Source organism: Streptomyces sp. NPDC001070 (assembly GCF_053598835.1).
Genome location: NZ_JBSFLB010000048.1, coordinates 1 through 46,659, shown reverse-complemented (window position 1 = coordinate 46,659; position 46,659 = coordinate 1). Strand labels below are relative to the sequence as shown.

Annotated in this window: 37 protein-coding genes and 12 pseudogenes; 30 read left to right on the top strand and 19 right to left on the bottom strand. The window is 69.7% G+C overall.

The window, feature by feature from the left end:
• Positions 1 to 234 precede the first annotated feature (234 nt).
• The 3 genes from ACWDAS_RS37820 to ACWDAS_RS37810 are packed head-to-tail and all read left to right on the top strand — an operon-like array spanning position 235 to position 2,236.
• Positions 235 to 453 carry a hypothetical protein gene (locus ACWDAS_RS37820; protein ID WP_450400034.1) on the top strand — a complete coding sequence of 73 codons (219 nt, stop codon included), beginning with the start codon at positions 235 to 237 and terminating at the stop codon, positions 451 to 453.
• Between the two features lie 26 nt (positions 454 to 479).
• The gene (locus ACWDAS_RS37815) at positions 480 to 1,448 is read left to right on the top strand and encodes an ATP-binding cassette domain-containing protein (protein ID WP_450400032.1); all 969 of its coding nucleotides are present in this window, start codon (positions 480 to 482) and stop codon (positions 1,446 to 1,448) included.
• The gene (locus tag ACWDAS_RS37810; protein WP_450400030.1) at positions 1,445 to 2,236 is read left to right on the top strand and encodes an ABC transporter permease; all 792 of its coding nucleotides are present in this window, start codon (positions 1,445 to 1,447) and stop codon (positions 2,234 to 2,236) included. The genes ACWDAS_RS37815 and ACWDAS_RS37810 overlap by 4 nt, the downstream gene beginning before the upstream one ends.
• Here the strand turns inward: ACWDAS_RS37810 and ACWDAS_RS37805 are convergent.
• From ACWDAS_RS37805 to ACWDAS_RS37795, 3 genes and pseudogenes are all read right to left on the bottom strand, one after another.
• The gene (locus tag ACWDAS_RS37805; RefSeq protein ID WP_450400028.1) at positions 2,217 to 5,351 is read right to left on the bottom strand and encodes an ATP-binding protein; all 3,135 of its coding nucleotides are present in this window, start codon (positions 5,349 to 5,351) and stop codon (positions 2,217 to 2,219) included. The two genes, ACWDAS_RS37810 and ACWDAS_RS37805, sit on opposite strands and share 20 nt — an antisense overlap.
• Positions 5,352 to 5,570: 219 nt before the next feature.
• The gene (locus ACWDAS_RS37800; protein ID WP_450400026.1) at positions 5,571 to 6,200 is read right to left on the bottom strand and encodes a DUF4328 domain-containing protein; all 630 of its coding nucleotides are present in this window, start codon (positions 6,198 to 6,200) and stop codon (positions 5,571 to 5,573) included.
• A gap of 236 nt (positions 6,201 to 6,436) precedes the next feature.
• Positions 6,437 to 6,863 (bottom strand): annotated as a pseudogene (locus ACWDAS_RS37795) (hypothetical protein); the annotation flags it as partial.
• Between the two features lie 181 nt (positions 6,864 to 7,044).
• On the opposite strand from ACWDAS_RS37795, the gene ACWDAS_RS37790 reads away from it, so the two are divergent.
• Positions 7,045 to 9,168, top strand: a complete 2,124-nt coding sequence (locus ACWDAS_RS37790) for a HEAT repeat domain-containing protein (protein WP_450400024.1) — start codon at positions 7,045 to 7,047, stop codon at positions 9,166 to 9,168.
• A gap of 384 nt (positions 9,169 to 9,552) precedes the next feature.
• Here the strand turns inward: ACWDAS_RS37790 and ACWDAS_RS37785 are convergent, their stop codons facing one another.
• The gene (locus ACWDAS_RS37785; protein WP_450400021.1) at positions 9,553 to 10,269 is read right to left on the bottom strand and encodes an amidohydrolase family protein; all 717 of its coding nucleotides are present in this window, start codon (positions 10,267 to 10,269) and stop codon (positions 9,553 to 9,555) included.
• A 5-nt stretch (positions 10,270 to 10,274) separates the two neighbouring features.
• On the opposite strand from ACWDAS_RS37785, the gene ACWDAS_RS37780 reads away from it, so the two are divergent.
• Positions 10,275 to 10,553, top strand: a complete 279-nt coding sequence (locus tag ACWDAS_RS37780; protein WP_450400018.1) for a helix-turn-helix transcriptional regulator — start codon at positions 10,275 to 10,277, stop codon at positions 10,551 to 10,553.
• Between the two features lie 194 nt (positions 10,554 to 10,747).
• Here the strand turns inward: ACWDAS_RS37780 and ACWDAS_RS37775 are convergent, their stop codons facing one another.
• Complete coding sequence (locus ACWDAS_RS37775) at positions 10,748 to 11,371, bottom strand: TetR/AcrR family transcriptional regulator (protein WP_450400015.1); 624 nt, start codon at positions 11,369 to 11,371, stop codon at positions 10,748 to 10,750.
• A gap of 147 nt (positions 11,372 to 11,518) precedes the next feature.
• Here ACWDAS_RS37775 and ACWDAS_RS37770 point away from each other — a divergent pair, with 147 nt between their 5' ends.
• The 7 genes from ACWDAS_RS37770 (at position 11,519) to ACWDAS_RS37740 (ending at position 19,572) form a co-directional block, all read left to right on the top strand.
• Positions 11,519 to 12,910 carry a flavin monoamine oxidase family protein gene (locus ACWDAS_RS37770; RefSeq protein WP_450400013.1) on the top strand — a complete coding sequence of 464 codons (1,392 nt, stop codon included), beginning with the start codon at positions 11,519 to 11,521 and terminating at the stop codon, positions 12,908 to 12,910.
• On the top strand, positions 12,907 to 13,287 hold the full coding sequence (locus ACWDAS_RS37765; RefSeq protein ID WP_450400010.1) for an SCP2 sterol-binding domain-containing protein: 381 nt from the start codon (positions 12,907 to 12,909) through the stop codon (positions 13,285 to 13,287). The genes ACWDAS_RS37770 and ACWDAS_RS37765 overlap by 4 nt, the downstream gene beginning before the upstream one ends.
• Before the next feature lie 183 nt (positions 13,288 to 13,470).
• Positions 13,471 to 14,898: an APC family permease gene (locus ACWDAS_RS37760; protein ID WP_450400007.1), complete on the top strand. Its 1,428-nt coding sequence runs from the start codon at positions 13,471 to 13,473 to the stop codon at positions 14,896 to 14,898.
• A 362-nt stretch (positions 14,899 to 15,260) separates the two neighbouring features.
• Positions 15,261 to 15,875, top strand: a complete 615-nt coding sequence (locus ACWDAS_RS37755; protein WP_450400005.1) for a maleylpyruvate isomerase family mycothiol-dependent enzyme — start codon at positions 15,261 to 15,263, stop codon at positions 15,873 to 15,875.
• Positions 15,876 to 16,064: 189 nt separating this feature from the next.
• Complete coding sequence (locus tag ACWDAS_RS37750; protein ID WP_450400003.1) at positions 16,065 to 16,307, top strand: hypothetical protein; 243 nt, start codon at positions 16,065 to 16,067, stop codon at positions 16,305 to 16,307.
• Positions 16,308 to 16,354: 47 nt separating this feature from the next.
• Entirely contained in the window at positions 16,355 to 18,061 is a 1,707-nt protein-coding gene (locus ACWDAS_RS37745; RefSeq protein WP_450400001.1) for an aldehyde dehydrogenase family protein, read from the top strand.
• Between the two features lie 17 nt (positions 18,062 to 18,078).
• Complete coding sequence (locus tag ACWDAS_RS37740) at positions 18,079 to 19,572, top strand: long-chain-fatty-acid--CoA ligase (protein WP_450399999.1); 1,494 nt, start codon at positions 18,079 to 18,081, stop codon at positions 19,570 to 19,572.
• 60 nt (positions 19,573 to 19,632) lie between these two features.
• Here ACWDAS_RS37740 and ACWDAS_RS37735 read toward each other — a convergent pair whose 3' ends face one another.
• The 6 genes and pseudogenes from ACWDAS_RS37735 to ACWDAS_RS37710 all read right to left on the bottom strand — a co-directional run bounded on the left by ACWDAS_RS37735 (position 19,633) and on the right by ACWDAS_RS37710 (position 23,458).
• Positions 19,633 to 19,752 (bottom strand): hypothetical protein, encoded by a 120-nt coding sequence (locus ACWDAS_RS37735; RefSeq protein ID WP_450400036.1) that lies wholly within the window; start codon positions 19,750 to 19,752, stop codon positions 19,633 to 19,635.
• 1 nt (position 19,753) lies between these two features.
• Positions 19,754 to 19,963: pseudogene (locus ACWDAS_RS37730) on the bottom strand (transposase); the annotation flags it as partial.
• A 209-nt stretch (positions 19,964 to 20,172) separates the two neighbouring features.
• Positions 20,173 to 20,544, bottom strand: a pseudogene (locus ACWDAS_RS37725) (transposase); the annotation flags it as partial.
• A gap of 49 nt (positions 20,545 to 20,593) precedes the next feature.
• Positions 20,594 to 20,845 (bottom strand): hypothetical protein, encoded by a 252-nt coding sequence (locus tag ACWDAS_RS37720; protein ID WP_450399996.1) that lies wholly within the window; start codon positions 20,843 to 20,845, stop codon positions 20,594 to 20,596.
• 170 nt (positions 20,846 to 21,015) lie between these two features.
• On the bottom strand, positions 21,016 to 21,735 hold the full coding sequence (locus tag ACWDAS_RS37715) for an ADP-ribosylglycohydrolase family protein (protein ID WP_450399994.1): 720 nt from the start codon (positions 21,733 to 21,735) through the stop codon (positions 21,016 to 21,018).
• Positions 21,736 to 21,826: 91 nt separating this feature from the next.
• Positions 21,827 to 23,458, bottom strand: a complete 1,632-nt coding sequence (locus tag ACWDAS_RS37710) for an ADP-ribosylglycohydrolase family protein (protein ID WP_450399991.1) — start codon at positions 23,456 to 23,458, stop codon at positions 21,827 to 21,829.
• 1,089 nt (positions 23,459 to 24,547) lie between these two features.
• Here ACWDAS_RS37710 and ACWDAS_RS37705 point away from each other — a divergent pair.
• The 6 genes from ACWDAS_RS37705 (at position 24,548) to ACWDAS_RS37680 (ending at position 29,005) form a co-directional block, all read left to right on the top strand.
• Complete coding sequence (locus ACWDAS_RS37705) at positions 24,548 to 24,874, top strand: helix-turn-helix domain-containing protein (protein ID WP_450399988.1); 327 nt, start codon at positions 24,548 to 24,550, stop codon at positions 24,872 to 24,874.
• Positions 24,875 to 24,936: 62 nt separating this feature from the next.
• Positions 24,937 to 25,740 carry a PAQR family membrane homeostasis protein TrhA gene (gene trhA / locus ACWDAS_RS37700; RefSeq protein WP_450399986.1) on the top strand — a complete coding sequence of 268 codons (804 nt, stop codon included), beginning with the start codon at positions 24,937 to 24,939 and terminating at the stop codon, positions 25,738 to 25,740.
• A 420-nt stretch (positions 25,741 to 26,160) separates the two neighbouring features.
• Positions 26,161 to 26,364, top strand: coding sequence for a cold-shock protein (locus ACWDAS_RS37695; RefSeq protein WP_450399983.1), 204 nt, complete (start codon positions 26,161 to 26,163; stop codon positions 26,362 to 26,364).
• Between the two features lie 312 nt (positions 26,365 to 26,676).
• Positions 26,677 to 28,197, top strand: a complete 1,521-nt coding sequence (locus ACWDAS_RS37690; RefSeq protein ID WP_450399980.1) for a DEAD/DEAH box helicase — start codon at positions 26,677 to 26,679, stop codon at positions 28,195 to 28,197.
• 46 nt (positions 28,198 to 28,243) lie between these two features.
• Positions 28,244 to 28,648, top strand: coding sequence for a CBS domain-containing protein (locus ACWDAS_RS37685; RefSeq protein WP_450399978.1), 405 nt, complete (start codon positions 28,244 to 28,246; stop codon positions 28,646 to 28,648).
• 48 nt (positions 28,649 to 28,696) lie between these two features.
• Positions 28,697 to 29,005: an SCO5918 family protein gene (locus tag ACWDAS_RS37680; protein ID WP_450399975.1), complete on the top strand. Its 309-nt coding sequence runs from the start codon at positions 28,697 to 28,699 to the stop codon at positions 29,003 to 29,005.
• A 164-nt stretch (positions 29,006 to 29,169) separates the two neighbouring features.
• Here ACWDAS_RS37680 and ACWDAS_RS37675 read toward each other — a convergent pair whose 3' ends face one another.
• Both ACWDAS_RS37675 and ACWDAS_RS37670 read right to left on the bottom strand, forming a co-directional pair.
• Entirely contained in the window at positions 29,170 to 29,349 is a 180-nt protein-coding gene (locus tag ACWDAS_RS37675) for a hypothetical protein (protein WP_450399972.1), read from the bottom strand.
• A 665-nt stretch (positions 29,350 to 30,014) separates the two neighbouring features.
• Positions 30,015 to 30,623, bottom strand: coding sequence for a TetR family transcriptional regulator (locus ACWDAS_RS37670; protein WP_450399970.1), 609 nt, complete (start codon positions 30,621 to 30,623; stop codon positions 30,015 to 30,017).
• A 68-nt stretch (positions 30,624 to 30,691) separates the two neighbouring features.
• Here ACWDAS_RS37670 and ACWDAS_RS37665 point away from each other — a divergent pair, with 68 nt between their 5' ends.
• From ACWDAS_RS37665 to ACWDAS_RS37655, 3 genes and pseudogenes are all read left to right on the top strand, one after another.
• Positions 30,692 to 31,741, top strand: coding sequence for a zinc-binding dehydrogenase (locus ACWDAS_RS37665; protein ID WP_450399969.1), 1,050 nt, complete (start codon positions 30,692 to 30,694; stop codon positions 31,739 to 31,741).
• 20 nt (positions 31,742 to 31,761) lie between these two features.
• Positions 31,762 to 32,378: pseudogene (locus ACWDAS_RS37660) on the top strand (NADPH-dependent F420 reductase).
• Between the two features lie 66 nt (positions 32,379 to 32,444).
• A complete protein-coding gene (locus ACWDAS_RS37655; RefSeq protein WP_450399967.1) occupies positions 32,445 to 33,533 on the top strand; it encodes an alkene reductase in 1,089 nt (362 codons plus the stop codon).
• Positions 33,534 to 33,701: 168 nt separating this feature from the next.
• Here the strand turns inward: ACWDAS_RS37655 and ACWDAS_RS37650 are convergent.
• Positions 33,702 to 34,088, bottom strand: a pseudogene (locus tag ACWDAS_RS37650) (transposase); the annotation flags it as partial.
• Positions 34,089 to 34,186: 98 nt separating this feature from the next.
• Between ACWDAS_RS37650 and ACWDAS_RS37645 the strand changes: the two are divergent.
• Entirely contained in the window at positions 34,187 to 34,315 is a 129-nt protein-coding gene (locus tag ACWDAS_RS37645) for a hypothetical protein (RefSeq protein ID WP_450399964.1), read from the top strand.
• 197 nt (positions 34,316 to 34,512) lie between these two features.
• Here the strand turns inward: ACWDAS_RS37645 and ACWDAS_RS37640 are convergent, their stop codons facing one another.
• Positions 34,513 to 35,076 carry an NADPH-dependent FMN reductase gene (locus ACWDAS_RS37640; RefSeq protein ID WP_450399961.1) on the bottom strand — a complete coding sequence of 188 codons (564 nt, stop codon included), beginning with the start codon at positions 35,074 to 35,076 and terminating at the stop codon, positions 34,513 to 34,515.
• A 598-nt stretch (positions 35,077 to 35,674) separates the two neighbouring features.
• Complete coding sequence (locus tag ACWDAS_RS37635) at positions 35,675 to 36,343, bottom strand: peroxiredoxin-like family protein (protein WP_450399959.1); 669 nt, start codon at positions 36,341 to 36,343, stop codon at positions 35,675 to 35,677.
• Positions 36,344 to 36,670: 327 nt separating this feature from the next.
• Between ACWDAS_RS37635 and ACWDAS_RS37630 the strand changes: the two genes are divergently transcribed.
• Positions 36,671 to 37,294 (top strand): TetR/AcrR family transcriptional regulator, encoded by a 624-nt coding sequence (locus ACWDAS_RS37630; RefSeq protein WP_450399957.1) that lies wholly within the window; start codon positions 36,671 to 36,673, stop codon positions 37,292 to 37,294.
• Positions 37,295 to 37,674: 380 nt separating this feature from the next.
• Here the strand turns inward: ACWDAS_RS37630 and ACWDAS_RS37625 are convergent.
• Both ACWDAS_RS37625 and ACWDAS_RS37620 read right to left on the bottom strand, forming a co-directional pair.
• A pseudogene (locus tag ACWDAS_RS37625) lies at positions 37,675 to 38,672 on the bottom strand (IS5 family transposase).
• Positions 38,673 to 38,770: 98 nt separating this feature from the next.
• Positions 38,771 to 39,513 (bottom strand): annotated as a pseudogene (locus tag ACWDAS_RS37620) (IS5 family transposase); the annotation flags it as partial.
• On the opposite strand from ACWDAS_RS37620, the pseudogene ACWDAS_RS37615 reads away from it, so the two are divergent.
• From ACWDAS_RS37615 to ACWDAS_RS37600, 4 genes and pseudogenes are all read left to right on the top strand, one after another.
• Positions 39,511 to 40,086: pseudogene (locus ACWDAS_RS37615) on the top strand (IS630 family transposase); the annotation flags it as partial. The pseudogenes ACWDAS_RS37620 and ACWDAS_RS37615 sit on opposite strands and share 3 nt — an antisense overlap.
• A gap of 147 nt (positions 40,087 to 40,233) precedes the next feature.
• Positions 40,234 to 40,983, top strand: coding sequence for an MBL fold metallo-hydrolase (locus ACWDAS_RS37610; RefSeq protein ID WP_450399955.1), 750 nt, complete (start codon positions 40,234 to 40,236; stop codon positions 40,981 to 40,983).
• A 60-nt stretch (positions 40,984 to 41,043) separates the two neighbouring features.
• Positions 41,044 to 41,277 (top strand): annotated as a pseudogene (locus tag ACWDAS_RS37605) (IS256 family transposase); the annotation flags it as partial.
• Between the two features lie 349 nt (positions 41,278 to 41,626).
• Positions 41,627 to 42,349 carry a helix-turn-helix domain-containing protein gene (locus tag ACWDAS_RS37600; RefSeq protein WP_450399953.1) on the top strand — a complete coding sequence of 241 codons (723 nt, stop codon included), beginning with the start codon at positions 41,627 to 41,629 and terminating at the stop codon, positions 42,347 to 42,349.
• Positions 42,350 to 42,930: 581 nt separating this feature from the next.
• On the opposite strand, the pseudogene ACWDAS_RS37595 reads toward ACWDAS_RS37600, so the two are convergent.
• A pseudogene (locus ACWDAS_RS37595) lies at positions 42,931 to 43,638 on the bottom strand (transposase family protein).
• Between the two features lie 167 nt (positions 43,639 to 43,805).
• Between ACWDAS_RS37595 and ACWDAS_RS37590 the strand changes: the two are divergent.
• From ACWDAS_RS37590 to ACWDAS_RS37580, 3 genes and pseudogenes are all read left to right on the top strand, one after another.
• Positions 43,806 to 44,366 (top strand): annotated as a pseudogene (locus ACWDAS_RS37590) (transposase family protein); the annotation flags it as partial.
• Positions 44,367 to 44,436: 70 nt separating this feature from the next.
• Positions 44,437 to 45,177 (top strand): annotated as a pseudogene (locus ACWDAS_RS37585) (IS5 family transposase); the annotation flags it as partial.
• 414 nt (positions 45,178 to 45,591) lie between these two features.
• A complete protein-coding gene (locus tag ACWDAS_RS37580) occupies positions 45,592 to 46,548 on the top strand; it encodes an alpha/beta fold hydrolase (RefSeq protein WP_450399950.1) in 957 nt (318 codons plus the stop codon).
• Positions 46,549 to 46,659 lie beyond the last annotated feature (111 nt).

The window sequence follows — 46,659 nt, the reverse complement described above, 5'->3', positions numbered from 1 at the left end:
GGGGGGGGTTCTTGTGGTGGGCCCCCCCCGCGGGGCGGCCGCCGCCGGCCGCCCACCTCCTCGACATACCCCGTCGATGGGGATCGCACGGTCCGGTGGCCGCACGGTGCCGGGGACGGTGCCCCAGTGCGGCCACACCGCTGCGCCGGGCAAGGCCGCTTTGACGACGCGCTCAACGCCCACGCCATGCCGGCAGGGCAGTGTGAGCCCGGAAATCCCCGACCGGCTGCCGCGATGGCCGAGGCCGATGCCGGGCTGCTGGAGCGTGGCGTCGCGCACGCCGATGTCGACCAGGGCCTGTGCGCTGCGCTCGCGATGGTCGTCAACCTGCCGGCGGCGACGCGCTGCCCCGCGCCCTCGGACGTCACCTGCCGTGGACGACGCGCCGACCAGACCATTTCACCGCGTTGCCGGTTGGCGACGGCTGGTGAAACCGCGCTGAAAGGTCGTTGAACGCGGCGGCCCGCAGACTCCGGGGCATGATGACGACGACACACGAATTCGCCATCGCAGCCACGGGGCTGCGGAAGTCCTTCGGGGACAAACCGGTCCTCCAAGGCATCGACCTGCAGGTGCCCACGGGCACGGTCTTCGCCCTCCTCGGCCCCAATGGCGCCGGCAAGACGACCGCCGTCAAGATCTGCTCCACGCTCATCACCGCCGACGCGGGCGAAATCCGTGTCGGCGGCCACGACGTCGCCGCCGACCCGCAGGCGGTACGCGCCGCGATCGGCGTCACCGGGCAGTTCTCCGCCGTCGACGGCCTGATCACCGGCGAGGAGAACATGCTCCTCATGGCGGACCTGCACCACCTCTCCAAGCGCGAGGGACGGCAGGTCACCGCCGAGCTGCTGGAGCGGTTCGACCTGGTCGAGGCCGCGTCGAAGCCGGCGTCCACGTACTCCGGCGGCATGAAGCGCCGCCTGGACATCGCCATGACCCTGGTCGGCAGCCCGCGGATCATCTTCCTCGACGAGCCGACCACCGGCCTCGACCCGCGCTCCCGCCACACCATGTGGCAGATCATCCGCGAGCTGGTCTCCGGCGGCGTCACCGTCTTCCTCACCACCCAGTACCTGGAGGAGGCCGACGAGCTCGCCGACCGCATCGCGGTGCTGAACGACGGGAAGATCGCCGCCGAGGGCACCGCCGAGGAGCTGAAGCGGATCGTCCCCGGCGGGCACGTCCGGCTCCGCTTCACCGACCCGGACGTGTACCGGGCTGCCGCCGCCGAGCTGCGCGAGGTCACCCGGGACGACGAGGCACTGACCCTGCAGATCCCCAGCGGCGGCAGCCAGCGCGAGCTGCGCTCCATCCTCGACTGGCTGGACACGGCCGGCATCGAGGCGGACGAGCTGACCGTGCACACCCCCGACCTCGACGACGTGTTCTTCGCCCTCACCGGCGGCGCCGACGTCCCCCACCAGTCCAAGGAGGCTGTCCGATGAGCGCCCTGTCCCTCGCGGTCCGCGACTCGAACACGATGCTGCGCCGCAATCTGCTGCACGCGTGGCGCTACCCGTCCGCGACGCTGAACCTGCTGCTCGCGCCGATCATGCTGCTGCTGTTGTTCGTCTACATCTTCGGTGACGTGATGAGCGCGGGCATCGGCGGCGGGGGCGCCGACCGCTCCGAGTACATCGCCTACATCGTTCCGGGCATCTTGATGATGACCATCGGCAGCACCGTGATCGGGGCCGCGGTGTACATCTCCATGGACATGAGCGAGGGCCTCATTGCCCGCTTCCGTACGATGGCGATCCACCGCGGCTCCGTGATCATCGGGCACGTCGTCGGGAGCGTGCTGCAGTGCATCGCCAGTGTGGTCCTCGTCGGTGCCGTCGCCGTGGCCATCGGGTTCCGGTCCACGGACGCCACGGCCCTGGAGTGGTTGGCGGCGTTCGCTCTGCTCGTGCTGTTCTCCCTGGCGTTCACCTGGATCGCGGTCGGCATCGGCATGGCCAGCCCGAACGCCGAGGCGGCCGCCAACAGCGCACAGCCGCTGATCCTCCTCCCGCTCATCTCGAGCGCCTTCATCCCGGCTGACACGATGCCGGGCTGGTTCCAGCCGATCGCCGAGTACCAGCCGTTCACACCGGCTATCGAGACCCTGCGCGGCCTGCTGCTGGGCACCGGGATCGGCAACTACGGGTGGATCACGATCGCCTGGTGCGTCGGCCTGACCGTGCTCGGCTACCGCTGGTCGACGGCGCAGTTCAATCGCGACCCGAAATGAGTGCGCGGGCTGACTCCCGCAGCCCGTCCCGCTCCAGGGCGGCGTACTGCGACACCGCGTCGCAGTACGCCGCCCCGTCGGCCTCCTCGGCAGCCCGCCGGGCACGGTCGAGAGACATCGTGGGCTGGAACACCTGGGACACGTGCAGCCGTTCCGCCAACGCCATCAGCCGCACCGCCGACGCGTCGCCCGCGGCAAGCCGAGCCAGGCCGAGGGCCAGCACGCCGGTGCCGTACTCGAAGATCTCCCCGGCCGGGCGGGAGTCGTCGGCAAGCAGGGTACGCAGCCGGCCCTCCAGTTCGGCGACCAGGCCGGCGACGGGCTCCAGCCGCCCGGCGTGCGCGTGGGCGGCCACCGCGTAGGCCTGGAGCGCCCGCGCCCACGCATCCATGGAGGGGTCGGCGGGCGTCCCATCGCTCGCGCGCAGCCGCTCCACGGCCATCCGCCACCGTTTGAGGCCCAGTTCGGTCAGCCCGCGCGCCAGCGCGATCTCGGCCCGGGCAGCCAGGTCGGGCGCGAAGGCCGAGGTCTGCTCCGCGGACTGGCTCTGCTCCACCCGCCGCAGCCACTCCTCGGCCTCGTCCGGTTCACCGCGCTGCAGGCAGGCCAGCGCAAGGCCCTGGCACAGGCCCGTCGTGGGCGACTGGTCACTCAGGTGCGTCAAGGCCTCCAGTGCCGCCAGCAGATGCCGGTACGCCTCCTCGCCGAGACCGGCGTCCGCGCACAGCTCGCTGCAGCGGGAGTGGCCGAGCAGTTTGAGCGACGGGTTGGGCACGGCGTCGACCATGGCGAGCATCCGGCGGGCGGAGGCCAGCGCACGCTCCGGCTCGTGCTCGTACTCCCACAGATAGCTGGCCACGCACTCGGCGATGCCCGCCAGCAAGGGCGCGTCGCTCGCGCAGAGTTCACGCAGCGCCTCGTAGCCGGGCGGGCGCATGTCCGGAACGGCGCACAGCACGACGGCGAGCGCCCGCAGCAGCGTGTCCGGCTCCGCGGGCTGCAGCCGGCGCAGGGCGACCAGATGGCGTGGCCTGGGCGGACCGTACCCGATGAACGGGGCTGCGGTGCAGACAGCGCACAGGGTGCGGGTGACCTCGGTGTGCCGGGCGTCGGGGCGGTAGTGCGACAGTGGCGCCGCGGTGTCGGCGGCCAGGGTCAGGACCCGGTGGAAGCTCGCCGAGTCGGTGAGCCAGACACAGGCCAGCACCGCGCCGGCCGCCGCGGTGGCGGCATGGTCCTCGCGGGCGAGGGCGAACCGCAGGGCGAGCACGAGGTTGTCCTGCTCCGCGCGCAGCCGCGCCCAATGCCGCAGCGGCTCAACGCTGAACAACACGTCGTGGTTGGCCAGCCCGAAGTGCCGTGCCCAGCCCAGGAACCGGTCGGTGACCGCCTCCTCCTCCCCGGCCGCCGCCCGCCGGGCGGCGCTGAACTCCCGCACGGTCTCCAGCATGTGGAAGCGGATCCCGGCCGCGGTGTCGGCGGCCTTCAGCAGCGACTGGTCCACCAGCTGCTCCAGCAGGTACGGCGCGTCGCCGCCGCCCAGCAGCTGTTCCGCCGCTTCCTCGGTGAAGCCGCCGGGGAAGACCGACAGCACCCGCAGCGCCGCCCGTGCGTCTTCCTCCAGCAGGTTCCAGCTCCACTCGACGACCGCGTGCAAGGTGCGGTGCCGCTCGGGCGCGTCCCGGGTCCCGCCGCGCAGCAGCGCGAAGCGGTCGCCGAGGCGGCGGGCGATCTCGGGAACGGACAGCACCCGTACCCGCGCGGCCGCCAACTCCAGGGCGAGCGGCAGCCCGTCCAGATGCCGGCACAGCTCCGCCACGGCCTCGGGCGGCAGCTCGACGTGGTGGCGCGCGGCCCGGGCCCGCTGCTCGAAGAGTTCGATCGAGGTTGCCAGGCTCAGCTGCGGCAGTTGGTACACCGCTTCCGAGCTCAGCCCCAGCGGTGCCCTGCTGGTGACCAGCACCCGTAGGTCCTTGGACAGCGCCACCAGCTTGCGCACCAGGTCGGCGGCGCCCAGGACGACCTGCTCGCAGTTGTCCAGCACCAGCAGCGCGGGGTCGGCGCCGAGGGCGGCGACGATTTTGGCGGGCACCTCCGCCCCGCCGCCGTACGTCCCGACGCCACCGCGCGGCGCTTCCCCGCCGCCGAGCGCGGACGCCACCTCGCCGGCCACGTCCTGATCCGTGCCGACTCCGGCGAGCGAGACGAAGTGCACCGTCCGCTGCTCGGCCTGGCGGGCGACGGCGTACGCGAGCCGCGTCTTGCCGAGCCCGCCGGGGCCGATGATCGAGGTCAACCGCGAGGAGTGCAGCAGCCCGGCCACCGCCGCGAGATCCTCGTCCCGTCCCAGCAGCGGATTCGGATCGTGCGGCACCCCGTACCGGACCACGGGGGCCTCGACCTGCAGGAGCTCCCGATGCACGGTCTTGAGCCCGGCGCCCGGGTCGGTGCCGAGGCCGTCGCGGAGCTCGCGCCGGTAGGTGTCGTAGCGGGCGAGCGCCGCAGACGGCCCGGCCGTGGCGGCCTCGGCGCGCAGCAGTTCGGCCAGTACTTCCTCGTCGCGCGGGGTCCGGGCGAAGACCTCGGTCAGCGGCGCCACGGCTTCGGCCCGTCGTCCCAGCCGGGCGAGCGCGAGCGCGCGGGAGCGTGTGAGGAAGGCGTAGAGCGGCGCCCGCTCGGCGCGCAGCTCCGCGACCGGGTCGCCGGGCGCGGCGTCGGTGTCCGGGGCGGTGTCCCAGAAGGCGAGGCCTTCCTCGGCACTCGCCAGGGCGGCGGCGTGATCCCCGGCCCGGGAGTGCCGGGCGCTCGCTTCGGCACAGCGCACCACCGCCGCACTGTCGACCTGCTCCTCACCCAGTGCCAGCCGGTAGCCGGTGGGGGTGCTGACGACGACGTCGGCGCCGAGCTGGGAGCGGGCCCGGGAGACCAGGATCCGCAGCGCGTTGGCCGGGTTGGCCGGCAGCTCGTCCTGCCACAGCCCGTCCATCAGCCGTGCGGTGCTGCAACCGGAGCGCAGCTCGCCTGCGAGCAGCGCGAGCAGCCCGCGCAGCCGGGGCGCGGTGATCTCCCGGCCGCGGTAGGCCACGCACGACAGGAGAGTCAGGTCGGTCGTCACTCGGTCAGGCTATCGACAGGGGGTGCTTGGGCGGCCGCTGAGGGCGGCCGGGGTGCGGCTGCAGGGGGTGGGAGCCGCACGGGCGGCCGCGGCGGGTGGGAGCCGTTGCCCGGACCGTGCCCTTGGTGCACGTCAGAGCAGTCTTGAGATGCATTCAGCCCCGGCGTGAACGCCGGGGCTTTCTGTAAGAGTCCCGGTAAAGGGACACGCCGGGCCCTGTCATAGCCGCGGGACGTGCCAACCGGCTGCGGCCCACTGCGTCCGGTTGCGCTTGTCGTCGAGCTCGGTGATCCTGCGCTGCTGCATGAAGGTCAGGCGGGCCACGACCACCAGCGTGAGCAGCCCGGTGGCGATGAGCAGGGCCTCGGTGGCGAGGAACCACGGATATCCGCCGGAGAGCCAGACGCCCAGGACCGCGCACAGCTGCCAGCCGACCCACAGTCCCCACCACGTGTGGAAGACGCCCGACCAGAGCCGTCGCATCACGACTGCCGTTGACGCGGGAGTGCTCGAGCGCCAGATGCCGTTCGCGACGGCCTTCGGCAGCCACAGATGCACCAGGGGGACCAGCCAGCCCACCACGGCCCACACCTGCCCGAAGCGCTGGCCCGCGGGATCGAGGAGCTGGGCGTTGCGATGGGCCCGGCGAAACCACTCGACGAACAGGGCGACCGCGGCGGCGTGCGCGCCCGCGGCGCACAGGAGGAAGAACAAGAGGAACAACGGACCGCCCACGCGGTCATCTCCCGTGCTCAGCACGTAGGCGGCGTGCCAGGCGAGCAGCAGGTGCACCACCAGCGACGCGGCGATCGCGACCGCGAAACCCGAGGCCGACACGGTCAGCCACACCCGGCTCGGCCTCGGCGGCGGCGCAGGCCACGGCGGGACGGCCGCGGGAAGTCGCGGCGAAGCATCGTGCACCGGATCAGCGGGTGCCGGCTCCGGCTCTCGCACCAGGCAATCCGCGCACACCCCGTCCGGCCCCGCGGCCTCGTACATCCGGCACTGTCTGCACAGCACGCGTCCTCCCCAACCCCAACCTCGGCGACCATCTGAATACCACAGCGCCCGCACGCCCGATCGCGTCATCCCGGGCGGCAGCCCTCCGCCCGTGATCGTTTCGTGCCGCGGCTTCGGTACGGTGTGCCGACGCCCGCTGACCGGATCGATCCGTGGGAGACCTGTGGTGAGTTGACTGCGCTCCGACTCGCGTGATTCCGCATTGCCCGAAGAGGGCCGACGAGGTCCCTCACGGCTTGCTCGGAGCGATTGTTGGAGCGTTGGCCGGGGATGTCACTGGTGATCAGGCGGCTGGTGAAGCCATGGCTGCACAGTCGTTCCTGGGCCGCCCTCACATCGCTGGGCGCCACCTGATCTTCCTCGTACGACTTGCCGATCAAAAGCACCGAGGAGACATCGACACCAGCCTCCTTCGAGCAGGGCCGGCGAGAAGGTGATGTTCTCACCCGTGTTGCGCGCTGGTGGCTCAACAAGGATGGCTGAGTCCGGGACGTCGCTGAGAACTCTTGGGTCTGGGAGCGGCGTCAGCAGCCCATGCTCGTGGCAGTCGCCGTCCGTACGCCCCTCCGGCGCAGTCGCCCGGCCCAGTTGCTCCTGGCCCGTGCGGGCGGTGCCGTACGGCCCCGTTCCGGGACGCCCCTTGTTGTCGGTGCCGCCTGGCATGGTTCTGATCATGTTCGACGGACTTCATGACATCGACTGGGCGTCGATGGCGCACGCGTACGGCTCGGCTGAGGAGGTACCGGCGCTGCTGACGGCGCTGCGCTCCCCGGACGCCGAGGTACGTCGCAAAGCCCTTGACCGCTTCTACGGCGCGGTTCACCACCAGGGCAGCGTGTACCCGCCCACGGCAGCCAGCCTGCCCTTCCTGCTCGAGCTGGCCGTCGACGGCGCCACGCCCGACCGGGCCGCCGTCCTCGCACTGCTGGTCAGCATCGGCAGGGAGTCCCTTGACCGGGGCTTTGAGGACGACGGCACCGAGATCGATTACTACCCACCGATGGGCTGCGCGCAGGCAGTGGTCTACCTGCGCGAGCGGAGTGGGGAGTTTGTCGAACTCGCCCGCGACCGCGACCCGGACGTGCGCTTGGCCGCGATTCCCGGGCTCGGGCTCTTCCTCGACGACGCCGACCGGGCCGCGGCGGCGCTGCGAGAGCGGCTGGCCGCCGAGCGCGGTATCGCGGCGCGGCTGCGGATCGTGGAGGCGGCTGCCACCTTGGCACTGCGCCTGCCGGCGGCCTCGCAACAGGTGATGGACTGGCTTGCCGGGCTCGCCGCCGACCCGGCCCAGGGCCCGGCGACCCGGCTCGGGGCCCTGGTCCAGCGGGCCCGCTGCGCCCCGGATGAGATCGGCCAGGACGTCGTACCGGTCGCCGTCGGCCTGCTGCGCGAAATCGCCCGCGCCATACCCGTGCGGCGGATCGCACCGGCCCCGAGCCGCCCGGCGGCACCCACGGACAAAGTCGCGCCCCAGATCGTCGCCGCCTTCGAGGATCTCGACCGGCACACGCGCGTGTACGCACCGACCACGGCCCTGCTGCGTACGTTCCACGAAGCCCTGGGGCCCCGGGTGCCCGAGCGCACCGCGGTGCTGGCCGAACAGCTGAGCAGCCCCGACCCCGGCTCGCGCCTGGACGCGGTCCGTATGAGCGGGGAGCTGATGCGGGCCTGGCGCGGGGACCACACCCGGCTCCTCCTGCTGGTCACCGACCAGCTCACCACGGCCGACCAGGAGGTCGCCGCCGAGGCCGCGGCCGTGGTGGAGTCCTGCCACCCGATCGCCGCCCCGGCCCGGGAGGCACTTGCCGCGCACATCGACGCCCAACGCGCGGTGCACGGCCCTGACGCATGGGCCGCACCGGAAGCGCGGCTGCGCAGAAGCCACCAGGAGGCCGTCCGGGCCCTGGCGCGTCTGGGCGACGCACGCGCGCTGCCGAGTCTGCTGGCCGCGCTGGACAGCGACGTCGACGCCTGGCGAGCGATCCAGGTCGCAGGGCATCTGCCCCAGGCAGCGGACCAGTTGGTGCCCCGGCTCTGCGACCACCTGCGCCGGATCGACCTCTCCCAGCAGTGGACCGAGATGAGCGCCAACGCGATCCTCGCCACCCTGGCCGCGCTGGGCGACCCGGCCGCGGTTCCTGTGGTCGTGGACACGCTCGACGCCGCGGTGCGCCACGAGCAGGACCGCGTCACGCGATCGGCCCTGAAGACGCTGGGGGCGTTCGGGCCGGCGGCGGCCGGCGCACGGGACACGATCCGGTCGCTGACCACCGCCACCGGCGCCCACGTACGGCCTGCCGCCGTCGCCGCGCTGTGGGCCGTCGGCGGCGACCTGGCCGAGGTCATGCCGCTCCTGCTCGGCCTCCTCGACGACCGCATCACCTTCCGGATCAGCGACGCGGCCGATCTGCTCGGCGAGATGGGCCCGCCGGCCTCCGTCGCACTGCCGCGCCTGCGGGACCTCCTGAGCCACGACTACGAATGGGTTCGGGTGCATTGCGCGGCGGCGCTGTGGGAGATCGGCGGCGAGGCCGAGGCACCGGCCGTCCTGGACGCCCTGCTGCGGGCCATGGCCAAGAACTCCGCGACCGCCAACCACGTCGTGGCCTGCCTGGACCGCATGGGCTCCCTCGCGGCACCGGCGCTGCCCGGACTCCGCGAGCTACTGGCCCTGCCCCGGCGCGGCGGCAGGTTCAAGGACATCGACCACGACGAAAAACTCCAGTGGGCCGGCCGTACCCTCATTGCCCGGCTCGATCCTCCAACACCGGGAGCCCCCGCCCCGCGAACAGCCTGAGGCTGCGCGACCCCTCCGCCACCGGCGTCCCGCCCACCAGCAGATGCAGCACCAGGCTCTCAAGGCCCTGCGCCACGCACCGCCGCGCTCCACCAGACGCTGATCCGGGCACTGGGCGCGCCGGGCCCTCAATGCCGTCCTGGCCGTGCCGGCACGCGAACTGGAGCACACTGATCAGGCGCTGACTGGGTGCCCTGCGCTTTCGGGATGCCACCGTGGGCTGGACGCCTTCTTTTGGCGTTGCGGCGGGGGTTGCGCCGGGCGTTGCGAGGGCCGTTGCGCCGGGCGTTGCGAAGGGTGTTGCGCTCGGTCCGACAGCCGAACTGCGTTCGGCCTGGCCAGGGGCGGTTTTGAGGGTGCTTGCCGGTCTGACTTAAAAGCCGGTCAGGATGTGCCGGTGGCCGGAAGGAAGGTCCCGAAGCCTTGCTCGCGGCCGAAACCGCGGGCGGGCTGCTTGCCGTCCCAGGCGAGCCGACCGTTCATGTACACGGCGCGCACCGCGGCGTCGTTGCGTCGCACCAGGCGCTCCATGCCGTCGAAGCCCTCCATCGGCTCCTCGTGCGCCTGGTCGACCTCGTCGGTGAGCCCGGCCGGGTCCACCACGACCAGGTCGGCGCGACGGCCTTCGGCGAGGTAGCCGGCGTCGATGCCCAGGTAGTCGGCGATCTCACCGGTGACCAGGTGCACGGCCCGCTGCGTGGACATGACCGGCTTCCCCTGGGCCGCGCGGTCACGGACCAGCTTGAACAGGCGCAGCGGGAAGTTGTAGAAGCCCATGTTGCGCAGGTGGGCGCCGGCATCGGAGAAGCCTATGAGCACCGACGGGTGGTTGGCGATCCAGGCCAGCTGGTCGGGGCGGTCGTTGCCGACCACCGTGTACCAGCGCAGGTCGTTGCCGTACTCGCCCTGCAGGTCGAGGAAGGCGTCGATGGGCTTGACGCCGCGCTCGGCGGCCACCTCGGCGAAGGTCTTGCCGATCAGGGACGGGTCCGGGCAGTTGACGATCTTCGGCTCGCTGAGCTTGCGGTGGTAGGCGCGGCCGGCGAAGGGGTTGTGCCACTGGCGGCTGAACTTCCCGCGGAAGGCCGGGTCGTACATCATCGCCTTTGAACCTGGTCGCGGATCAGCTCACCGTGCACCCGAAGACACTCCAGCGCCGGCTGGCGGCCGAGGGTGCGACGTTCGCGGGTCTGGTGGAGCAGGTTCGTGCGGAGGTCGCCCAGCGCTACCTCCGCGACACGGGCATGAGCCTGACGCAACTGGCCCACGAGCTGGGATACGCCGAGCAGAGCGTGCTCAGCCGCTCCTGCCGGCGCTGGTTCGGCCGGGGGCCCGCGGCCCACCGGGACGCCCTGCGAGCCGAACGGGGCGACGCCACGGGCTGAAATGTGCCTACCGACACCGAGGAACATCGTCCCTGGTCAGCGGCTGTGCGCCATTTTGGAGCGGTGCGGGGCAACAGAAGGACCTCCAGGTCTGTCGTTGACTCAGTGACCAGCCGGTCAAGAACTACACCGCATTGACTGAGACTTCCGAGGCATGCGCCGCTTTGTTGCCGTGGCGTAGCCGCTGGGCGCGGCTACGCAGGGTCTTTCAACGGTGTACGGCTGAAGCCCGGGGCAAGGCCGGCCAGCGCGATCGCACAGGTGATCACGTTTTCCAGGTCGCGCTGGGACTGCTCGACCTCGTGGTGCACCTCGTACTGGATGATCAGCCCGTCGATTGCCGCGACGACGAACCGCACCAGCGCCGCCAGATCGATCGGCGGCGGTGAGGCCTCGTGGGCGAGCGCGGAGCGGAAGACGTCTTCGGTGCAGGCGCAGTAACGGGTGTACTGCCAGGCGGCGAGCCACTCGAAGCCGGGGTTGCGGCGGCAGTAGATCATCAGCTCGTATTGCATCAACTGGAGCCCGTCGTCGCCCACCGCGAAGTCCCAGAACGCGCGTATTGCGTCGGCGATCGCCGCGGCCAGCCCTCGTTCGGGCGTCACCGCGTTGCGCAGGATCTGCTCGACCTGCTCGGTCACCGCTCCAAGGACGGCGGTCAGCAACTCGTCCTTGCCTCGGAACGCGTAGTGGATCGCGGCCTGCGCCGTCCCGGCCTGTTCGGCGATGCGGCGCGTCGTCGCGCGGTCCAGGCCTTCGCGGGCCATGACCTCGATGGCGGCCTTCACGAACTGCTCGCGGCGCTCTTCGACCTTCATCCGAGGCAGGTTCGTCACCTTCTTCCCCAGGTCCGCGACCGGGGCCTCCGGTCACCTCTTGACACCTTCACCGAAGCATACTTCACTCTGGCCACCCGACTTGGTCAGCTGACCAAGTCATCTGACCATAACCTGGAAGGTGGCCTCGTGCCCGAGAATTACGACACCGACGTCGTCATCGTCGGCGCTGGACTGGCCGGGCTGACCGCGGGCCGCACGCTGCACGCCCACGGCGTGGACGTGCTCGTTCTGGAGGCGCGCGACCGGGTCGGCGGGCGCACCTGCTCCGTGGTCGAGGACGACGGGCGGCTGGTGGAGTACGGCGGGCAGTGGATCGGCCCGACCCAGGACCGGATCAAGGCGCTGATCGATGAATTCGGCCTGGCGACGTTCACGCAGTACAGCGACGGGGACAACCTGCAACGCACCGAGGACGGCAGACTGCTGCGCTACCACGGGGCAATCCCCACCGGGGACCCGGTGGTGGCCGCGGACCTCATGGAAGCCATGGTCGAGCTGACCGCACTGGCCGCCGAGGTCGGTGCCGAGGCTCCGTGGACCCATTCGCAGGCCGCTGTGCTGGACGCCACGACCGTCGAGAGCTGGATCGGCGCGCAGCCGTACTGCGACGGCGCCAAGGAGTGGCTGCGCGCGTTGACCCGCGCCCTGTTCCCCGCCGAGCCCGGGGAGGTATCGCTGCTGCATGCGCTGTTCTACATCGCCTCCGGCGGCGGCGTGGAGCGGATGATCGGGGTCATCAACAGCGCGCAGGAGACCCGCCTGAGCGCCGGAGCGATGGGCGTCTCGCTCGGCCTGGCCGGGGTGCTCGGCGACCGGGTCCGCCTGTCCTGCCCGGTTCACCGGATAGAACAGGACGAGTGTGGTGTCGTCGTGCATCACGAGCAGGGGCGAGTGCGTGCGCGGTACGCCGTCGTCGCGGTCCCGCCGCCGCTGGCCGGCCGGCTGCGCTACAGCCCGGCGCTGCCGGGCCTGCGCGACCAGCTGACCCAGCGGGTGTTCATGGGCTCGGCCATCAAGACCACCGTGGTCTATCCCGAGCCGTTCTGGCGCGCCGACGGCCTGACCGGGCACAGCACAGGACACAACACTTTGACCTTCGACCAGAGCCACCCGGACCGTGCAGAGGGCGTGCTGGTCAGTTTCACGGACTGTGACGCCGCGCGGCGCGCGCTGCGGATGAGCCCCGAAGAACGGCAGCAGCAGGTCGTGGCCGAACTGGTCTCGGTCTTCGGCCCCAAGGCGGCGGACCCGATCGCGACCTACGAGAAGGTGTGGCTCGACGAGGAGTGGTCCCGCGGCTGCTACACCGGGATCCTCAGCCCGGGCACCTGGTCCACGCTGGGCCCGGCGCTGCGCGAGCCGGTCGGCCGGATCCACTGGGCCGGCACCGAGTACGCCACTGTCTGGAGCGGCTACATGGACGGCGCGGTGCGCTCGGGCGAGCAGGCTGCCGCCGCGGTGGCGTCCGAGCTGGGCGTGGCCGCGGGGCTGCGCGAGCCTGCGGAGGCCGCCCGATGAGCGAGGCGATCCGTGAGAGCGTCGGGGCGGACGAGCTGTTCGACGCGCTGAGCGAATATGCGATCAAGGCCGGGGCCAGTCCCCGGGTCGGCAAGACGCTCGGCGGCTGGAACTGCCACATCCACATCCTGGCCACCGACCACGACGCGGCCTTCACCCTCGAGGTCTCCGACGGAAAACCCGCATCGCCGACGGCCGGCCTGTCCGGCACGGCCGACCTGGTGGTGCGCGGCCACAGCTTCGACCTGGCGGAGATCTTCTGGGGCGACGCAAACCCGGTGTCCAACTACATGCAGGGCGCCATCCGCACCCAGGGCCGGGCCGAGGACGTCATGCGCCTGGACGCGATGGCGATGTTCGTCTTCCTGGGCCAGTAGCCGCCACAGTGCCGCGCGGGCTCGTGGGCCCACGCCCCGCAGGCCTGGTGCCGGGGCGCGGGCCCACACCTCGGGCTGCTCTCCCAGCCTCACGTCCCCGTCGGCCACCCGGCCGAACACGGCCGCGCCACAGCGCCGTGCGACGACCTCGATTTTGTGACCGAGCATCAGAAAGGGAACACCATGGCCGAACCTTCGGCGCAGCCGGTGCTGCGGCGGGCGCTGTCGTTCGGCGGCGCCTCCGCGATCTCCACCGGACTGGCGTTCGCCGCGATCAATTTCCTGGGCCTCGCGCAGCTGCTGGCCTATGTCAGCGGGCCGATGTCCTGGCTGGCCATCGCCGCCGGCGGTCTGGTCATGCTGGCGGTGCGGTCGGTGTTCGCTGAGCTGAACGGCATGCACCCGACGGCGGCCGGCATCAGGCTGTGGATGGCCCGCGCCATGCCGGACAAGGCGGCGCTGACCGTCACGTTGACCTACATGGTGGCGATCGTGCTGGTGATCGCCGCCGACGCCTACATCATCGGCGAAGCACTCGCGTACGCCTTCGGCAACGGCCGGCTGATCGCGGTCGGCTACGTCGCCGTGCTGCTCCTCCTTGCCACCTGGCTGAACCTGCGCGGGATCAAGCTTGCCGGAGCGGTCGAGCGGATCGTCACCACGATCGTGGTGCTGGCCACCGTCGCGATCGGCATCGTGGCGATCGCGCACCCGGGCCACCACGCCGCGCTCGGCGCGGGCGCGTCGAGCTCGCCGATCCAGGCCCTGGTCCTCGGCATCTTCGTCTACACCGGCTTCGAGTGGGTGACCACGAATGCCGAGGAGGTCACCGAGCCGCGGATCATCCCGCGGGCGATGCTGGTGGCCGTGCTCGTCCTGGCCGCCTCCCAGGCGGTGTTCGCGGTGGCGATGGGCGCCACCCTCGACGGTGCCTCGCTCGGTACCGCCTACCCGCAACTGCTCCTCGCCCAGCAGGCGCTCGGCCGGGCCGGGATGCTGATGATGCTCGCCGTCACGGCGCTGACCGCGGTCAACACCTTCAACGGCGGGTTCGTCACCCTGTCCCGGTTCATGTACGCCGTCGCCCGCGAAGGCAAGCTGCCACGCCCGCTGACCCGGCTCAACGAGCAGGCCGTGCCGGTACTCCCGGTGTGGATTCTCGGCGGCGCTTCCCTGGCCCTGGCCGCGGTCGTGGCCGCCACCGGCTCCTTCGCCGTCATCGTCTCGCTGTGCGCGGCTCTGGAGATGGGGGTGTACAGCGCCGCCGGGTACTGCGTGTGGAAGCTGCGACGGCGGGAGCCCGGCACGCACCGCCCCTACCGGCTGCGCGGCGGCGTGCCCGTGGCAGTGGTACTCACAGTGGTCTTCGCCCTGATGGGGTTGCTGGCCTCGGTCAGCGTCGGCCCGCGGTTCACCGTCGTCCCGCTGGTGCTGCTGCTGGCCTGTGCCGGGCTGGTGGCGTTGTACGTCTGGACCTACGTACCACGGCTGGAGCGGCGCGAAGCCGAGGAACTCGCCGCCCGGCGCGCGGCCCGTGCCGCGGTGCGGGCCGCCGCCCGCACCGCAGCGGCCGTACGAGCGAAGATGCCGGAGGCCGAAGAAGAGCCGTAGCAGTGAGCACACCACCGGCCCTCGACACCACCCCAACCGACCAGACGCTCCGGGAACGGCGCCACGTGGCCGGGGGCGAATCGCCACTGCGCCATAGGCGCGCCCTCGGCGCAGTGCCTTCGCCTGGCGGCCTGCAAGAAACGCCTGGTGATGTCACAAAAGCGCGAGGGTGCTCCGGACGGGCGCCCGTGATCCGCGAGCAGTGAACAACAGCAGGCTGCGCGCGGACGATTCGCCGCCTGAGCGTTCCGGCGCCGCCACAAAACCGGCGGGACAGGCGAGTGGGACTGCCGTCTGCCGCCCATGCACTGCAAAAGTCACCGCTTCGAACCGCACGGGTCCAGCCCGTGGTTGCGGAGTGGATGCATCCACGGAAGGAACCGCAGGCTGTGTCTACCGCATGGCACTCAGAACTCCGTCGGGAACGAACTCGCTTCATGGAGACCATAAGCGAGCTGACCGACGGTGAATTTGACAACGCGACAACTCTTTGCGCGCATTGGGCCCCGCGGGACGTCCTGGCGCACGTGGTCGGTCTGGACAGGATGGCATCCCATTATTTCCGGCCCTCGACACTGACGGTGAACCGGGGAAACGCACGGATGGTTGCGCACGGCAGGACGCTGAGCCGTGAGGACCTGACCGCCCTCGGGTGGAAGGCCGCCACGAATCCCTCCGGTCCGGCGCAGGCCATGGCATGGCTGCTTACAGGAGACATGGCCATGCATCACCAGGATGTCCTGCGAGGCCTGGGTCGCAACCGGGAGATCCCCGAGACGGTCGCCCGCGCCTTGTTCCGTGAAGGAGTCATCTGGAGTTGGCCGTTCGGTCGCAAGCTCACCCGCTACCGCGTCGTCCCCACCACACCGGGTGGCAGACCGCGCGGCCGCGGCCAGCTGGTTCACGGCACAACCGAAGCACTGAGCATGTGGCTTGCTGGGCGCGAGAGCGTCGCCAACGAGCTCACTTTCGAGTAGGTCAGCGACACGTGTCCGGCTGGTTGCTGCGCCGCGGGGTGAGCAGCCGCTGGGCTTGCCCGTGCCGGCGGCATCACGCTGATCGTCTGCCTGCCGGCCTGCCTGGCCCTGCCGGGATCCCCGCACGGCTCCGCCACCGTGGTCCTGCTGCTGGGGTTCGGGCTCGCCGGGTTGATGGGGAGCGTCGCGGTGACCACAGTCGCGGAACTCGCGCCCAGTCGGTGCCGTGGCGGCGCGCTGGGCCTGATGAACGTGGTGGTGACCACCGCCGGACTGATCGCGCTGATGCTGACCGGCCACCTGGCCGACACCCAGGGCACGGCCGGCTACGGGCACCCCGTGCAGCTCACCGGAGCTCTGTTCCCGCTCGGCGGTACCGCCGCCGTCGCCCTGGTCGACCCGGCCCGCGACGCGCGCGGTCTGGCCGAGTGACCCGCCCCCGTTTCCACCTCACCTGTCCGCCATCGCCAAGGAGTGACGTGAACAGCACGCCCTTCGACACCGCCGCCCTCGACCGCGTCCTGAGCGAACTGCATGCGAACGCCCAGTCGTGGGCCGATGCGCCGCTCGCCGAGCGGATCGGCCTGCTGGAGCGGCTCCTGCCGCGGATCAGCGACGTCGCATCCGACATGGCCGCCGCCGCTGCCGCCGCCAAGGGATACACCCCCGACTCACCCTGGGCCTCCGAGGACTGGGCCGGCGGCCCCTGGGCGCTGGCCCAGAACGTCAGCGCCCGCCTCGATGTGCTGCGGCGGATCGCCGCCGGCCGCGACCCGCTGCCCGCCGCGGCGGTCCACGAGCACGGCGACCGCACCCTCGTGGACGTCTTCCCCGCCACCGCCTGGGACCGCCTGCTGCTGAGCGGCTACTCCGCCCAGGTCCACATGCGGCCCGGCACCACCGCCGAGCAGGTACGCAGCCGAGCGGCCAGGCCGTACCGCGGCGACGCGCAGCCCGCCGCAGTGGCACTGGTGCTCGGCGCGGGCAACGTCGCCGCCCTGACCGCGACCGACATCCTGCACAAGCTGTACAGCGAGGGCCAGGTCGTCATCGCCAAGATGAACCCGGTCAACGCCTACCTCCGCCCCCACTTCGAGCGGATCTTCGCCGAGTTCAACGAGCGCGGCTGGGTGCGCTTCGTCGACGGCGGCCCCGCCGAAGGCGCGTACCTCACCGCCCACGACGGGGTGGACACCATCCACGTCACCGGCAGCGACCGCACCCACGACGCCATCGTGTGGGGAACCGACGAGCGGGCCGGGCAGCGCCGCCGCGACGACACCCCGCTGGTCGACAAGCCGTTCACCAGCGAACTCGGCGGCGTCAGCCCCTGCATCGTGGTACCGGGCCAGTGGAGCGCGGCGGACTTCCGGTTCCAGGCCGAGCACATCGTCACCAGCAAGATGAACAACTCCGGCCACAACTGCATCGCCAGCCAGGTGCTGGTGCTGCCCCGCTCCTGGGACGGCACCGAGCGGCTGCTGGAGGAGATCCGGCGTTTGCTGCGGGAACTGCCCGCCCGCACCGACTACTACCCCGGCGCCGACCAGCGGCTGGCCGCCGTGCTCACGGCGCACCCGGACGCCGAGAGCCACGCCGACGGCTGCCGCCTCCTGGTCCCGGACATCACCGACCACGACGACGTGCTGCTCACCGGCGAGGTCTTCGCCAGCGCCCTCGGCGTGGTACGCCTGCCCGGCGACACGCCGGCCGAGTTCCTGCGCCACGCCGTGGACTTCGCCAACGACACCCTCCCCGGCACCCTGGGCGCCACCCTGATCGTCCACCCCAGGACCGAGAAAGCCCACCCCTCAGCCATGGAGCAGGCCGTCGCGGACCTGCGCTACGGCACCCTCGGCGTCAACTGCTGGTCCGCCGTCGGCTTCCTGCTCGGCTACACCCCCTGGGGCGCCCACCCCGGCCACACCCGGCAGGCCATCGGCAGCGGCATCGGCTTCGTCAACAACGCCTTCATGCTCGAGGACATCGAGAAGACCGTGGTCCGCGCCCCCTTCGCACCCACGCCGCGCGGCCTGTTCGCCGGCTCGCCGTCGCTCTCGCCCCGCCCCCCGTACTTCGCCACCAACCGCACCGGCCGCACCACCCTCGAACGCGTCGCCCGCTTCACTGCTGCGCCCGGCATCACCCGACTGCCCGCCCTCTTCGCCTCCGCGCTCCGCGGCTGACCAGAAACGGCCCCCCCTTGCATCTCACCGACTTCCTCGCCCGCGCGGCCCAGGCCCACGGCGACCGCGTCGCGGTCGAACTCGGCGACCACGCCCTCACCTACGCCGAGCTGGACGCCCTCGCCGGTCGTGTCGCCGCCCACCTTGCCGCGGACGCCGTGCGTCCCGGCGACCGCGTGGGGCTGATGCTGCCGAACCTGACGGAGTTCCCCGCCCTGTACTACGGCATCCTGCGCGCCGGAGCCGTCGTCGTTCCGATGAACCCGCTGCTCAAGCCGCGCGAGATCTCCCACTACGTACGCGACTCCGGCATGGAGGTGTTCTTCGTCCTCCAGGACGTCGCCGACCAGGCGCGGGCCGGCGCCGAAGGCACCGCGACGGCCGTCGTCCCCCTCGCCCCCGGTGGACTCGAGGAGCTGCTCGCCGGGCATCCGTCACCGGTACCGGCACCGGCACCGGCTCTGGACGGCGACGACCTGGCCGTCATCCTCTACACCTCCGGCACCACCGGCGTACCCAAGGGCGCGATGCTCACCCACGCCAACCTGGCACGCAACGCCGAGATCACCGCACGCACCCTCATGCGGATGACCCCGGACGACGTCGTCATGGGCTGCCTGCCGCTGTTCCACGCCTTCGGGCAGGCCTGCGCCATGAACGCCGCCGTCAGCGCCGGCGCCCGGCTCACGCTCCTCGCCCGCTTCGACCCCGCCCAGGCCCTGCGCACGATCGCAGAACGACGGGTCACGATCTTCGAGGGCGTGCCGACCATGTACGCCGCGATGCTCGCCGAGCGGCTGAACGACCCCGCGCGGCACGACACGAGCTCGCTGCGCCTGTGCGCCTCCGGCGGCGCCTCCCTCCCGGTGGAGGTCCTGCATGCCTTCGAGACCGCCTTCGGCTGCCCGATCCTGGAGGGCTTCGGCATGTCCGAGACCTCCCCGGTGGCCTCGTTCAACCACCCGGACCGGCCTCGCAAGCCGGGCTCCGTCGGCACCCCGATCGAGGGCGTCGAGATGTGCCTGCTCGACCCCGAGGACGGCGTGGGTGAACTGTGCGTGCGCGGCCACAACGTGATGGCCGGCTACTGGGAATGTCCCGCCGCGACCGCGGAGACCATCGTGGACGGGTGGCTGCGCACCGGTGACCTGGCCCGGGTCGACGACGACGGTTACTACTACATCGTCGACCGCAAGAAGGACCTGATCATCCGCGGCGGCTACAACGTCTACCCGCGCGAGATCGAGGAGGTCCTGTACGAGCATCCCGCCGTCGCGGAGACCGCCGTCATCGGCGTCCCGCACCCGGCCCTCGGCGAGGAGGTCGCCGCGGCCGTCGCCCTGCGCCCGGACGCGGACACCGGCGCCGAGGAGCTCCGGGACTTCGTTCGGGAGCGGGTTGCCGCTTATAAGTACCCGCGCGAGGTCTGGCTGGTCGACGCCCTGCCCAAGGGTCCCACCGGCAAGATCCTCAAGCGGGAGATCACTGCCGCCCCGGCGCCAGGAGTCTGACGCAGCCGTCGGGCGGTACCGAGTGCGAGCACTCGGTACCGCCCGATCGTCATGTCGAGGTCAGGGGCCCGCCAGGTCGGTGGGCCGGCGGGCTGCGGTGAGCTCGGCGATGACCACGTCCATCCAGGCGATCCAGTAGGTCTCCAGGCCGATCCCGCCACGCAGCACCAAGTGCTGCAGCCGCTCCATCCCGGGGCACGGCTATCTCAACCGGGCCCACATTGGTCAGCACGGTCTCGGACCTCTTCCCGTTGCGGGAGTTGCCACCGTTCTTCCCGGCCGCATCATGCTTCTCACAGCCGAGGTGATCAGTGAGCTCACCCTCCAGGGCGGACTCCGGCACCCGCTTGGTCAGCACCTGCAACAACCCGCCGGCACCGGTGAGCTGCAGGTCCTCGGCTGGGCACTCCCGATGTGCGATGCGACAACGCCCTGCCTGGCGCGCCCCGGCAGTTTGGCTGCGTGAATCCCGGCTACATACCGGTCCTGTCCTACAGCAAGACCGGACCGTGGCCCGAGCTGGCCAAGCACATCGAGTACGCGCAGAAGGGTCTGCTGCAGGTGTGGGTGACAGGTTCGGTCACGCGACCTGGGGGCCGGTGTGGTCATGACGGTTTCGAATTCGACGGGGGTCAGCCGGCCGAGCGAGGCTTGTCGGCGGCGTCGGTGGTAGGTCCTCTCGATCCAGGTCACGATCGCGATCCGCAGGTCCTGACGGGTGTCCCACGAACGGCGGTCGAGGACGCTCTTCTGCAGCAGGCTGAAGAACGACTCCATCGCCGCGTTGTCGCCTGCCGTCCCGACCCTTCCTATCGAACCGGCCATCCCGTGGCCCTCGAGCGCGCGAACGAATTTCCGTGACCGGAACTGCGACCCGCGATCGGTGTGCAGTATGCACCCGGCAACGCTTTCCTGACGGGCTACGGCGTTGTTCAGGGCGTTCACGGTCAGGCGGGACTTCATTCGCGCGTCGCGCGTACCCAGTTCCTTGCCGAGGGCCGGGATATCCCAGCCCGGCGGGTTACCAGCCGGGGTAGCGGTCCCACCGGTGCGGGTCCCAGCCCGGCACATACTCGCTGCCGCTGGGGGAATCGCTGAACTGGGCGACGAGGTCGCGTGCCAGGGTGTCCAGGACCCAGGCCAGTTCGTGACGGCTGACCAGGTCGACGGGCAGCGCCTGGGCGCCGTGCGCCGCCCCGAGGAGCGCGCCGGTCATGCAGGCGACCGAGTCGCCGTCCGGCGCTGTGGCGGCGAAGCGCAGTGTGGCGGCCACCTGGTCTCGGTCGGGGAAGGAGGCCGCGACATACAGGCCACCGAGCAGGCCCGAGGGGGCAGTGGCGTCTGGTGCGAGCTTCGCGAGCCGCCCCGTGTCTGCGGGGTGATCTTCAGCCTGCCCAAGTGCCGCGTTCAGCCAGTCGGATTCCTCGCTGGCCGGGGTCGGTATCAGGAAGGGCGCACAGGCGCTGGAACGGCTTGCTGCACTGGCGACTGCCTGCCGGACAGGCTGGCCTGCGTCGTGGGGCCGTGGGTCAGGCAGTGGTGGAGCAGCACGGCTGCATGGGCTGCTGCGGAGTGGGCGGCGGGGTCGCCGTGGGTGAGGGCGGCGACTTCGCGGGCGAAGTCGGCGGCCTGCTGTGGGCCGTGTGCGGCGCCGATGACGGCGGTGGGGAGGGTGCGGGTGAGTGCGTGGCAGCCGTGGCTGGTCGTCGTTGGCGTTTCCCGGCTGTCCTGCTCGATCTTGGACAGGGCGGTCACGGTTGCCGGCGCCGAACCGCGCCGTTCGGCCAGCATCGGCACCTGGGCGAGCCAGCCGTCAGGCCACGCCTTGTCTGTGCCGGACGTCCAGCGGCGCCGCATCTGCTCGGCCTCGATGGCCTGCAGGGCGGCCCACCGGCAGTAGGCGTGCCATACCACCGACGGGGGATGACAGATGTCCTTGTGGTCGCCGCGCACGGCAGCGCGAATCGTGCCCTCGGCGGTGAAGCAGGCCAGCTGGGTGCTGACTCCGGCCCGCAGCGGTCCGTTGGCCGGCAGCTTGCCCCGGGCGGCGCCCAGCGTGTCGCCCAGGGCCAGCCCGAGCAGCAGCCCGCGTACCGGGGAGGCCGCCCCGTTCTCCTTCACGAACTCCCGCTGCTGCCGGCTGGCGTCACGCTCGTGGTCCACCTCCTGCGAGGGCTCCTCGGGCCGCGGCGTCGCTGCGCGGGTCGGTCCCCTGATTCCGCAGGAGTGTCCGTACGCCTTTGCGTCGCCGTGCCTATTCGGGCGCTGCGACTGCGGCTGTGCTCTCCAAGGTGACGCCGCTCGTTCTCGTGGCCCCGTCGACCTTGCCCGCCTGGTCGGACTGCGGGGTGGGTCCGGTCGGCGCTCTTTCGGGGCCTGCTGGGGTGGTCAGCTCGTGCACCGCGTTGTGGAGCTCGGGGTGCGCTGACAGTTGCCAGCCGTGCACCAGTACCGCGCGCAGGTCTTTGAGTGCGGTCGTGGGGTCGGTGCCGGTGGCCAGGTGGCTGTAGACGGCGGCGACGGCCGGGGTGCGGCTCTGCCCGGCGAAGCAGTGGAGCAGGACGCGCTTGCCCTCTTGGCGCAGCCGCAGCACCTGACGGGCGGCCTGGTCCAGGGCGTAGTGGAGGTTGGGGTTGGCTCCCGGGCTGTCCACCAGCCAGACGCGCGCATGCTCGACATCGGCACCGAGCAGGATCGGCTCCGTTCCGATGCGGCACAGCGACACCACGGCGTCGACTCCGACCGGCTCGGTGCCCTGGGCCAGGGCCAGGTTGCCCAGCACCACCCCGGCGTCGTGCGGGTGGGGAATGGCGAAGCCATGGGGGGTGTGGGACGAGACCGACATGCGGGGCGCGGAGGGCCAGCCGGCGCCGTCGCCGACCCCCTCCTGGGCGGTGAGCACCGCCAGCCGGACCAGATCCGGCGCGGACAGGCCGGGCCAGCCGTTGACGGCCTGCTGCCACTCCAGCGGGATGCCGGAGCAGCCCCAGCGTGCGCCGAGCAGGGCGCCGGCGATCGCCGCGACGGTGTCGGTATCCGTCCCGGCCCGTACCGCCGCCTCCAACGCCAGACGCAGATGCTGGGCGGGGAAGCTGCCCTCGGCGGGCTTCAACTCGGGCACGGCGGTGCGGGTGATGGCCGACCAGGCAGCCTGCAGCGCGTGGATAACCCAGCCGTTGTTGGTGAAGTGGTGCGGCGGGTGGGCCTCCGCCTCGTCCAGCCGCTTCGCCCACGTCTCCCGGCGTTCGGCGGGCAGGAGGTCGAGGCCTTCGCGTACGCCGTCGAAGGTTCCGTGCAGCACCGCGGTGCGGATGCCGGAGCACCACAGCACGCAGGCGTCGGCACAGTCGGGGTCCGGGTGGGTGAGCGCGCTGACGGCCCTGGCCGCCTCGGCCATCGCCGCAGCGTCACCGAGATAGGCAAGCGCCACGATCCCGGTCCGCATCAACGAGCCGTTCCCCGCGCTGCGGACGTTGCCGGCGGTGTACTCCCGGGCGGCCTCCCGCATCGCCGTGCCCGCCGACCCGGGTGCACGGGCGGCGATGCTCAAGATCACGCTGGTCTGGTTGCCGACGTCGCTGGCGCCTTCGCTCAGCCAGCCCTGGAAGTTGGCGGCGATCGCGTCCAGCGCCTCGGGGCTGCGCAGATCCGCTCCGGTTGCCGCGACCTGGGCGATACAGACCTGCATCTGGGTGTCGTCGGAATACTCGCCGGGCTCATACGGCCCCAGGCCGCCACCGACCATCCGCGGCTGCTGATCCTCCCGCAGCGTCGGCTGGAACTCGTACGGCACACCCAACGCGTCACCCACCGCCGCGCCGAGCAGTACCCCGGCAGCCCGGTCAGTGCCCTTCGCGCCAAGGCGAGGGTTCGGTATGCGGGCCATTGGTGCCTCCATACAGTGCGGCGGCACGCGGCGGGCGGGCCGGACGGGCGGTGATACCAGGCAGCAGCGGCCCCGGCCGGAAGCGACTGGAACGGTGCAGGCACGGGGGAGAAAGTTGATCGAGTGATCGCGGGGGAGACGCTGCGTCAGCTTGGCACGCCATCCCACTTATCGTCAAGAAGACGCAATGGGGAGGAATGCTTCCGGCTTATGGGGCTTGGGTTCAGCAACGGTGATGCGTGCAGACGCGTTGAGGTCAATCCTCGGACCGGCGGTGAGTGGCGCAACGGTCGGCCCGAGGGTGTCCACGCCGCTGTCGAGGTCGATTACCTCGCCGTCCAGCGCCCAAAAATCTGTGTTGGCTGGAGTAGACATTGGGCGGTGGTGTGGTTATTGTTTCTCTCGTAGCCCAGAGGGACCAGAGGGCCTGGCAGAGATGAACTGCCGGTCAGCAGTATGCGCAGTACAGCTAGTTGCAGTATGCAGGACGGTGCGGTGGTGGAGTTCCGAAGCCAGAGCGGTTGCAGGACGGCGACGGGACTGACGGCCGGACCGGGTGGCCCGCAGTGATCAGGGGCCGCCGTGAGCGGTACCTGTAAGTGGAGTGCGCAGTACTCAGCAGTGAAGTCAGTGAGCAGTACCTCGGTGAAGGCGTCGGCTGCGGGCGCGCGCGCCGGGAGGTTCGGCAGTGGGGTTCCAAGCCGGAGCAGATGCAGGACGGGCGACGGGGCTGGCTGCCGGACGGTGACGCTGTGGTAGGTCACTGAGCAGTTCGCATCACCAGCAGTTCGCAGGAGAGCAGTACCCGCAGTAGGTAAGTGATGGATTCCCGAGGGAAGAACGGAGGAGCCGAGCGCCATCAGGATCGCCCGGGCGGAAGTCGTGAGCCCGGGTACCGCAGGACATCGATAGTGAGGTGGTCTCCGGTCACGCATCCGCGATCCCCGCATCCCCGGCAGCATTCCGGTCGGGTGGGCGGAAACAGAGGGCCGGCGTAGTTTCAGGGCCGGCAGATGGTGTAGCAGTTCCTTCGGGGCCCTGGTGCCATACGGCACCAGGGCCCCTCAGCGCGTTTCATAGAGAGGTGCAATGACAGCAGACGACTCGTTCAGCCGGCTTGACGACGACGACTACCCCGCCTACACGATGGGCCGGGCTGCCGAGATGCTCGGCACCACCCAGGGTTTCCTGCGCGCCATCGGCGAAGCCCGCCTGATCACCCCGCTCCGCTCCGAGGGCGGACATCGCCGCTACTCCCGCTACCAGTTGCGCATCGCGGCCCGCGCCCGGGAACTTGTCGACCAGGGGATGCCCATCGAGGCCGCCTGCCGCATCGTCATCCTCGAAGACCAGCTCGCAGAAGCGCAGCGCATCAACGCCGAATACCGCCGCGCCGCGTCCGGGCCCGACACCTGACCCGCAGTCCGGGGCGACGTGCCGGGCCGCGCATTCTTCCGCCGATTCCAGAATATGAGCGCATGATCGCCGAAGATACTCAGCCGCCGGCACGCGGGCGGGAGTTCCAGCCTCGCCCCGGCGCAACGCCAGACGCCCTGCGTACGCCCGCAGTTGAAGCGCCTGTTGGTGCAACCGGCCGGCTGACTGCCGGGCAGAGCACCGCCGGCCTGGAAGGCGGGATGGAGCGCGCGGCGGCTGCGCTGAAGCCGAGGATGCGCGGCTGGCTGCACGCCGGCGTGTTCCCCCTCGCTCTGGTCGGCGGCATCGTCCTGATCGCCGTTTCGCGCTCGGACGCGGCAGTGGCGGCCTGCTCGGTGTACGCGCTGTCGGCCTGCCTGCTGTTCGCTACCAGCGCGGTCTACCACCGCGGAACCTGGGGGCCCCGTGGGGAGGCGGTCCTGCGCCGGCTGGACCACGCGAACATCTTCCTGATCATCGCCGGCACGTACACCCCGTTGGCGGTACTGCTGCTGCCCACAGCCCAGCAGCTGGTGCTGCTGGCCGTGGTGTGGGCAGGCGCCTTGGCCGGCATCGCCTTCCGCATGCTGTGGATCGGGGCTCCCCGGTGGCTGTACACCCCGTGCTACCTCGTGCTGGGCTGGGTGGCCGTCTTCTACCTGCCCGACTTCGCGCACACCGGCGGCACCGCGATGGTCGTACTCGTCATCGCCGGTGGCCTGCTCTACACCGCGGGCGCCGTCGTGTACGGACTCAAGCGCCCTGACCCTTCACCGGCCTGGTTCGGCTTCCACGAGGTCTTCCACGCCCTTACCATCGCCGCCTTCACCGCGCACTACACCGCCATCGTCCTGGCAGTCACATGACTGCCTCGGCGAGGCCCAGCCCCAACCCCTCCTCCCGTGCTCAGCCACCCGAGGTCGGGGGTTGATCGGGGGCACGGCAGGCAAGATCCTTCGAGTGGCGAACGGCAACCATCGTCCTTAACTCCGCGCTCCCGGCAGGTCAGTATCTATGACCGCGAGGCGAGGATTCAGCGCGTGGCGCGGGGAGAGTTTTACCCGCAATGAACAGAGTGAAGTTATTCAGCGTACGCGGGCCGATACGGCATGCTACTGTCGACCTCAGTTGCAGTCGCGGTTCCCAAAACTTCAAGCGCCTCCGTGAGTATTTTCGGCCACTGGAGGCGTTTTATACGCCGGTCATTTTCCGGACGGGGCGTCATCGCGGCGACACGGTGTCCGTGCAGTGCGGATGCTGGTGTACTGCCCCAAAGGAGATTTGACATGGCGTCTGGCACCGTGAAGTGGTTCAACGCGGCAAAGGGTTTCGGCTTCATCGAGCAGGACAGTGGCGGCGCTGACGTGTTCGCCCACTTCTCGAACATTGCCGCCCCGGGCATTGGTGAGCTGTGCCAAGGCCAGAAGGTCACCTACGACATCGCGCAGAGCCCAAAGGGCCCGACGGCCGAGAACATCGTTCCCGCCTGACGCTGGCGCCCATTTTGTAGCTGATGCCCGAATCCCTCGGGGTGCGGGCACCGGCTGCGGGCATTTCCCACAGTGGTGTCACCTGTGGGGCAATCCCCGCCCGCCGATGCGCGCCTCGTCGGAGCTGCACCCGTCGACGTCCCGGATTCACGCCCACGTGAAGTCACCGATTTCATCGCCTGCACCCAGCACTGGATGTACCGCAGGCCAGATGCGCTTTCGCATTCCATTTAGGCCCGTTCTTGCGATTCCCCGCGCTGCTCTCCCGCTGCGGGAATTCCTTGATACGTGCCGTATCAAGGAAGGTTCTGAATGAACCCCACACGTACGAACGACCGCTCCTCCCGCACCCGCCGCCGCACCGGCGGCCCCGCTTTCGGCTCCGCCGCTGGTTCGGTTCGGGGCAGCCGCTTCGGTCCGTCCGCCCCGAGCCGTTCCGGGGGTCCGAGCCGCTCGGGCGGCTATGGCCGCCGGCCCGCAGCCGTCCAGGGCGAGTTCGCCCTGCCGAAAACGATCACTCCCGCACTGCCCGCCGTCGAGGCGTTCGCCGACCTCGACATGCCCCGGGAGCTGCTGGCCGCGCTCACCGCGCAGGGCGTGGCGGTGTCGTTCCCGATCCAGGGCGCGACCCTGCCGAACACCCTTGCGGGCCGCGACGTCCTGGGCCGCGGCCGGACCGGCTCCGGCAAGACCCTCGCCTTCGGCCTGGCCCTACTGGCCCGAACCGCCGGACAGCGCGCCGAACCCCGCCAGCCGCTGGCCCTGATTCTGGTCCCCACCCGGGAACTTGCTCAGCAGGTGACCGATGCCCTCACCCCCTACGCCAGAGCGGTGAAGCTGCGCCTGGCCACCGTCGTCGGCGGGATGCCGATCGGCAAGCAGGCGGGTGCGCTGCGGGGTGGCACCGAAGTCGTCGTGGCCACCCCCGGACGCCTCAAGGACCTCATCGACCGCGGCGAATGCCGGCTGAACCAGGTCGCGATCACCGTCCTCGACGAGGCCGACCAGATGGCCGACATGGGCTTCATGCCGCAGGTCACCGCACTCCTGGACCAGGTACGCCCCGAGGGCCAGCGCATGCTGTTCTCCGCGACCTTGGACCGCAACGTCGACCTCCTGGTCCGCCGCTACCTCACCGACCCCGTCGTCCACTCCGTCGACCCGTCCGCCGGCGCGGTCACCACGATGGAACACCACGTCCTGCACGTGCACGGCACCGACAAGCACCGGATGACGACGCAGATCGCGGCGCGCGAGGGCCGGGTGATCATGTTCCTGGACACCAAGCGCGCCGTGGACCGGCTCACCCAGGACCTCCTCAACAGCGGAGTACGGGCGGCAGCCCTGCACGGCGGGAAGTCACAGCCGCAGCGCACCCGCACCCTCGCCCAGTTCAAGACCGGGCACGTCACCGTGCTGGTCGCCACGAACGTCGCGGCCCGCGGCATCCACGTCGACAACCTTGACCTCGTCGTCAACGTGGACCCGCCAACCGACCACAAGGACTACCTCCACCGCGGCGGCCGCACCGCCCGCGCGGGCGAGTCCGGCAGCGTCGTCACCCTGGTCACCCCCAACCAGCGCCGCGACATGACCCGCCTCATGGCCGCAGCCGGCATCGTGCCCCAGACCACCCAGGTCCGCTCCGGCGATGAAGCCCTCAACCGGATCACCGGCGCCCAGACCCCCTCCGGCATCCCCGTCACCATCACCGCGCCGGCGTCGGCGCCCGAGCGGCGCAAGCGCAGTGCGGCCTCCCGCGGTCGACGCAGTCCCGCTTCGGGTGCCCGCCGCGTGAGCGTGCGGCAGTCCGCCTTTGACGCGGCGGCCTGAGCACCACGTGATCAGGAAACTGACCCATCTCTGCAGGAGGCACCTTTTGACGCTCATCCAGATGCAGCCCCGCTCGGCGAGTGCCACCCCCGTGCACAAGACGGTGGCCGACGCCATGGACACCGCCGGACCGCAGGTCTGTGACGACATGACCGTCGAGGTGGCCCTGTCCGTCATGGCCAGTGCCCGCGTCGGGCACCTGCTCATCTGCGACAACGACGACCTGTGCACCGGACTGGTCACGCAGACCCAGCTCACCGCCGTTCGTGACAGCTCCGCCTACACCGACCGGGTCCAGCTGCGCGACATCCTCGGCGACCGCGGGCCGTTCACGTCGCCCGTGACCACGATGGCCGAAGCCGAGCACGCCATGCGCTACCGCCGGCTCGATGCCCTGCCCGTCGTCGACGAACAAGGCAGCGCTCTCGGCGTCCTCGCTCATGCCCGCTGAACCGCCTCACCGCGGCAGAACCATCCCCTCTTCTCCCTGTGAGGCATCATGCGCTGTGTCATCGCCCGCTTCCCGTTCGACCTCACCAAGAGCGGCGTCCTGAAATCCATGACGGGCGTCAAGCCCGAGCCGGTCACTGGCGAGTCCGTGACCATCGGCCGCCGCACCTACCCCGTCAAACAGGTCGGCCAGGTCATCACACGCCAAGACCGCCGCGATTTCAGCGCCGGCGAAGTCCTCCGGGCCATGACCCAGCTCGGCTTCACCTGCCGCGGCCTTCCCCAGACCGCACCCACGCGCGCCCTCAGCCCGCTCCAGCAGGCTTCCGCGATGCTCGGCGCCTCTGCGGCCGTCTGACCGACGGTCGCCCGCGAGCGGCTGCACGGCCGTGTGCCGCCTTGTGTCTGTAGTCAGGCGGGGTCGGCTGCCTGGTGTCAGCTGGCCGTTCCCGACCCCATGCACAGGCCGGGCCGGGGCTCCCCGTGCGGAGTCCCGGCCCGGCCTTTCACGCGCTGCGGTGGTTACCGGCGCATGCCGGGTGCGTCGAGTTCCGCCCGCCGTTCCTGGGTGAGTTTGTCGGCCCGGCGGCGGGCGTTGTCCAGGAACTGGTCCAGCTTGACCTCGGTCACGGTCCCGTCGGGCTCGGTGAGCCGTTCTACGTGCTTGCGGGGCGCCTGGAGGCTTCCCTCGCGGGTGTGCAACTGCCTCGCGGCGCCGAAGGTTGATCGCCCACTTGTCGGCCTGCGTGTGGGGCGCTGGCGGCCTCTCTGGCGGTTCTGCCGGGCTGAGAAGGTGTTGTCTTTCCGAAGGCGGTAGCTGCGTTCCCACTGGTCAGGCATGAGATCGGTGCTTCGGCGGGAGGGATGGCGTGTCGTGTCGTCTCTTCGGGTGGGGTGCCAGATGCCGTCGGTGGTGGGGCTGTTGGAGGAGCGGGAGTGTGCTGCCCGGCAGAGGGTGGAGATCCCGTCAACCAACTGACCGTGGAGAACCGGCAACTACGCGGTGCGCTGTCGCAGCCCAGCTCCCCGGTCAGAGCACTGCCGACGCAGCCGCGGTCCAATTGGATCCCGTGAACCGTGCTCAGGGGCCGGGCTCGGCGGTGGAGGACATCGCTGCGGCCGTTGGCGACAACCCTCATCGTCCGGGGTCGCTACGGCTTCGACGCCTTCGTGCCGTGCGGGGGCCTGCGTCCGCTGCGTGACCCGGACGCGATCGGGCTCGGCGAAGACGGCGCGGGGGAGTGGAGCCCTCGATCAGGTCAGGCCGATCGGGCTTGTGGGGAGCGTGTCCATTCCTGCGCCGGTCGGGGCCGGGCCGTTTGTCGTGAACGTCTCGGCTCCCCGTCCCGCAGCGGCCCTGGGTCGCATCAGTGGAGGGCGTGGCTGCGGCCGGTGTGCAGGATCTCGTCGGAGAGTTCGGGTTCGACGTGGCGTACGGCGCGGGCGAGCATCAGCGCGCCGACCATTTCGCTGAGCAGGCGGATGGCCTGGTGGCGGGCCTCGGCCGGGTCGAGCTCGTGGCCCTGCTCCTGGGCTTCGCGCAGGAACTCGGCGGCGAAGCCGGTGAGGTAACCCTCGACGCCTTCGGCGTACGCGCTCTGCACGGCGCCGCTGTGCCGTCCGGCGTCGGTGGCCAGGGAGACGGAGGGACAGCCGCCGTCCGGGGCGTCACGGTGCGCGGTGGACAGGTACTCGGCCACGACCCGCTCCAGCGGGGAGCCGGCCTGGCCCGGACCGTCCTCGATCTTTCGGGCCAGGCCGGCGAGCGAGGCGGCGTAGGAGGCGCCGCACACCTCCACGGCCAGGTCGTTCTTGGAGGCGAAGTGGTTGTAGAAGCCGCCGTGGGTGAGTCCGGCTTCCTTCATCAACTCGGCGATGCCGACCGCGTCGATGCCCTGCGAGCGGAACATGCGGCTGGCCGCTTCGAGGATGTTCTGCCGGTTGCGGGCCTTGTCCTCCTTGGTGATCCGCGGCATGGCCGTCCTCTCGCGTCGCTCTCGACTTGACATTTTTAATGATGCCTCTCATCGTAGCAGGAGCTTCAATGACACCCATCATTAATAATTCGTGGAAGGGGAGCGTCATGCGCGCCATCGCCTACGACCAGCACGGCCAAGCCGGGCAGGTACTCCGCCTGAGCGAGCAGCCTGCCCCTGCTGCGCCCGCGGCCGGGCAGGTGCGGGTGCGGGTGCTGTCCCGGCCGGTCCACCCCGGCGACCTGGCGGGAGTGGAGGGCCTTGCGGGTGGGCCGCGGCAGCGGTTCGCCACGCCACGGATTCCCGGCGTGGAGGGAATGGGCGTCATCGAGACCGTCGGCGAGGGTGTGCAGGATCTGCGGCCCGGCCGGCGGGTGGCGTTCTTCCCGGTGCCGGGCGCGTGGGGCGAACTGGTCACGGCGCCGGCCGATCTTGTGGTGCCGGTGCCCGAGGACGTCAGCGATCAGACCGCGGCTTTGATGCTGGTCAACCCGCTGACCCTGCTCTCCTTGCTGCGGGCGGTCGAGGACGCCCAGCACGGCCAGGCCGGTGCGGTGGTGCAGACGGCCGCCGGTTCGTCGGTGGGAAAGCTGGTCAGCGCCGCAGCACTCAAGCACGGCATCGCGCTGGTCAACCTGGTGCGCAGCGCCACGGGGGCGCAGGCCTTGCGGCAGCGCTTCCCCGCACTGCCGGCCATCTCGACGGCCGACGCCAACTGGCGCACTCAGGTCCAGGACGCGACCGGCGGCCGGGGTGCCCAGGTCGTACTGGACGCGGTGGGCGGATCCCTGACCGGTGAGCTGGCCGGGCTGCTCGCCGACGGCGGCACGCTGATCACCTACGGACAGCTCGGTTCCGGCAGCACGCCGCTGGAGTCGCTCGCACTGACCCCGCGGGCCCTGACCGTGCGGGGCACGTCCGTCTTGCAGTGGACGGCCGCCCGCACGCCCGGGGAACGGGGTAAGGACGTCGCCTTCGCCGCCCGTCTGGCCGCGACCGCCCCGGAACTCTTCGAGGTCGCCGCCGACTACGACCTCGCCGACTTCGCGGAGGCAATCGACCATGTCCGCCGCCCCGGCAAGAGCGGAACCGTCCTGCTCACCAGCCCCGCACCCTGAACCCCACGAAGGGCACCGCCATGAAGATCGGAACCCTCGGCGCCGGAACCCTCGGCGCCGGAACCGTCGCCCAGGCCATCGCCCGCCACGCCGTGGCCCACGGCCACCAGGTCGACTTGAGCAACAGCCGCGGCCCCGCCTGTCTGGCCGGCTCGCCGGCGAACTCGGACCGCTCGCCCACGCCGGCACCCCGCAGGAAGCCGCCGCGGCGGAACTCGTCGTGCTCGCAGTCGGCTGGCCCCAGATCCCGGACGCGGTGGCCGGCCTGCCACCCTTCGACGGGCGCATCGTCATCGACGCCACCAACCAGTTCGCCTCCCCGCCGCCGCCCATGAAGATCGCCGACCTGGGCGAGCTGACCGGCAGCGAACACGTCGCCTCACTGCTGCCAGGAGCCCGCGTCGTCAAGGCGTTCAACACCCTCTACGGCCAGTACATCGCCGCCGACCCGCGCCACCGGGCCGGACGCCAGGTGCTGTTCCTCGCCGGTGACGACGCCGACGCCAAGACCACCGTCAAGGACCTCACCGCCGCCTTCGGCTTCGCCCCCGTCGACCTCGGCTCCTTGCGCGAGGGCGGACGCCTCATGCAGCTCGGCGGCCCACTGTCCGGCCTCCACGCCCTCAAACAGGACTGAGCCGGGCCCTCGCCCCTTCCTCGCTCCCCTCCTCCTCATCCCCCCCTCAGCACAAGGAAGTTGCTCATGACCACCACCCAGCCCCTGCTGCAGCCCGTCCGCCTCGGCGCGCTGGAGCTCCCCAACAGCGTCGTCATGGCCCCCATGACCCGCGCCCGCGCTCAGAACGCCGAGCTGGCCCCCACCGACCTGCACGCGACCTACTACGCGCAGCGCGCCGGCGCCGGCCTGATCGTCACCGAGGGAACCTGGGTCAACGCCGACGCGGTCGGCTTCATCCACGCGCCCGGCATCTACACCGATGCGCAGACCGCCGGCTGGGCGAAGGTCACCGAAGCCGTCCACGAGGCCGGCGGGCGGATCGTCTCCCAGTTCGGCCACCTCGGCGCGGCCTCCCACCCCGACCACCTCGGCGGCCGCCTGCCCGCCGGACCCTCGGCCGTCAACCCCGGCGAGAAGTCCTTCACCCCCTCCGGCCCGAAGGACACCGTCACCCCGCGCGCCTACACCGCCGCCGAGATCGCCGCCACCATCGCCGACTACCGCCATGCGGCTGAGAACGCCCGCCGCGCCGGCTTCGACGGCGTGGAAATCCACGCCCAGCAGTCCCACTTGATCCCGCAGTTCCTCAACCCGCGTCTCAACCAGCGCACCGACGCCTACGGAGGCAGCAGCGACAAGCGGGCCCGCTTCCTCCTCGACATCCTCGACGCCGTCAGTGACGTGTGGGGCAGCGACCGCGTCAGCGTGAAGATGTCCCCGGGCTGGAACAACGGAACCACGTTCACCGCGGACGAGGAGACACTCGCCGACTACGACCAGCTGCTCAAGAAGCTCAACGACAGCAACTTGGCCTACCTGCACCTGCTGGGCACCCCCGGCACCATCGAGGAGCGCATCGCCGTCTTCTCCCGCTACCGCGCCCACTACCTGGGCAACATCGTCGCCAACCTCGGCTTCACCCAGGCCCTCGGCAACCAGATCCTCGACCACGGGATCGTCAACGCGGTCTCCTTCGGCGCCCCCTTCATCGCCAACCCCGACCTGGTCGAGCGCTTCGCGCAGGGCCACCCGCTGGCCGACGGCGACCGGGACACCTACTACGCCGGCCACACCAAGGGCTACACCGACTACCCCGCCTTCACAGCCAACTGAGCAAGCAAGACGCCGGCGCGGCGTCGGCGTGTGGGGCAGCAGGAAACTTCGCGCTGCCCCACACCCGACGCAGCGCCGGCCGGCTCCCTGAACGCTACTGGCCGCGAACCACAGCAAAAGGGACACCGCCAGGACAGTCGCCTCGTAGCGAACCGCGAGCTTGTCGTACCGGGTCGCCACGGCGCGGTGCCTCTTGAGGCGGTTGATGCCGCATTCGACTGCGTGCCGCGCCTTGTAGTCCTCCGGGTCGAACTTCGGTGGCCGGCCGCGTTGCGAGCCGCGGTTCTTGCGATTGCGGGCCTGGTCGACCTTGTCCGGGATGGTGCAGCGGATACCGCGTCGTCGCAGGTAGGCCGGGTTTTTGCGGGAGGCGTACGCCTTGCCGGCCCGCACGCGCCGAGGTCGGGTGCGGGGCCTGCCGACCCCAAGCTGGGGCACTCGGACCCGACCGAGGACGACCTCGAACTGCGGCGAATCCCCGCGCTGGCCTGCGGTGATCACGATCGACATGGGCTTTTGGCCCTGCTCGACGGCAAGGTGCAGCTTGGTGGTCAACCCGCCGCGGGAGCGTCCGAGCCCGTGGTCGTCCGGCTCGGTGATGATTCCGCCGGGTGGTTCCTTTTGGAGGTCCCCCTTTTCCGTGCCCCTGCGGCGTGCTCGTCAACGGCCACACCCTGACCTACCAGCCGAAGGACGCCGCGACGCGCGTTCGCGACGTCGTCGCCGCTGAGGTGCCCGTGCGGAAGGTCGCCCTGCAGCTCCGCCAGTGGGGCACCACCTGAGAAAGTCCGTCGACCGTGATCACTCCAGATTTCGTTGAGGAGGAGGGCGGCGCGGGCGATGTCGCCGATCCGGCTCGGCCTTCTGGCGCCGGACGGGGACGGGACTGTACAAGTGCTGCGCCGCTGATGCAGCCGGCTGGGCCGGCGGCATCAGCGGCAGCGTGTTTCTCGTCCCCGCCTGTCCGCAGGCAGGTGCGTCAGACCCGGACGGTCTTCAGGGCCCGGGTCCAAGACTCCAGCTGGTCGAACAGAATGGTCGAGGACTCTTCGTGCTGCGGGCCCGGCTTGAAGACGGACCAGTTCTCGAAGTCGGTGAACATAGAGAACGAGACCTGCTGGCGCACGTGAGCCAGCTGCAGTTCGCTGGCTATGCCCCGCAGGTGCTCGACGGCGCGCGCGCCGCCGAGGGAACCGTAGGAGACGAAACCGGCCGCCTTGTTGTTCCACTCTCCGTACAGATAGTCGATCGCGTTCTTCAGCACGCTGGAGGTGGAGTGGCTGTACTCGGGGGTAATGAAGATGTATCCGTCGAACTCGGCGATCTTGGCGGCCCAGGCCTTGGTGTGCTCGCCCTGGTACTGCCCCATGGCCGCCGGGATGGGCTCGTCCAGCAGGGGGAGCGGGTAGTCGGCAAGGTCGATCAGCTCGTACTCGGCGCCGGTGCGCGCGCCGGCCCGGTCCATCACCCAGTCGGCGACGGCCTTGCCGTTGCGGCCGGGGCGGGTGCTGCCGAGGATGACGGCGATCTTGAGGTCATTCATGGGATGTTCTCCTTGGTGGGCCGCTCGGCGGAAGCCGAGCGGGCGGAGCGTGCCAGGCCTGGATCACGGCGTTGAGCCGCAGCTAAAGGCCCGTCATGTCCTTCATTGCAGTGATGCTGTGGACGTTCAGCGGTCCACAGCGGCCGCGGCGGACAGCGTCAGTCGGCTGTCGAACCTCTGAGCCGTCGTCACGGTGACCATGGGCCCGCGCCGGGAGCCGCCGGTGGCGTAGCGCCCGGCGCTGGGAGGGGGAAATGCAAATGCCGCGTCGTCAGGGCAGGATCGAAACCTGGCAATGAACGATGTGCCACTCGTCCGCTACGCGCTCCACGATCAGCAGAGTTTGACGGGCACAGTTGTCCGGTCGGCGAAGTGGAAGTCGACGACCAAGTGTCCAAGCTCGAGGTCCGCGGCGAGGTGACGCGTCTCCAGAAATCGGTAACGGGCAGTCATGTCCGGTGCATGGAGGCGCAATACTCGGCCACGGCCTGTCGTCCGACGCTGCAGGGGTGCCACCGTTGGCAGATGGCGTCCTCGGCGAAGCGGGACATTCGCGAGCTGCGAAGAGTTGCAATGGGTGTGTCGGCTGGCATTGGCGTCAGTCAGTGATCGTTTCGAGGGCTGCGAGGATCTGTGCCGGCTCGGTGCGGGTGGTGTAGTCGGGATGAACGTCGATCCAGCGGATTATGCCGTCGGAGTCGGTGATCACCACGGTCGGCATGAGGATGTCGTGGGAGCCGTCGGCGTTGATTTGGGTCAGGTCCAGACCGAGAGTTGTCTGTACCTGCCGCACGTCTTCGGTGGGGCGGGTCACGATGCCGAGTTTCGCGCCGATCCGGCTGCCCGGGTCGGACAGCACGGTGTAGGTGAGCCCGTTCTTCTCCTGCATCGTCAGCGACCCGTCGGGCTTCTGCGGGCTGATGGCAACCAGCGTGATGTCGCGAGCGGCCAGTTGCTCCGCGAGAACGTTCTGGTACGTGCGTAGCGTGACGTTGCAGTACGGGCACCATGCCCCGCGGTAGAACACGATCACGGCGACCTGCCCCCGCCGGGCCTCTTCCATTGAGGTGGCACGGCCATGGACGTCCATGAGCACATCGTCGGGCATCGGAGATCCGACCGGAGTGAGGTCCGTCGGCAGCCCTGCGGCGTTGAGGCCGACCTGCTCGGCCCTGAAGGCGGCGAGAGCCTCGGCGGGCGCCTGCGCGGCCATGCCTTCGTTGACGACGGCCACCTGATCGGCGATGGGAGTGGGGGAGGCGTTCATGGAGGTCTTTCAGTTGAGCGGGTCGACGGAGCCCGAGAAGGGCCGTCCTACGCAAAAATAGAGCGACGGATCTATTGTTGTCGCGAAAAAATAGAGTGTCAAGTCTAGAAAATGGAAGCCGCCGGCCGTTGCGCTGCGTGCCCCATCCCTGCGAGTCGGTCGCGACGGCAGCCCCCATCTGCGGCCTACGTGGCATGCGCCACCGGATGAATAGGGATGCCATGGGCCGCACGGTCGCGCCGGGCGGGGCCCAGAGCTCATACGCCGTCCTCCGGCGGAGCCGCCGTAGTCTGGCATGCGGAGTCCACACGGGTGAGGAAGCACACAATGACATCCAGTACTGCCCCCCAGCGCCTGACCCCCAAGGGTCAGGCCACCCGCGACCGCATCGTCGAGGCCGCAGCCAGGCTGATGTTCGAGCGCGGTGTCGCGGGCACGGGTACGAGTGACGTGCTGAAGGCGGCCGGTGTATCGAGCCCCTCCCAGCTCTACCACTACTTCGGGGACAAAAGAGAACTCATCCAGGCCGTCATCGCCTATCAGACCCAGCACGTCCTCGACCTGCAGCGGCCCCTGCTGAGCCGACTCGACAGCTTCGAGGCGCTGGAGGCCTGGCGCGACGCCGTCGTCGCCGACCAGCGCGCACGCAACTGCGAGGGCGGCTGCCCGATCGGGTCCCTCTCGATGGAACTGTCCGACCATGACGCTGAGGCCCGCGTCGAGCTCGCGGCCGGATACCGGCGGTGGGAGGAAGCCATCCGCGAGGGGCTCGACCGCATGCAGACCAGGGGCGAACTGGACGCGGATGCCGACCCCTCCCAATTGGCTCTGGCGCTGCTCACAGCCCTGCAGGGCGGCCTGGTCATGGCCCAGGCTCGACGGGACACGGTGGCGCTCGAAGTCGTCCTGAACGCAGTCATCGACCTGATCCGCTGCCACGCGAGATCCTGACCGCACGGAACCGATGCCCTGCGGGCCCGGACAGCCGCCGCCGGTGAGCCGTGACGTGATCGGACTCGCGGAGACCAGCGGGGGCACCCCTTGCTCGGAACCGAGGCGGGCAGCCTGCACGGACGGCGTGAGGAGTTGCCGGGTCCTCCGGATGCGCGCACCTGCCGAACCGGAATGCAGAGGCCACCGGATCCCCGGTGAGAGGCGTCAGCCGGACAGTCACCGGGGCGGCTCCCACTCAAGGGCCGCTGCTCCCGCGGGTTGCGGCTCCCTTACCCGGCGCCGACGACTTCCAGCAGGAGGTGGAGGTCCTGCACGGCGTCGGCGGTGGATATGGCCGCCGCCAGGACCACGGCACTAGGGACTGTTCTGAGTTCCGATCAATGGCTTGGTTGGAGGCTGCGGAGCCAGATGATGGCGCCGCGTAAGTGGAGTCCGGCCAGGTAGCTGGCGGGTGTCTTGTCGTAGCGGGTGGCCAGGCCACGCCAGTCCTTGATCTTGTTGATGCAACGCTCGACGGTGTTGCGCTCCTTGTAGAGCTCGGCGTCGTGGGTGACCGGGCGGCCTCCGCGTGAGCCCTTCTTCCGGCGGTTGGCCGCCTGGTCCGCCTTCTGCGGGATGACCGCCTTGATACGGCGTCTGCGCAGGTAGGCGCGGTTGGCCCGGGAGGAATAGGCCTTGTCCGCGGCGAGAGCCCCGGGCCGGGTGCGAGGTCGGCCGATCCGGCCACGGACCTTGATCCGCTCAATGACCTCCGTGAACTGCGGACTGTCAGCCGCCTGCCCGGGAGTCAGGACGAACGCCAGCGGCCGGCAGCGCCGGTCCGCGGCCAGATGAACCTTGCTGGTCAGCCCGCCACGCGAGCGCCCGAGCCCGGCCGCCTTCAGCCGCGCCCTGCGGCGACGGCGACGCTCCGCATGCGCCAGCGCGTCCGCAGCGCCGTTCACCGCCCGCTCGGGCGACTCCTTTTGCCCCTTTCGCGGAGCCCCTTTTCCTCGGCGACGGCCTTCTCCAACGCGTGCAGCAGATCCGGGTCCACGGCCATACCCGCCGCGTCGTGGTGAGCACGCACGACCGTGGAGTCCACACTGACCAGGCCCAGATCGACCTGCCCACGCACGGCCGCCTCCGCGATCATCCCCTCCATCAAGGCCTCGAAGACCCCGGCACCGGCCCAGGACTCAAAGCGGCCGTACACCGTCGACCAGGAGCCGTACTTCTCGGGCAGGTCACGCCACGGACTGCCGGTACGAAAACGCCACACCACCCCGTCGAACTGCCTCCGCAGCCGCTGGGGATCGTACGACCCGCGTTCCCCCACCGGCAGGAACGGCTCGACCAACTCCCACTCACCATCGGTCAGATCACCACGCGTCACACCGGTCTTCTACCAGGCAACGACCCACCGCCAGAGGCGAATGACACATCCAATGATCAGATCCTGGAACAGTCCCTAGGGCGCGTATTCGGTTCTGATCAATGGGCGATCCGGGTGAGTTCCTTGATCCAGATCATCGAGGCCCGTAGATGGAGGCCGGCGAGGTAGCTTTCCGGTGTTTTGTCATAGCGAGTGGCGATGCCTCGCCACGCCTTCAGCTTGTTGATCAGGCGCTCGACGGTGTTCCGTTCCCTGTAGAGGTCGGTGTCGTGGCTGACGGGCCGGCCGTCCTTGTTGCCCTTCTTCTTGCGGTTGGCGGCCTGGTCCTTCTTCTCCGGGATGACGGCCTTGATGCGGCGTCTCCGCAGGTAGGAGCGGTTACCTCGGGAGGAGTACGCCTTGTCCCCGGCGACCGCGTCGGGCCGGGTGCGGGGACGGCCGACCGGCCCGCAGACCCGTACCTCCTTGAGCACAGGGATGAACTGGGGGCTGTCCGCGGCCTGTCCAGCGGTGAGGACGAACGCCAGCGGGCGGCACTTTCGGTCGGCGGCAAGGTGGATCTTGCTGGTCTGTCCGCCTCTCGAGCGTCCGAGCAGGGCAGCCTTCAGTCGCAGTTTCCGGCGGCGTCGGATGTGTCGCCGTTCTTCCTGCCCCGGGTCTCCTCCGGGGTCCTGCCCGTCTTGTCCTTCCGAGCCGCCCCCTTTGACCTGGCCTTTTCCTCCTCGGCGGCGGCCTGCTCCAGGGCGGTGAGCACATCCTGGCGCAGATGCATCCCGGCGGCGTCGTGGTGAGCGCGTGCGGTGGTGGAGTCGATACTGCCCAGGGACAGGTCCACCTCGCCGTGGTGGTCTGCGTGGACGAGAAGAGCCAGATCCAGGCGCTGGACCGGACCGCGCCGATGCTGCCGGTGCGGCCCGGCCTGTCCGAGCGGCGCACCCACGACTACGTGCGGCACGGCACCACCACGCTGTTTGCCGCGCTGGAGGTCGCCACCGGGAAGATCACAGCCGACGCCTGCCACACCCGGCACCGCAACGACGAGTTCCTGCGCTTTCTCAAGCAGGTCGCCAAGGCCCACCCGAGGGTGAAGCTGCACGTGGTCGTCGACAACTACGCCACCCACAAGCACCCCCGCGTGAAGGCATGGCTGGCGAAGAACCCCCGGATCACCCTGCACTTCACACCGACCTCCTGCTCGTGGCTGAACCTGGTGGAGATCTTCTTCGGCATCATCACCCGCCAGGCCATACGCCGCGGCACCTTCACCTCCGTCGCCGACCTGAAGGACGCCATCCGCCGGTACATCGACGCCTACAACGACCGCTGCCAGCCCTTCGCTTGGACCAAGACCGCCGACGAAATCCTCGAACACGCCACACCTAAACGTCCAAGAACTTCATTCACGCGACACTAGGTACTGCTCGGCCTCTGGGGCGGGCTGCACATCAAACGGTTCTATCGGGCTTGCCAACATGCGCCTCATGGTGCGGCTTGCACTCATCCACGAGCATTCATATGTTTATCACGGATTACTACCCACCTATTCGTGAGGTGTTCGAAGGTGCAGCAGGTTCCGATCACTGTCTTCAGCGGTCCGACGGTTCTCATCGAGTATGGAGGTCTGCGGTTTCTGACCGATCCGACCTTCGACGGCCCCGGCGACTACGAGTTGCCCGGCGGCTTGGTGCTGACAAAAACGGCACCCTCCTCAATCACGCCGAAGGAACTTGGGCCCGTCGACGCCGTGCTGCTTTCCCACGACCAGCACGCCGACAACCTCGACACTTCTGGGCGAAACTTTCTCGCCAGCGTGCCACTCACCCTCACCACTACCGACGGCGCACAGCGCCTCGGCGGGACTACCCGCGCGCTCTCCCCGTGGGCCTCTGTCGAACTCCCGCGCCCGGATGGTGGCATGGTGACTGTAACGGGTACGCCAGCCCTCCACGGCCCGGAAGGAGCCGAGGCGATCGCAGGTGAAGTGATCGGGTTCGTCCTCACCTCCGAGGACCTGCCCACGGTCTACGTCAGCGGCGACAACGCGTCACTGGACGTGGTGAGGCAGATCGCCGAACGCTTCGGGCCTATCGACTCCGCGGTTCTCTTCGCCGGCGCACCTCGACTGCCCGTTTTCGATGGTGCACTCGTCGTCCTGGACGGCGCCGGGGCCGCTACAGCCGCACAGATCCTCGAAGCCCGACGTGTCGTCCCCGCTCACTGCGACAGCTGGGCCCACTACACCGAAGACCGCGGTGATCTCGTCAACGCCTTCACGTCTGCCGGCATCGCAAATCGGCTGCAGCTTGACTGATTCCCAATGGTGTTTGGGACTGTGAAAAGAACGGTGTAACTCCCGATCAAGGAAGAACACCTGACGAGCGACGTGACTGCCTCCATCGAGGCGGTTGAAGAGGTTCGGCCGGTCGAGCTGTCGGCGGACCTGCTGGATGACCAGTTGATCGGGCAGTTGGTCGACCGGGCCCGCGCGAACGGGCTCCAGTTGACCGGCGAGGGCGGGCTCCTGCAGCAGCTGACCAAGCGCGTGCTGGAGTCCGCTCTGGAAGGCGAGATCACCGACCACCTGGGCTACGACAAGCACGACCCTGGGACGGAAACATGAAGCGTCCAACCGAAAAGAGTAAGTCATGTCAAGCGAATTCCCCAAGGTGGGCCCGGGTGAAGGGGAGGCCGGCGAATGCGACGTGTCGCGCCCTTCGAACCTGCTTGCCTCTGCGCGAATTCCGCCTGGCCCTGCTCCGGAAATGCAGAGGCTTACTCGGGCTTGGAGCTCCAGTATCCTGAACCATGTAACAAATCTTACCCTTTCACCGCAGTCGCTATTGCGGGGATTCCGATTCGACGCGCATGGGCAAATATTTAACGACGTCGTACATGCTGAACATCGTTCCGGTGCCGTGAGTGGTATATCTGGCAACGGAGACGAGAGTGACCCGGTGGTCGTCTACTATGTCATGTCGGGGCAGGTTCAATTCGAGGGTGAGAATACCAAGATCACCATAAAGCCCGGGGAGATGTGTGTTCGCGACTCGCGCAAGCGCTGGCGTTTCTGGTACGACCCCGGAACTGCTTATCGCTGGGTAACTGTACCGCGAAGTCGCGTAAGTTCTCTGCAGTTGAACGGCGGACCGCTCGTGGCGACCAGGTCAAATCCGGAAGTCAAGCTTCTGATCGCATACCTTGAGATGATAGATAATCATACCTTTTCGGGCATTTCCATGTCGGGGAAAGCGGCAGTCGCAGACGCCACAATAGGGCTTCTGCGGGGAGTGATTTCTGCAAATGTCGCACACGGGATAGCGGGCCGGGGAGATGTTCTCGTCATGGCGGCCAAGAAGGTCATCGATGAGAACCTGGGGGAGCGTGATCTGAGTCCCGATGTGGTCGCACAGATTTTGGGTGTCTCGACAAGGACGCTACATCGGTGCTTCGCTGCAAGTGACGGCTCTGTAATGAGCTATGTACGGCGACGACGCACTGAAGAAGCGCAGAGGGAAATGATCAATTCCAGCCCGTTGGTAAGCTTTGGCGAGCTTGCAGCGAAATGGCATTTCTCCGATGCAAGTCACTTCACTCGGACCTTCAAAAAAATTTATGGAACCACACCGACCGCGTACCTGGAAAAGCTGCGTATTGATGCCACAGGCACGGGTCGCTGAGGTCGCAGGCGCCGAGGCCGGCGCGCCGCAGGCGCTCCAGGAAATCGCAGGGTTCCCTGCGCGGGTGCGCGCGCTTCTTCGGCCGCTACGGGGTCTGACTCGTACCTACTCCTGCACCGCGTGCGCAGCCGTGTCCCCCAGGGGCAAGAACTCCGCCCGCGTGAGTGTCTCTTGGGCTGCCGCCCACAGTAGTCGCCGCACACGCGTCCCCCTGGTTCAGATCCGGTTCGATGCGACGAGCTGCCGCGCCTGCCCCCTGCGCCCGCAGTGCACGGCAGCGGGCAACGGCAAGTGGGGACGGGCACTCACCCTGTGCGAACCCGCCCAGAGAGCGGCCCTTCAGTAGCGCCGCCGCGAACAGGAAACCGACACATGGCGGAAGCGCTACCGACGACGGGTCGGAATCGAGGCCACCGTCTGTCAGATCGTCCACCGCCCCCAGCATGAGAGCTGAAGTGCGCCGGGCTTCCTACGTGAGCCTGTCGCAGCGCATTTCAGATCCCTGCGGGATGACACCGAAGACCGCAGCTGCTACCGGACTGCGGCTGCCACCCGCCTCGGACATTGAGCTGTTTCCAACCTCAGTTTGCCGGGTTGAGGTGGAGGGTGAGGACGGCTTGGACGAGGGTGGTGATGCGGGTGGTGCCGCACCTCAGCTTCCGCAGGAGGCGCCAGGTTTTGAGGGTGGCCATGGCCCGTTCGCCGAGCGCGCGGATCTTCGCGTGGGAGACGTTGGCGGCGCGCTGACCTGTGGAGAGCTTGTCTCAACGGCCGCGGTAGGGCACGCGGACCGTGCCGCCGGCGCCTTGATAACCCTTGTCGGCCCAGCACCGGATGCCGGCTTTGTCGAGGGCGTCGATGACGCCGTGGGTACGGGCGGCTTCGATGTCGTGGACCGATCCCGGCAAGGCTGGCGAGGCCCAGATCAGGTTCCCGAAGGGATCGGCGATGACCTGCACGTTCATGCCGTGTTTCTTGTGTTTCCCCGAGTAGTAGGGCCGGTCGGCGGCGATGCGGTCGATCGGCAGCAGCGTGCCGTCAAGAATCACGAACCCCTTGCGCGAAGCCTCCTTGGTGGCAGCAGCCAGGTCCGGTGCACGGGACGCGAGGAGTTCGATGACCTCGGCGACGTAGCGGTAGACCGTGGCGTTCCCGACGCCGAAACCTGCCGCCAACTGGGCGTAGGTGTGTCCGCAGCGCACATGTGCCAGCGCCAGGAGAGGCTGCCGGTCCGAGGTAAGACCGACCGGCAATAGGCGGCGGCTGTGGGTTCGAGGGATGGGCTGGATGCGGTGCGGGCACCGCCCCTGAGAAGGCACGGCACTCCATGAGCCTTTTCAGTGGGGCCACCGATCGGGTGAGGGCCCACTGGTTGGAGACCGGTGTGAAACGGGCGAGGCTCCTCGGCGGTTGAGCGAGATGTCTGACGTCTCAACCCCTCTGCCAGGGAGCCCCGTTGGTTACCCATCCTGCAGCACTGGACCTGCCTCATGCGCTGGTTGAGTGGGTGACGATGCTGATCGTCACCCAGGAGGGTGACCGCCGCTGCAAACTCCGACCCTCGCAGCGGGCCCTGGTCGCGCTGGCCTACCTGCGCAAGCACGACACTCTCGCGCAGATCGCAGCCAGCTTCCGGATCGGCATCGGCACCGCCCACACCTAGGTGCACGCCGTCATCGAGCTCCTGGCCCACCGCGCGCCCGGCCTGACCCGCGCCCTGCGCAAGGCGGACCCGGAGTACGTGCTCGTCGACGGCACGCTCGCCGAATGCGACCGGGTCGGCGACGGCTGCGCCGACTACTCCGGCAAGCACCGCCGCCACGGCGTGAACCTGCAGGTCATCACCGACCCGCGAGGCGAGATCGTGTGGATCTCCCGCGCTCTGCCCGGCCGCATCGTGACCACCAGCGTCCGCCTCGGCATCCCCGACCTGGCCGACCTGGCCTACCTCGGCGCCGACGGCACCTTCGCCACGCCGACCAGACGCCCACCCCGCAAGGAACTCACCACCCGGCAACTTCCTCGGCCTCGCCACCTGCCTGATCACCCACCGACACGTCCAACGCCTTTGTTAGGACCTCTTAACCGAGCCGTTACGGCTGCAGTTCGAGGGCGTGATCTGGCGGTTCAAGACCGGCGGGCAGTGGTGGGAGATGCCGCGGGAGTTCGGTGCCTGGTCGACCGTCTCCAACCGCTTCCGGCAGTAGCGTGGTTGATCGCGGAGGCGGCGAAGCGGGGCGAGGTGGACCTGTCCCTGGTCAGTGTCGACTCCACCACCGCGCGCGCTCACCACGACGCCGCCGGGATGCACCTGGGCCAGGACGTGCTCACCGCCCTGGAGAAGGCCGCGGCCGAGGAGGAAAAGGCCAGGTCAGAGAGGCGGACAGACCAGCAAGATCCACCTCGCCGCCGATAGGAAGTGCCGCCCGCCGGAGTTTGTCCTGACCGCGGGACAGGCCGCGGGCCCGCAGTTCATCCCCGTAGTGAAGAAGGTACGGGTTCGCAGGCCGGTCGGCCGTCCCCGCACCCGGCCCGACGCGGTCGCCGGGGACAAAGCCTACTCGTCCCGCTGAAACCGCGCCTACCTACGCAAACCGCGCATCAAGGCCGTCATCCCGGAGAAGAAGGACCAAGCCGCCAACCGCAAGAACAAGGGCAACAAGGGCGGCCGACCCGTCAGCCACGACACCGACCTCTACAAGGAACCGAACACCGTCGAGCGCCTGATCAACAAGCTGAAGGCATGGCGCGGCATCGCCACTCGCTACGACAAGACGCTGGAGAGCTACCTCGCCGGCCTCCACCTGCGGGCCTTGATGATCTGGATCAAAACCTCACCCGGACCGCCCATTGATCACAATCGAATACGCGCCCTAGCTGCGTCTTTGTCTGTGACGTGCTCCTCGGCAGTGCCCGACCTTTGAACGCCTGGTGGGGCCAACTTCCGTGCCGGAGTGGGGCCGATTTACGTGTCGCAAACACCCACAGCGCGACGATCCGGGTTCTCCTTGCCGGTCGCCGGTGACGCGACGGGTGCGTCGACGCCCTCTGGGCCGAGGTTCGGCGCCCGGGCAGGACCTCATCGGGAAGACGGAGCTCACCGGTCCCTTCCCTGAGCCCCGGCGCACCGGACTCATCCTGATGCCACGCCGTTTTCACCCGGTCGGACAGCATGGCAGCGCCCGGCTCTGCCGATGCCTGAAAGCTGGTGTGCCGTAGGCCTCAAGGGAAGCGAGAACGGTATGACGGCATCTCCGGTCCTCGCCGCGGCGGCGTGCGTCGCGGCCCTGTGCACGGCGTCCGCGGCCCCTGCCTCCGCCGACGGCGGAGGCGGCGCGAGCGGCGCCAAGCCCACCGTCGTCCTCATCCACGGGGCGTTCGCCGACAGCTCCAGCTGGAACGGCGTCGTGGAACGGCTCGAACGCCGCGGCTACACGGTCATGGCGCCCGCCAACCCGCTGCGCGGCCTGTACAACGACGCGACCTACATATCGTCGGTGCTGGACAGCATCAAGGGCCCCGTCGTCCTGGCCGGTCACTCCTACGGCGGCGCCGTGATCAGCTCGGCCGCGGCCGGCCACCCCCAGGTCAAGGCGCTGGTGTACATCGACGCCCAGGTGCCCGACGTCGGCGAGAGCGGCGCGTCGCTGGCCGCCCGGTTCCCCACCGCCCTCCCCACCGCGCTCAGGTCCGTCCCCTACCGGGAGGGCGGCGGGCGGAGCGGTACCGACCTCTACCTCAAGCGCGACAAGGTGTACCCGCTCTTCGCGGCCTGCCTGCCGAGGAGCCAGGCCGACCTGCTGGGCGTCACCCAGCGGCCAGCCGCCACCACCGCCCTCTCCGAGACGGCCAAGGTCGCCGCCTGGAAGACCATCCCGTCCTGGGCCATGGTTGGCCGCCAGGACATGACCATCAGCCCCGAGCAGGAACGCTTCCAGGCCCGCCGCGCCCACTCGCACACGGTGGAGATCAACTCCTGCCACGTCTCCCTGATCGCGCACCCCGACGCCGTCACCGACCTGATCCTCCAGGCCGCCACCGCCTCGGGGTCCGGGTCCGCCGGCCCCTCCCTGGCGGCCACGGGCTCCGCCGAGCCCCGGCGTGAGCTCACCGGCCTCGGCGGCATCGCCGGTGTGTCCCTCGTCGCCGGTGCCGGTGCCGTCCTCGTCGGCCGCCGGCTGCGCCGCCGCTTGCGCTGACCGGCCGTCCCGGGAAGGGGTCTGTCCAACGAACGGTGTAACTCGGGTGGTGTGAGTTAGCGGCGGCCGAGGGAGAGTCGGCCGTCGAAGGCGATGTCGAAGGCTTGCAGG

Coding starts and splice junctions, on each gene's coding strand:
- ACWDAS_RS37820 (WP_450400034.1), top strand. CDS start 235: ATGGCCGAGGCCGATGCCGGGCTGCTGGAGCGTGGCGTCGCGCACGCC.
- ACWDAS_RS37815 (WP_450400032.1), top strand. CDS start 480: ATGATGACGACGACACACGAATTCGCCATCGCAGCCACGGGGCTGCGG.
- ACWDAS_RS37810 (WP_450400030.1), top strand. CDS start 1,445: ATGAGCGCCCTGTCCCTCGCGGTCCGCGACTCGAACACGATGCTGCGC.
- ACWDAS_RS37790 (WP_450400024.1), top strand. CDS start 7,045: ATGTTCGACGGACTTCATGACATCGACTGGGCGTCGATGGCGCACGCG.
- ACWDAS_RS37785 (WP_450400021.1), bottom strand. CDS start 10,269: ATGATGTACGACCCGGCCTTCCGCGGGAAGTTCAGCCGCCAGTGGCAC.
- ACWDAS_RS37775 (WP_450400015.1), bottom strand. CDS start 11,371: ATGAAGGTCGAAGAGCGCCGCGAGCAGTTCGTGAAGGCCGCCATCGAG.
- ACWDAS_RS37765 (WP_450400010.1), top strand. CDS start 12,907: ATGAGCGAGGCGATCCGTGAGAGCGTCGGGGCGGACGAGCTGTTCGAC.
- ACWDAS_RS37760 (WP_450400007.1), top strand. CDS start 13,471: ATGGCCGAACCTTCGGCGCAGCCGGTGCTGCGGCGGGCGCTGTCGTTC.
- ACWDAS_RS37755 (WP_450400005.1), top strand. CDS start 15,261: ATGCATCCACGGAAGGAACCGCAGGCTGTGTCTACCGCATGGCACTCA.
- ACWDAS_RS37710 (WP_450399991.1), bottom strand. CDS start 23,458: ATGGCCCGCATACCGAACCCTCGCCTTGGCGCGAAGGGCACTGACCGG.
- ACWDAS_RS37705 (WP_450399988.1), top strand. CDS start 24,548: ATGACAGCAGACGACTCGTTCAGCCGGCTTGACGACGACGACTACCCC.
- trhA (WP_450399986.1), top strand. CDS start 24,937: ATGATCGCCGAAGATACTCAGCCGCCGGCACGCGGGCGGGAGTTCCAG.
- ACWDAS_RS37695 (WP_450399983.1), top strand. CDS start 26,161: ATGGCGTCTGGCACCGTGAAGTGGTTCAACGCGGCAAAGGGTTTCGGC.
- ACWDAS_RS37690 (WP_450399980.1), top strand. CDS start 26,677: ATGAACCCCACACGTACGAACGACCGCTCCTCCCGCACCCGCCGCCGC.
- ACWDAS_RS37680 (WP_450399975.1), top strand. CDS start 28,697: ATGCGCTGTGTCATCGCCCGCTTCCCGTTCGACCTCACCAAGAGCGGC.
- ACWDAS_RS37670 (WP_450399970.1), bottom strand. CDS start 30,623: ATGCCGCGGATCACCAAGGAGGACAAGGCCCGCAACCGGCAGAACATC.
- ACWDAS_RS37665 (WP_450399969.1), top strand. CDS start 30,692: ATGACACCCATCATTAATAATTCGTGGAAGGGGAGCGTCATGCGCGCC.
- ACWDAS_RS37655 (WP_450399967.1), top strand. CDS start 32,445: ATGACCACCACCCAGCCCCTGCTGCAGCCCGTCCGCCTCGGCGCGCTG.
- ACWDAS_RS37640 (WP_450399961.1), bottom strand. CDS start 35,076: ATGAATGACCTCAAGATCGCCGTCATCCTCGGCAGCACCCGCCCCGGC.
- ACWDAS_RS37635 (WP_450399959.1), bottom strand. CDS start 36,343: ATGAACGCCTCCCCCACTCCCATCGCCGATCAGGTGGCCGTCGTCAAC.
- ACWDAS_RS37630 (WP_450399957.1), top strand. CDS start 36,671: ATGACATCCAGTACTGCCCCCCAGCGCCTGACCCCCAAGGGTCAGGCC.
- ACWDAS_RS37580 (WP_450399950.1), top strand. CDS start 45,592: ATGACGGCATCTCCGGTCCTCGCCGCGGCGGCGTGCGTCGCGGCCCTG.